General features: G+C 44.9%; 46 protein-coding genes, 1 tRNA gene, 5 pseudogenes and 2 CRISPR repeat arrays (1 of these 54 running past the window's edge). Of the genes and pseudogenes, 16 read left to right on the forward strand and 36 right to left on the reverse strand.

Features of this window, described 5'->3' with window-relative positions:
• Positions 1–23: the beginning of a hypothetical protein gene (locus JEU20_RS15160; protein WP_245395144.1), read on the reverse strand. Its footprint begins 139 nt before the window's first position; 23 of the gene's 162 nt are visible here — the first part of the coding sequence; the start codon lies at positions 21–23; the stop codon falls past the left edge of the window.
• 441 nt (positions 24–464) lie between these two features.
• On the opposite strand from JEU20_RS15160, the gene JEU20_RS07135 reads away from it, so the two are divergent.
• On the forward strand, positions 465–3,521 hold the full coding sequence (locus JEU20_RS07135; RefSeq protein ID WP_198244540.1) for a bifunctional diguanylate cyclase/phosphodiesterase: 3,057 nt from the start codon (positions 465–467) through the stop codon (positions 3,519–3,521).
• Between the two features lie 41 nt (positions 3,522–3,562).
• On the opposite strand, the gene JEU20_RS07140 is transcribed toward JEU20_RS07135, so the two are convergent.
• From JEU20_RS07140 to JEU20_RS07175, 9 genes and pseudogenes are all read right to left on the reverse strand, one after another.
• Positions 3,563–4,453, reverse strand: coding sequence for a GGDEF domain-containing protein (locus JEU20_RS07140; RefSeq protein ID WP_198244541.1), 891 nt, complete (start codon positions 4,451–4,453; stop codon positions 3,563–3,565).
• 488 nt (positions 4,454–4,941) lie between these two features.
• Positions 4,942–6,059, reverse strand: a pseudogene (locus JEU20_RS07145) (ISAs1 family transposase).
• 188 nt (positions 6,060–6,247) lie between these two features.
• Entirely contained in the window at positions 6,248–6,436 is a 189-nt protein-coding gene (locus JEU20_RS07150; protein WP_198244542.1) for a phosphoketolase family protein, read from the reverse strand.
• Positions 6,421–6,504: a hypothetical protein gene (locus JEU20_RS15855; protein WP_425356704.1), complete on the reverse strand. Its 84-nt coding sequence runs from the start codon at positions 6,502–6,504 to the stop codon at positions 6,421–6,423. The genes JEU20_RS07150 and JEU20_RS15855 overlap by 16 nt, the downstream gene beginning before the upstream one ends.
• Positions 6,496–6,800: pseudogene (locus tag JEU20_RS07155) on the reverse strand (transposase); the annotation flags it as partial. The pseudogene JEU20_RS07155 and the gene JEU20_RS15855, both read right to left, overlap by 9 nt.
• Positions 6,801–6,873: 73 nt before the next feature.
• On the reverse strand, positions 6,874–9,144 hold the full coding sequence (locus JEU20_RS07160) for a phosphoketolase family protein (RefSeq protein ID WP_198244543.1): 2,271 nt from the start codon (positions 9,142–9,144) through the stop codon (positions 6,874–6,876).
• Entirely contained in the window at positions 9,141–10,328 is a 1,188-nt protein-coding gene (locus JEU20_RS07165) for an acetate/propionate family kinase (protein WP_198244544.1), read from the reverse strand. The genes JEU20_RS07160 and JEU20_RS07165 overlap by 4 nt, the downstream gene beginning before the upstream one ends.
• A 163-nt stretch (positions 10,329–10,491) precedes the next feature.
• Positions 10,492–11,709, reverse strand: a complete 1,218-nt coding sequence (locus JEU20_RS07170) for an alpha/beta hydrolase (RefSeq protein ID WP_198244545.1) — start codon at positions 11,707–11,709, stop codon at positions 10,492–10,494.
• A gap of 13 nt (positions 11,710–11,722) precedes the next feature.
• The gene (locus JEU20_RS07175; RefSeq protein ID WP_198244546.1) at positions 11,723–13,846 is read right to left on the reverse strand and encodes a phospholipase D-like domain-containing protein; all 2,124 of its coding nucleotides are present in this window, start codon (positions 13,844–13,846) and stop codon (positions 11,723–11,725) included.
• An 88-nt stretch (positions 13,847–13,934) separates the two neighbouring features.
• Here JEU20_RS07175 and JEU20_RS07180 point away from each other — a divergent pair.
• A protein-coding gene (locus JEU20_RS07180) for an IS3 family transposase (protein WP_425356684.1) occupies positions 13,935–15,492 on the forward strand; the annotation gives its coding sequence in 2 pieces (ribosomal slippage) (positions 13,935–14,395 and positions 14,394–15,492; 1,560 coding nt in all).
• On the opposite strand, the gene JEU20_RS07185 is transcribed toward JEU20_RS07180, so the two are convergent.
• From JEU20_RS07185 to JEU20_RS07195, 3 genes are all read right to left on the reverse strand, one after another.
• Positions 15,489–15,629, reverse strand: a complete 141-nt coding sequence (locus JEU20_RS07185) for a hypothetical protein (RefSeq protein WP_198244548.1) — start codon at positions 15,627–15,629, stop codon at positions 15,489–15,491. The genes JEU20_RS07180 and JEU20_RS07185 overlap by 4 nt on opposite strands.
• Before the next feature lie 83 nt (positions 15,630–15,712).
• On the reverse strand, positions 15,713–16,639 hold the full coding sequence (locus JEU20_RS07190; RefSeq protein ID WP_198244549.1) for a hypothetical protein: 927 nt from the start codon (positions 16,637–16,639) through the stop codon (positions 15,713–15,715).
• Positions 16,636–18,537 carry a B12-binding domain-containing radical SAM protein gene (locus JEU20_RS07195; RefSeq protein WP_198244554.1) on the reverse strand — a complete coding sequence of 634 codons (1,902 nt, stop codon included), beginning with the start codon at positions 18,535–18,537 and terminating at the stop codon, positions 16,636–16,638. Before JEU20_RS07195 ends, JEU20_RS07190 begins: the two co-directional genes overlap by 4 nt.
• A gap of 72 nt (positions 18,538–18,609) precedes the next feature.
• Here JEU20_RS07195 and JEU20_RS07200 point away from each other — a divergent pair, with 72 nt between their 5' ends.
• Entirely contained in the window at positions 18,610–19,302 is a 693-nt protein-coding gene (locus tag JEU20_RS07200; protein ID WP_198244556.1) for an ATP synthase subunit B family protein, read from the forward strand.
• Positions 19,303–19,317: 15 nt separating this feature from the next.
• Here JEU20_RS07200 and JEU20_RS07205 read toward each other — a convergent pair whose 3' ends face one another.
• Both JEU20_RS07205 and JEU20_RS07210 read right to left on the reverse strand, forming a co-directional pair.
• Positions 19,318–19,872 carry a DUF4136 domain-containing protein gene (locus JEU20_RS07205; RefSeq protein WP_198244558.1) on the reverse strand — a complete coding sequence of 185 codons (555 nt, stop codon included), beginning with the start codon at positions 19,870–19,872 and terminating at the stop codon, positions 19,318–19,320.
• Positions 19,873–19,989: 117 nt separating this feature from the next.
• Positions 19,990–20,946, reverse strand: a complete 957-nt coding sequence (locus JEU20_RS07210; RefSeq protein ID WP_198244560.1) for a prohibitin family protein — start codon at positions 20,944–20,946, stop codon at positions 19,990–19,992.
• A gap of 162 nt (positions 20,947–21,108) precedes the next feature.
• On the opposite strand from JEU20_RS07210, the gene JEU20_RS07215 reads away from it, so the two are divergent.
• On the forward strand, positions 21,109–21,741 hold the full coding sequence (locus JEU20_RS07215; RefSeq protein WP_198244561.1) for a DUF4126 domain-containing protein: 633 nt from the start codon (positions 21,109–21,111) through the stop codon (positions 21,739–21,741).
• Here JEU20_RS07215 and JEU20_RS07220 read toward each other — a convergent pair.
• The 8 genes from JEU20_RS07220 to JEU20_RS07255 form a co-directional block, all read right to left on the reverse strand.
• Positions 21,738–22,040 carry a DUF3240 family protein gene (locus JEU20_RS07220; RefSeq protein ID WP_198244563.1) on the reverse strand — a complete coding sequence of 101 codons (303 nt, stop codon included), beginning with the start codon at positions 22,038–22,040 and terminating at the stop codon, positions 21,738–21,740. The genes JEU20_RS07215 and JEU20_RS07220 overlap by 4 nt on opposite strands.
• Positions 22,037–25,099, reverse strand: coding sequence for an efflux RND transporter permease subunit (locus tag JEU20_RS07225; RefSeq protein ID WP_198244565.1), 3,063 nt, complete (start codon positions 25,097–25,099; stop codon positions 22,037–22,039). The genes JEU20_RS07220 and JEU20_RS07225 overlap by 4 nt, the downstream gene beginning before the upstream one ends.
• Positions 25,099–26,184, reverse strand: coding sequence for an efflux RND transporter periplasmic adaptor subunit (locus JEU20_RS07230; protein WP_198244567.1), 1,086 nt, complete (start codon positions 26,182–26,184; stop codon positions 25,099–25,101). Before JEU20_RS07230 ends, JEU20_RS07225 begins: the two co-directional genes overlap by 1 nt.
• A gap of 153 nt (positions 26,185–26,337) precedes the next feature.
• Positions 26,338–26,727: a hypothetical protein gene (locus JEU20_RS07235; protein ID WP_198244569.1), complete on the reverse strand. Its 390-nt coding sequence runs from the start codon at positions 26,725–26,727 to the stop codon at positions 26,338–26,340.
• 54 nt (positions 26,728–26,781) lie between these two features.
• Positions 26,782–28,983: a selenide, water dikinase SelD gene (selD, locus tag JEU20_RS07240; protein WP_198244571.1), complete on the reverse strand. Its 2,202-nt coding sequence runs from the start codon at positions 28,981–28,983 to the stop codon at positions 26,782–26,784.
• Positions 28,980–30,089, reverse strand: coding sequence for a tRNA 2-selenouridine(34) synthase MnmH (gene mnmH / locus JEU20_RS07245; protein ID WP_198244572.1), 1,110 nt, complete (start codon positions 30,087–30,089; stop codon positions 28,980–28,982). Before mnmH ends, selD begins: the two co-directional genes overlap by 4 nt.
• 1 nt (position 30,090) lies before the next feature.
• Entirely contained in the window at positions 30,091–30,402 is a 312-nt protein-coding gene (locus JEU20_RS07250) for a DUF2442 domain-containing protein (RefSeq protein WP_198244574.1), read from the reverse strand.
• Positions 30,383–30,610: a DUF4160 domain-containing protein gene (locus JEU20_RS07255; protein ID WP_198245938.1), complete on the reverse strand. Its 228-nt coding sequence runs from the start codon at positions 30,608–30,610 to the stop codon at positions 30,383–30,385. The genes JEU20_RS07250 and JEU20_RS07255 overlap by 20 nt, the downstream gene beginning before the upstream one ends.
• 221 nt (positions 30,611–30,831) lie before the next feature.
• Here JEU20_RS07255 and JEU20_RS07260 point away from each other — a divergent pair.
• Positions 30,832–30,907: transfer RNA gene (locus JEU20_RS07260), tRNA-Phe, on the forward strand.
• 3 nt (positions 30,908–30,910) lie between these two features.
• Here the strand turns inward: JEU20_RS07260 and hemF are convergent.
• Positions 30,911–31,825 (reverse strand): oxygen-dependent coproporphyrinogen oxidase, encoded by a 915-nt coding sequence (gene hemF / locus JEU20_RS07265; RefSeq protein WP_198244576.1) that lies wholly within the window; start codon positions 31,823–31,825, stop codon positions 30,911–30,913.
• Positions 31,826–31,961: 136 nt separating this feature from the next.
• On the opposite strand from hemF, the gene JEU20_RS07270 reads away from it, so the two are divergent.
• Positions 31,962–32,204 (forward strand): hypothetical protein, encoded by a 243-nt coding sequence (locus tag JEU20_RS07270; protein WP_198244578.1) that lies wholly within the window; start codon positions 31,962–31,964, stop codon positions 32,202–32,204.
• Here the strand turns inward: JEU20_RS07270 and JEU20_RS07275 are convergent.
• Positions 32,193–32,942: pseudogene (locus JEU20_RS07275) on the reverse strand (IS5 family transposase). The gene JEU20_RS07270 and the pseudogene JEU20_RS07275 overlap by 12 nt on opposite strands.
• Positions 32,943–33,081: 139 nt before the next feature.
• On the opposite strand from JEU20_RS07275, the pseudogene JEU20_RS07280 reads away from it, so the two are divergent.
• The 3 genes and pseudogenes from JEU20_RS07280 to JEU20_RS07290 all read left to right on the forward strand — a co-directional run bounded on the left by JEU20_RS07280 (position 33,082) and on the right by JEU20_RS07290 (position 34,359).
• Positions 33,082–33,707, forward strand: a pseudogene (locus tag JEU20_RS07280) (YfdX family protein).
• A 59-nt stretch (positions 33,708–33,766) separates the two neighbouring features.
• Entirely contained in the window at positions 33,767–33,955 is a 189-nt protein-coding gene (locus tag JEU20_RS07285) for a hypothetical protein (protein WP_198244580.1), read from the forward strand.
• Complete coding sequence (locus JEU20_RS07290; RefSeq protein ID WP_214657293.1) at positions 33,940–34,359, forward strand: HdeD family acid-resistance protein; 420 nt, start codon at positions 33,940–33,942, stop codon at positions 34,357–34,359. The genes JEU20_RS07285 and JEU20_RS07290 overlap by 16 nt, the downstream gene beginning before the upstream one ends.
• A 128-nt stretch (positions 34,360–34,487) precedes the next feature.
• Positions 34,488–34,994: direct repeats of the CRISPR family, unit length 28 nt; unit sequence TTTCTAAGCTGCCTGTGCGGCAGTGAAC.
• A 63-nt stretch (positions 34,995–35,057) separates the two neighbouring features.
• Here the strand turns inward: JEU20_RS07290 and JEU20_RS07295 are convergent.
• The 7 genes and pseudogenes from JEU20_RS07295 to JEU20_RS07325 all read right to left on the reverse strand — a co-directional run bounded on the left by JEU20_RS07295 (position 35,058) and on the right by JEU20_RS07325 (position 47,962).
• Positions 35,058–35,270 (reverse strand): transposase, encoded by a 213-nt coding sequence (locus JEU20_RS07295; protein ID WP_198244584.1) that lies wholly within the window; start codon positions 35,268–35,270, stop codon positions 35,058–35,060.
• A gap of 73 nt (positions 35,271–35,343) precedes the next feature.
• Positions 35,344–36,901, reverse strand: a pseudogene (locus tag JEU20_RS07300) (IS3 family transposase).
• 14 nt (positions 36,902–36,915) lie between these two features.
• Positions 36,916–37,725 (reverse strand): IS630 family transposase, encoded by an 810-nt coding sequence (locus JEU20_RS07305; RefSeq protein ID WP_198244586.1) that lies wholly within the window; start codon positions 37,723–37,725, stop codon positions 36,916–36,918.
• Between the two features lie 96 nt (positions 37,726–37,821).
• A CRISPR array of direct repeats spans positions 37,822–42,291; the repeat unit is 28 nt; unit sequence TTTCTAAGCTGCCTGTGCGGCAGTGAAC.
• Positions 42,292–42,503: 212 nt separating this feature from the next.
• Positions 42,504–43,058 carry a type I-F CRISPR-associated endoribonuclease Cas6/Csy4 gene (gene cas6f / locus JEU20_RS07310; protein WP_198244587.1) on the reverse strand — a complete coding sequence of 185 codons (555 nt, stop codon included), beginning with the start codon at positions 43,056–43,058 and terminating at the stop codon, positions 42,504–42,506.
• Positions 43,059–43,069: 11 nt separating this feature from the next.
• Complete coding sequence (gene cas5fv, locus JEU20_RS07315; RefSeq protein ID WP_198244589.1) at positions 43,070–44,074, reverse strand: type I-Fv CRISPR-associated protein Cas5fv; 1,005 nt, start codon at positions 44,072–44,074, stop codon at positions 43,070–43,072.
• Positions 44,075–44,088: 14 nt separating this feature from the next.
• Positions 44,089–45,033 carry a type I-Fv CRISPR-associated protein Cas7fv gene (gene cas7fv, locus JEU20_RS07320; protein WP_198244591.1) on the reverse strand — a complete coding sequence of 315 codons (945 nt, stop codon included), beginning with the start codon at positions 45,031–45,033 and terminating at the stop codon, positions 44,089–44,091.
• Between the two features lie 4 nt (positions 45,034–45,037).
• Positions 45,038–47,962, reverse strand: a complete 2,925-nt coding sequence (locus tag JEU20_RS07325; protein ID WP_198244593.1) for a CRISPR-associated endonuclease Cas3'' — start codon at positions 47,960–47,962, stop codon at positions 45,038–45,040.
• 83 nt (positions 47,963–48,045) lie between these two features.
• Between JEU20_RS07325 and JEU20_RS07330 the strand changes: the two genes are divergently transcribed.
• Genes JEU20_RS07330 through JEU20_RS15865 form a run of 3 tightly spaced genes read left to right on the forward strand, consistent with a single transcriptional unit; the run spans position 48,046 to position 48,601 of the window.
• Positions 48,046–48,243, forward strand: a complete 198-nt coding sequence (locus JEU20_RS07330; protein ID WP_198245940.1) for a type II toxin-antitoxin system VapB family antitoxin — start codon at positions 48,046–48,048, stop codon at positions 48,241–48,243.
• Positions 48,240–48,365, forward strand: coding sequence for a PIN domain-containing protein (locus tag JEU20_RS15860; RefSeq protein ID WP_425356685.1), 126 nt, complete (start codon positions 48,240–48,242; stop codon positions 48,363–48,365). The genes JEU20_RS07330 and JEU20_RS15860 overlap by 4 nt, the downstream gene beginning before the upstream one ends.
• A 17-nt stretch (positions 48,366–48,382) precedes the next feature.
• Complete coding sequence (locus tag JEU20_RS15865; protein WP_425356686.1) at positions 48,383–48,601, forward strand: hypothetical protein; 219 nt, start codon at positions 48,383–48,385, stop codon at positions 48,599–48,601.
• On the opposite strand, the gene cas1f is transcribed toward JEU20_RS15865, so the two are convergent.
• Together cas1f and JEU20_RS07345 are read right to left on the reverse strand one after the other, a co-directional pair.
• Positions 48,586–49,548, reverse strand: coding sequence for a type I-F CRISPR-associated endonuclease Cas1f (gene cas1f, locus JEU20_RS07340; protein WP_198244595.1), 963 nt, complete (start codon positions 49,546–49,548; stop codon positions 48,586–48,588). The two genes, JEU20_RS15865 and cas1f, sit on opposite strands and share 16 nt — an antisense overlap.
• 682 nt (positions 49,549–50,230) lie before the next feature.
• Positions 50,231–51,412, reverse strand: a complete 1,182-nt coding sequence (locus tag JEU20_RS07345) for a pyridoxal phosphate-dependent aminotransferase (RefSeq protein ID WP_198244596.1) — start codon at positions 51,410–51,412, stop codon at positions 50,231–50,233.
• Between the two features lie 86 nt (positions 51,413–51,498).
• On the opposite strand from JEU20_RS07345, the gene uvrB reads away from it, so the two are divergent.
• The gene (gene uvrB, locus JEU20_RS07350; RefSeq protein WP_198244598.1) at positions 51,499–53,505 is read left to right on the forward strand and encodes an excinuclease ABC subunit UvrB; all 2,007 of its coding nucleotides are present in this window, start codon (positions 51,499–51,501) and stop codon (positions 53,503–53,505) included.
• A 10-nt stretch (positions 53,506–53,515) separates the two neighbouring features.
• Positions 53,516–54,211: an SDR family oxidoreductase gene (locus tag JEU20_RS07355; protein ID WP_198244600.1), complete on the forward strand. Its 696-nt coding sequence runs from the start codon at positions 53,516–53,518 to the stop codon at positions 54,209–54,211.
• 128 nt (positions 54,212–54,339) lie between these two features.
• On the opposite strand, the gene JEU20_RS07360 is transcribed toward JEU20_RS07355, so the two are convergent.
• A complete protein-coding gene (locus JEU20_RS07360) occupies positions 54,340–56,061 on the reverse strand; it encodes a putative bifunctional diguanylate cyclase/phosphodiesterase (protein WP_198244602.1) in 1,722 nt (573 codons plus the stop codon).
• A 64-nt stretch (positions 56,062–56,125) separates the two neighbouring features.
• Here JEU20_RS07360 and JEU20_RS07365 point away from each other — a divergent pair, with 64 nt between their 5' ends.
• Positions 56,126–56,467, forward strand: coding sequence for an IS630 transposase-related protein (locus tag JEU20_RS07365; protein WP_198243707.1), 342 nt, complete (start codon positions 56,126–56,128; stop codon positions 56,465–56,467).
• Positions 56,418–56,963, forward strand: a complete 546-nt coding sequence (locus JEU20_RS07370) for an IS630 family transposase (RefSeq protein ID WP_198245841.1) — start codon at positions 56,418–56,420, stop codon at positions 56,961–56,963. The genes JEU20_RS07365 and JEU20_RS07370 overlap by 50 nt, the downstream gene beginning before the upstream one ends.
• Here JEU20_RS07370 and JEU20_RS07375 read toward each other — a convergent pair.
• Positions 56,958–57,653 (reverse strand): response regulator, encoded by a 696-nt coding sequence (locus tag JEU20_RS07375; protein ID WP_198244604.1) that lies wholly within the window; start codon positions 57,651–57,653, stop codon positions 56,958–56,960. The two genes, JEU20_RS07370 and JEU20_RS07375, sit on opposite strands and share 6 nt — an antisense overlap.
• Between the last annotated feature and the right edge of the window lie 18 nt (positions 57,654–57,671).

The following is a 57,671-nucleotide window of genomic DNA, read 5'->3' on the forward strand; positions in this document are numbered from 1 at the left end:
TTTTTCTGCAGATATTCATCCAACTCGGTCGCTTCTGAAACCGATAAGAAACTGGCACTTCCAACATGCTGAGTTTGTAGGAGTTTAGCAAGACCACCTTTCTTATATTTTCGATAGTAGGTACGGATTGTACGGTCAATGAGAAGTGCTTCGGCAACGTTTGTTGCTGACCAGCCTGAACCTAAAGAATGATGGCTTTAACTCGGTCTGCATCACGTTTTCTCGAAGCTCACCATGGCTTCGCGCAAATCGGCTAATTCAGTCTCTGGAAGGGTGTAATTCGACATGGCCTTATTTTATATATTTCACTCCATTACGTCATCTTTTTATGCTAAATTCTCATTTGCGAAGAGTATACGTGGTGGGTAGGTGATAGTTTAGGCGTTATTGTCTTTACGCCACTGTTACTTTGCTGGATTGGTCAGCCTGAAACGGTCTGGCGGCAGCGTATTAAAATGGTCGCATTGCCGCTGCTGATAACCAGTATTCTCTTGTTTGCTTTTTTCCAGGTCAGTACGGTCCTCGAACAAAAGCGTCTGTTTGCCGTGTTTCAAAAAAATAGTGCGCGTGTTTCCACTGTTTTGCGAGATAATTTTTCTGACCAGGAAGCATTAACTGAATTTATCAAGAACTTTTTTGATATTGTGCCTGAGGTGTCAGCCCAGAACTTTACGACTCTGGTTAAACCGTTATTGGCTAAAAATTCTTATATTCGTGCGTTTGAATGGATTGAAAAAGTCCCAGCTTTTAAAAGATCGCAATTTGAACGCGACTTAAATCTTAAAATTACAGAATGGCGTCAATCCGGGCCACCTGTACCTGCGGCAGACCGGGAGGCGTATTATGTGATTCGTTATCTTTACCCGGTCGAAAATAATTTGGCTGCCTGGGGGTATGATGTGGCCTCATACCCAGTTGCACAGAAAGCACTGTATGCGGCGCGTGACTCAGGGAGAACCCAGGTCATTGCACCGGTTAGATTGATTCAGACCAAACGGCCTAAAGCCGGCGTAGTATTTTATGCGCCGGTTTATGCTAAAGGCTATACACTAAAAACCGTAGAGCAGCGGCGTAATGCGTTTTTAGGTGTCGTGGCCACAGTTTCAGTGATTGATGATATGCTGAGCGATTTTTTTACCCAGTGGCCAAATCTTAAGCTTTTTGTGCAGATTACTCGAAAAGGCCAGCCTATTTATCAGAACTATACACATGAAGATCTGAAAGTATTAAATGACTTTAAAACAACTGATACCATTCAGATTGCAAATCAAACCTGGAATATTTCCTATTTTCCCGCGCCATCTTTTGTCGAATCGGTACATATTTATTTTTACAACCTGATTATTATCGGTTTTATCTTCGCGACATTAGTGACAGCCGGTGTATTGATGCTGACAGGACGCACTCTTCGCACCGAACAACTGGTTAAATCGCGAACGCGGGAACTGGCTGAAAGCGAACAAAAGTTCCGGGCTTTAATTCAATCACAACAGGCGGTTTTTTGGCAGGCAGATACAGAGAGCTTTCAATTTACCTTTGTGAGTGAGCAGGCCAGGACTATTTTAGGGTATCCGCCAGACAAATGCCTGGAACATGATTTTTGGCTAAAAACCATGCACCCGGATGATCGGAAATGGGCACCAGCATTTTGCCGGGAGCAGACTGAAGCCGGAAAAAGCCATCAATTCGATTACCGTATGCGGCATGAAAATGGTCATTTTATCTGGGTCAGGGATATTGTCACGGTTGAAAAAGACGCAGGCCAGAATCTGACACGTATGATGGGGGTGATGGTTGATGTCACCGAATATTATCACATTGAAGAAGAATTGCGTTTTAAAGAACGCAAATACAGAACCTTATTTGAAAGCAGTTTTGAAGCCTTGATTATTTTCGATGTTGAGCGCTTTAAAATTGTCGAGGCGAATGCCAAAACATTGCGTTTATTTGGGTTACCTAAGCAGGGCCTGGAAAGGGTGGATCCTATGAGTTTTTCGCCCCAGTTTCAGGATAATGGGAAACCTAGTTTACAGATGGCGCAGGAGAAAATGGCCGAAGTCATTAAACAGGGACGGGTTGAGTTTCAATGGACCCATATCAATGCAGCAGGTGAAAATATTTTATGTGCCATCAATATGACATTGCTGCCTTCATTGGGTGATCAGTTGGTGCTTATCAGTATTCGCGATATTACTGAACAAAAAAAATCGGAACAGGAGATTGCTGAACTCGCATTTTATGATGCGTTGACAGGGTTAGCGAATCGGCGCCTTCTGTTAAATCAACTGCAAACTGAAATCATCAGTGCCAAACGGAATAACGTCTATGGTGCTGTGATTTTTATGGACTTAGATCGATTCAAGGTTTTAAATGATTCCTTAGGCCACCATGTTGGCGATGAATTACTCAAACAGGTCGCAGGCAGAATTCAATCAGTATTACGCGATGAAGACCTGGCAGCGCGTTTAGGTGGCGATGAATTTGTTGTATTGATTCGGCCGCATGCGCAATCACAGGATCAAATTCAAGAAGCGTCACATAAAGTGGCCGAAAAAATTCGTAAAGCATTGGAGCAACCGTATTTTATGGGTGAATATGAGCATATTTGTTCATCGAGCTTTGGAATCAGTATTTTTCCAGAAGAGGGTGTGTCGGCAAACGCGATATTACAGCAGGCGGATAAGGCTATGTATGCGGCTAAGGAGCAAGGCCGCAATGCGGTGTGTTTTTACCACATCACCATGCAGCAGCAAGCCGATGAAAGGCTTTTTTTGGAGAAGGAATTACGCAGAGCGCTAAAACAAAATGATTTCACTCTGGTGTATCAGCCACAGTTAGACAGGGATGGCAATGTGCATAGCGCCGAGGCATTGATTCGTTGGCAGCATGCCGAAAAAGGTGTCATTTCACCGGCGCAATTTATTCCATTAGCCGAAGAGACTGGGTTGATCATCGAAATCGGCGAATGGGTGCTCAACCAGGCTTGTCAGCATTTAAGACAGTGGTCAGAGCGCGGGATTTTACTGGATCATGTTGCGGTCAATGTCAGCGCCCGGCAATTTTCTCAAGCTCATTTTGTGGAAAGTGTACGGCAGGCGATAAAGCGCTCTGGCATTCCAGCGTCGGCCCTGTTTATCGAACTCACAGAAGGGATCTTGCTTAAAAATATCCATGAAACAGTCGAAAAAATGCGTGCCTTAAAAGAAATCGGGGTAAAAATATCCATCGATGACTTTGGCACCGGTTATTCTTCTCTGGCCTATTTAAAATCATTGCCACTGGATCAGCTCAAAATCGATCAAAGTTTTGTGCGTGATATTTTAATCGATCCGAATGATGCGGTGATTGTCGAAACGATTATCCATATGGCCAACAACCTGCAGTTAGAAATTGTGGCCGAAGGGGTAGAAGATAAAGGGCAGAAAGAATTTTTAGAGGCGCGTGGCTGCGAGATTTTTCAGGGCTATTATTTCAGTAAACCGTTATCGGTTGAGGCCTTTACTCACTATATCATGGCCTAGCAGAATACTGACAGACACCATTTCTAAACAATAACCGAATTTTATGCCTTGACTACCACGCGGTTACGGCCTTTCTTTTTGGCTTGATACATAGCATCATCCGCACGCTTGATAAAGTCCTCAGCCGTTTCATTCCCGGACAATGAACTGACACCCATGCTGGCAGTTAGTCGCAGGGTTTGCATTTCATAGGCTAAGGTATGCTGTTCAATAGAATGACGGATTCTTTCAGCAATGGTGCGGGCTTTGCCTAAGCCGGTGTTACTCAGCAAGACCACAAATTCCTCACCGCCATAACGAAATACCATATCACAGTCGCGTATTGATTCTGTAATCCAATGAGCAACGCTACGCAACGCAAAGTCGCCGCATTGGTGACCATAAACATCATTGATTTGTTTAAAGTGATCAATATCAATAAAAATTAGCGATAGTGGTTGTTGATTGCGGTGGCTGAGACTATATTCCCGACGAATGGCATCATCGAATGCCGTCCGATTTTGAAGTTGGGTTAATGGATCGGTATGTGCCATATTAATGGCATGCTGATACAGGCTGGCATTTTTTAAAGGATAAATCAGACAGCACAACAGTGTCTCTAGTTGTTCCAGATCATGTTCTGTAAACGGCTGTTGTTGCCGCATCAATTTTAATTCACCTAAACCCTGCTGCTCGATAGACAGGCTGTAATTACAGGCATAACGCGTTTCAATGCCTTTTTTATAGAGTAAATTGAAGTCGGTGTTTTGATAAACGAAGCCACTGTGTGGAATCAGCGTTTGAATTTTTTCGCTGAAGATGGTGATGATTTGCTTAAAATCCAGCGTGGTTTGTAGTGCACTACTGATGTCGAAATGCTTTAAATTAGCGGCTTGTGCAGAATCCAGCGTTTTATTGTTTACAACGGATAATGGTATAACTTTTGAATCCATGACAACATCCTCATGTCTTGATGATTTTGTATGGAATCAAGCTATTTCTATGCCAAGTTAATAAAGTAATTAAAAAACAATGTGTTATTATTATTTTAATAAGGGGTGTCAAAAAACCGGCAAAACCATGCCGCCCCTATTCATTGCCTATATTCGGGATAAACAATCATCGTAGCCACTCTGCAATTATTTTGTTACATTCGGTTTTCCATTGACAGTCTGTATCTAGGCAATTTTCAGATTTATCTGAACGAAAACAGGGGCGGTTTTGCACGGCTTTCTGGATGGCTCTCACCAGTTCTACTTCAGAATCAAGCGTGTCATAATTTTTAATGCCAAGCAAATAGGCCAGATGCTGTAGATTGACTATCGTAATGCCGCCATCTTCATGGCATTGCTGGAGATAGATATGGATGAGTAGTTCTGCGGGATTTTTTTTACGATTGTGCTGTTTTTCTGAATCATCCTGAGTAGCAGGGCAATCGGGTTTAAATTACACCAAGAATCTTGAGTAAATAATCATTATCCCACCCTGCCATCATTCGCTTGGTTTTTACACCGACTTTGGCCGTTTCCTCGGCTTTTATTAAATTTAAGGCCATGTGTCGAATGACAGCTAAGTTTGAAGCACTATATCCTTTGCGGGTTCGGTTGCTATCCTCATCAAAAGCAAGATCAAGAACCCAATGCAAGTTATTTTCAATCGCCCAATGAGCGCGAACAGCATGCTCTAACTTGTTTGGATCGTTTGCGCTTAAACTGCTTATAAAATAGCGTGTTTCCTCGGTTATTTTTTCATCCACTTCTCTTGTGGCTGTGACGGCAATAATACTTTTTAATCCTGACCAGGAATGCTCCTTTTTTAACCATTCAATCTCATCCGTGACACGAACAGAACGCGTTTCAATTCGCCCATGCTCACCATTGACGGTTTTTGTGGCAATTTCTGGCGATAAAGCGGATGTAAAATAGGCCTTTACATCCTCATGTAAGGTGCCATGATTTCCTTTTAAACTCAAAACATAGTCACCGCCTTGGTCGATAATCTGTTTGGCTATTTTCTTTTGGCACCCCATTGCATCAATTGTAATCAAAGCGCCTGCAATATCCAAACGCGACAGAAGTTTGGGTATGGCCGTAATTTCATTGGATTTATCATCCACTTTCGCCTGACCTAAAACCAAACTGTTTTTCCGCGACCAGGCGCTCACCATATAGATGGCTGACTTATTTGAGGCTTTATCAATACTGCGCCTTAAGCATTTGCCATCCATTGCAATAATATCTTCTTCAACCAAGTCCGCTAGATCGGCCACCCAGTTTGAGAAGCATTGACTAAATTGTTCCGTATCTATGGCGGCAAAAACAGCACCCAACGTATCATGTGAAGGGATTCCATTTTCTAAACCAAGCTGTTCAGTGAACCAGCTTTCTTTAGCCTTTCCAAATTTTTCAATGGCCACCCAGTTATCGGCTCCACAAATAGTCGCACACAAGGTGATGAAAAATATATCAGTGAGTTGATGCTTCTTTTTCGCCGATCTACTCTTGGATCAGCAATCGTTGAAAAATGGTGGATAATTGAGGCCGTTGGGGTAACTGTCATTTATAATCAAAATGATAAAACCAATACCTTATCTAAATTATAATTTCAACCCTTTTTTAAACCCGATTGCCCTGTCCTGAGTAGGCAGAGTTATTGATTTATTCTTATTATTGGTCATCACTTATCCTCATTTTTAGCCTGTGTCGAACAGAGTGCAATGCACACCCTGTTCGACAGAGTTCGGTTTATTATTTCTCCGGCCATGTCCAATTGCGTATTTCCGGTTTATCGATACCAAAACGGGTAATGTATTCCTTATGTTCGACTAACTGGTTTTGCATAGCTTGTTTGATATGTGCGCCGGTAGCAGTTAATTTTTCAACCCGGTCAATAACATCAATGACTAGGGGCTGTTGCCATTTCACATAGGTAACCATAAAAAGGCGCAAGCCAGAGCGATAGAGCCTTCAAAATTTCGTTTGAGTTTGTCATATCGCGTGGCGATCGCTCTGAAATGCTTAAGTCTTGCAAACACATTTTCAACGAGATGGCGATATTTGTAGAGACACCAATCCATTTCATCATTTCCCCGAGTTGAATTCTTTTTTTTCTTGGGATAACAGGAACAGCCCCTTTGTCTTTAATTTGAAGACGTAATGCTTCACTGTCATAGCCTCTGTCAGCAACTATATAGTCACCTTTTGGGAGCTCTGCAACTAATTTCGGTGCTTCTTTACAGTCATGAACTTCGCCGCCTGTCACTGAGAAATGAATAGGAAGACCACAGGCATCAACGGCCATATGAATTTTACTGGTGTTCCCGGCGACAGATTTGCTTGTTTTTGAGTCAAAATAAACAATCTATGTGGCGGAGTTATTGAATTTCAAGGGGGATTTTCAAAACGGCAACAGCCCCTAGATGGTAGCGGTCGAGTTCATTTAAAACGACCATGTCAAACGGTGTGGTGGTTGTACCTTCTTCTTTATAGCCTCTCACATGCAGGTTTTTATGATTACTTCTACGATAGCTTAGGCGGTGGATTAACCACGGATAGCCATGAAAAGCGAAAATAATGGGTTTGTCTTTCGTAAACAGCGAATCAAAATCACGATCAGATAAACCATCGGGATGTTCTGATGGTGGTTGCAAGGTCATCAGATTGACGACATTGACGACGCGTACTTTCAGGTCAGGAAAATATTGACGCAATAATGAAACTGCGGCGAGTGTTTCCAGCGTTGGCACATCACCGGCGCAGGCCATCACGACATCAGGTTCTGTGTTTTGGTCATTGCTGGCCCATTCCCAAATGCCGATGCCAGCGGTACAGTGCTTAATGGCTGCATCCATGGTGAGATACTGGAGTTCCGGCTGTTTGCCGGCGACAATGACATTGATTTTGTCCCGGCTGCGCAGGCAGTGGTCAGTCACCCATAACAGCGTATTGGCATCAGGGGGTAAATAAACCTGAATGATGGCGGACTTTTTATTGACAACGTGATCGATAAAACCGGGATCCTGATGACTGAAACCATTATGATCCTGACGCCAGACATGAGATGTCAACAGGTAATTGAGGGACGCAATTGGTCGACGCCAAGGGATTTCTTTGGTGACTTTCAGCCATTTTGCGTGTTGGTTGAACATCGAATCCACGATATGGATAAAGGCTTCATAACAGGAGAAAAAGCCATGGCGACCGGTGAGCAAATAACCTTCTAGCCAGCCTTGGCATTGGTGTTCGCTGAGGATTTCCATCACCCGGCCATTGGCGGAGAGATGATCATCCCCATCCAGTGTTTGGGCCGTAAACACGCGATCTGTGGCATCAAATAACGCAGATAGGCGGTTAGATGCCGTTTCATCGGGCCCCATGAGTCTGAAATTTCGGCTATCCTTATTGGCCTGCATGACATCCTTGAGAAAGCAACCCATGATACGGGTGGCTTCGGCGATAGTCGTTGCCGGTTGGCGGATATCGACAGCATAATCGCGAAAATTTGGCATTCGCAATGCCTTGAGCAAAATCCCGCCATTAGCGTGCGGATTAGCACCCATGCGGCGCTCGCCAGTTGGTGCCAGTTCGGCCAATTCATCGATGAGTTTGCCGTTTTCATCGAACAATTCTTCCGGCCGGTAACTCCGCATCCACTGCTCCAGCATTCGCAAGTGCTCGGGGTTTTCGCTCAAGCCGGATAAAGGCACCTGGTGTGAGCGGAAGGTATTTTCTATCGGTAGGCCATCAACCTCTTTCGGCCCGGTCCAGCCTTTGGGGGTGCGCAGAATAATCATGGGCCAGGTGGGGCGTTTTCGAAAACCATTTTGGCGGGCGTCCTGTTGAATGGTTTTTATGTCATCTAGCACCTTATCCAGGGTTGCCGCCATCTGTTGATGTAATAAATCAGGGTCATCGCCTTCAACAAAATACGGTCTATAGCCATAACCAATAAATAAGGCATTCAGTTCATCATGATCAATACGTGCAAAAACAGTCGGGTTGGCAATTTTATAGCCATTTAAATGTAAGATGGGCAACACAGCACCATCGCGTTCAGGGTTTAAAAACTTATTGCCATGCCAACTGGTTGCTAAGGGGCCGGTTTCTGCTTCACCATCGCCGACCACACAGCAGGTGATCAGGTCGGGGTTGTCGAAAACAGCGCCATAGGCATGTGACAATGAATACCCTAGTTCACCCCCTTCGTGAATTGAGCCGGGGGTTTCCGGTGCCACATGACTGGGGATACCGCCAGGAAATGAAAATTGCTTGAACAGGCGTTTCATGCCACGCTCATCCTGAGAAACATTCGGATAAATTTCGCTGTATGTTCCTTCCAGATAGGTATTAGCGACTAATCCCGGGCCACCATGGCCTGGGCCGGTAATATAAAGAACATTGAGGTCGCGTTGTTTAATTACCCGATTGAAATGAACATAAATAAAATTCAGCCCTGGCGTGGTGCCCCAATGTCCGAGCAATCGTGGCTTGACATGCGAAAGCTCTAGAGGTTGTTTCAACAATGGATTGTCCAACAGATAAATCTGGCCGACAGATAAATAATTTGCGGCCCGCCAATAGGCATCCATTCGCCTTAATTCGTCTTCTGAAAGCGGTTTCTCAAAATTTTCAGTCGGTTGCTTCATTGGTTTTTTCCATGAGTTAATGAATCGGTGTGTATTGCAATCATTTTTTCTTCATTCGTTGGTATTATCCAGACGTTAACAGCACTGTGTTCGCAGCTTATTTTTGTCGCATTTTGGCGGTTGGCGTTGTCATCAAGTTCAATGCCTAACCAGCCAAGTCGCTGACAAATCTTTGCACGAATCTGTGGTGCATGTTCACCAATTCCAGCACTGAAAACCAAGTTATCGAGTCCTTGAATGGTGGTTGTCATTGAGCCGATGGCGCGAATGATACGATAGACATAGGCGTCAATCGCAAAACCGGCATCGGGATGGTCGCTATTGAGTAAAACCTGCATGTCGCCACTAATGCCCGATAAGCCGAGAAGCCCTGATTGATAGTGCAGCATATCGGAAACTTCGCTCACCGAAAGCTGTTTTTGCCGGAGCAGATACAGCACTATGGCAGGGTCTATCGCACCGCAACGGGTTCCCATCGGCAGACCGTCAAGCGGCGTAAATGTCATGGTAGTCGCCATGCTTTGCTTGTTATGTAAAGCGCACAGACTGGCACCTTGTCCAAGATGAGCGATGATCGTTTTGCCGGTGGCTGCTGGGCCGACATAATCAGGCAGGGCGTTGGCGATATATTCGTAAGATAAACCATGAAACCCATAGCTGCGGACGCCTTCTGTAAACAAGTCTTTAGGCAAAGCGAAAGTTTGTGCGACTTTAGGTTGGGTATGATGAAAGGCGGTGTCAAAACAGGCAACTTGAGTTAAGTCGGGGTACAGCTGATGTAAGATGTCGATAGCGGCCAGATTATGCGGTTGATGCAATGGGGCCAATGGAATCAATTTGTGCAGCTGCTGCATAACATCAGAATCAATGACTACTGGTCGGGTAAATTGATGTCCACCATGAACAATACGATGGCCGACGGCCTGTAAATGAAAGCTGGCAAGATGATCAGCTAGCCACTGCATCAGTGTTGCTAGGGCTTGTCGATGGTTGTCGGCGACAGTTTTTTGTTTAGGTTGGCTATTGCCGTCGTCGCTTAAGTCCTGAACTGAGAAATAAGAACCCTTAGGGATGCCAATACCTTGGATTTGTCCCCGGTATAAACAGGTGAGCTGTCGCGCTGAAAAAACAGCAAATTTGATGCTGGATGAGCCGGTGTTGATGATAAGAAGAACGGCTCGCATGTCATTTATACCGTGAGTTTTAGGGTGAACGGCGCTTTTGGAGGTATTCCAATAGGCTGGTAGTGACCTAGCTGTTTTAAAATGCTGGAATACATAACGTGTTATCAACTTGATGGATGCTCTGAAGATTCATTAGACCACCTGTCTTATCTGAGGACAAATATTATTTTCGTTTAACCGGTGACGTTAAAATATCTGCAATAGCCGTGACGATTTCATGACTATCAATATAATCACTATGATTGATTTCCCGGCCGGAGATTTCCACCGCATTGTGTGAATGCAGATTGCCGGGCGCATTGATGGGCTGTTGCGTTGCACCTAAGCGTTGTTCCCATTTTTGATCAGGGTTGCGTTGCAAAAAATCTAATAGGTTGAAGGTTAAATTATCTAACATACTTTTAGCGCCAATAGCTATTTTGCGGGCGTCTTTTTCGATATTGGATAAGGCTAACGCCGTATCAAAACGGGAATAAAAATTGTGCGCTTCGCCGACTAAATGCCATAAACCACTATAGAATGGCCCGACATAGCTGGCTTGTTCCTGGTTGGTGTGTAAGGTCGAGGGATCTTCTATACATTTGCTGACATGGCGGCGTTCGATGTCGGGCGCTAACATGATGTAGCGGTCGACAAAAAATAAATCTTTCCAATGATTACTTTTTGCTTCAGACTGGCTCAAACGGTGAATACGTTTTTCCAGGTCATCAAAATACTGAGTTTGTTCGGGCCGGGTTAAGGAGGGTTGAGGTAGAATCTCTTGGTTGACTAACTGTCGAAGCATATGGCAGACGAGGAAATTCCCCATGCTGTGGCAGAGCAGGTTAATAGAGGGCTGATTGGGTAGCAGGCGCAAGCGTGCAATCAGGTTGGCAAGGCTGGTGGCAGAACGTATGGCTTCAGTTTGATCACTATTGTAACTGAAGACATTGCCATTAGAAGGCCAGGAAAAGCCGATAAAAGCGGTCAGGCTACCCGGTTTTACAGATTTGGCACGTAGTTTTTTCTGATCTTTGCCGCCGTCAAGCGGGTCGGTTATCAGATCATCCTGCAGGCTGGAAGTATGGCGCATGGAATCGGTCAAAATACTGAACCAGGTCTGTGCTTCATGAAACTTGACATTAAAACCATGCACACAGACGACAACATTTCCGATACGTGGATTAGCGAGATAGTTATCCATGACTTCGGTTTGAGAGTCGACGACATTGGCTGAAGCCGGGATTGTTTCATTTTCAACTTCAGCTAGGTAATGTGACATATAGGCGTGCATATCGACAAAATGATAACCGCCACGTTGTAATTTGATGCGTTTATCCCGACTTTCATTTCGACCTAAATTTTCATTATCGCGGTTAGTCGCAAAATAACGGATAGACATGATAAGACTCCAGTTACACCTGATAAGGGAATAAGGTGAGTAGCGCATTGAGCGCCGGATTTAATGCGTTAGAAGCATCAATTTTTTTCGCCATATCCCAAAGTGGCTGTGGTGCTGTGTACATGTCACATCGTTCGATAAGCTGTTTGCCCCATGCTCGTACCGATTCGTTCAGTTCGTCATCTAAATAATAACGTTGGCTTTCGTGTTGTAAGAAGCCATTGGCATGAAGATTGTTGCTGGTATCGCTGACATACCATTTATCATCATAAGCAATTTTTGCATGCAGAGTACCGCCGCCAATGCCATCCCATTTCTTTTTCATGAATATACGTAGGGCACCACTAGCATCCGGCATGCCATTGACCTGTTCAAGCAAATGTGCGGCATATTTGACGATGGCACTGCTAATTTGAGGGACATCGATGGTTTCAGGTGAGTTTGTCACAATATTGATAATGCGGCCATCTCGAACGGCACGTTTTATGACTTCCAGGGTAGGGTTGGTTTTTGCACCGGGAATAGGCGGTAAAACATAAGCCTGTATCAAGGTGAATTCAAAGCCTGAAATTTCAAAGCCACTTAATACGCCGATAAGTCCGTTGAAGGTTGAATCAGGCCCAGGCATTTCATGGGTAGCCAGCCCGATAATATCGCCTTTTTTATCCGGTTTTTGAAAATGAATATTTTGACGAATGAGGTTAGGTTTCTGATGCAGGCGGGCTTGTTGAATCCACATATCATCTTCTGCTCTTTGTACGGATTGTGCCAGTTCACCTTCAATAAAAAATTCCCCATCAAGCCAGTCAAAAAAATAACTACCATGAATATTCCGGCCACCCACGATTGCAGAAGCATCTTTTTGATAGCCATTGGCAATGGCTGATTTTGAATGATTGGAATCGCCTGGTGTACCGCGTTCATCATTGTTAAAAAAGCACAGGCTGATATTCGGATGTTGAGCAAGCGGGGCTAGAAGGCCACCTAAAACGGCTCCGCTATCCGGGTCGATGACAATCACCGTAGGGTCGCGAAATGCGACAGTTCTATCCACGGTTATGTGACACTTAGCACCGGCATCGGCTAATTGTAATAATTTGTCACGTAGTTTAACGCCCAGGTGATAGGGGTCGGCCGGTTTATCTGCGTAGTGTTTCCAAATCGTATAGTCATAAGTCACCTCTTCACCGGCTTCAGCCAGTGCAATCAGGCGGTCGATGTCTGCCAGGCGTTGATTAAAGGCCTTAAAGCCATCAGCCATAAACACCACGCGATTACCCCAGACGAATTCAGGCTTACTCATGCCGGCCTCAGGGGTGACGATTTCTTGAATTTTGTTTAATACCTCATAACGGATAATATCGTTCCGGTGATAGGGTTGGCCGCTGCTAAATAGTGCCATTTGTTTGTCAATGCTGTAATACATGGGCTCCATGCTGGGGATATTCAAATTTTTGCGGAGCTGATTGAGTTGCTTTAACTTGTCATTAACTTCATTGGCAATTGTGTCGGGCGTTTTATAAACGCGCCCATCGTTTAGAGTCGCTTTTTGATGCAATAATAATTCACTGAGGATTGTGGCATGCAGATTGTCGGCCATAACCTCGTTACGAATTTTATTCGCTTCAATCTGTTCAGCTGTTGCATCCGTGCCATCCTGGTTCTTTTCAGCCGGCATGACGGCATTGATTACGTCCTCTGAAAACTGGGGTAATTGGCCGGCCTTGTTAATGCGCGCCATATCCTCGCCAATCAGTGAGCGATCGCCTGTCGCCAGGGCGATTTGCAGATGTTTGGGCGGAATATTATAGGGTGCCAATGCATATGAGAGCTGGCTCAGTGTTTCGGCTGCACGTTCGGTCTGGGCAATTTGCTCATCTGTCACAACGGGGGCGCTGGCAGGGTCTATATTAGGCTTCGCTGTGAATTTATACCATAGGGTAGGGTTGTTGTTGTCATCCGGTTCAAGTTTCAGATAAAAGGCAGTGTTAGAAGATTTTGATTTATGAACGTGATAGGTGTAATTTTTCGGCCCGCCCAATTGCTCGCGGATTGAGCGGTCTGGGTTTAAGCCCAATGCTTTAAAAGCATCTTTTTGCAGGAGCCCTGAAGCATCCGCTGGTTTATGTGAGTCCATGGCCTCAGGTGGCATCTGATAACGGTCTTTCAGATCCCCCTATGTCAACATACCTGTCGCCTAGGAAATTTTAAATCAGGAGACAAAAATGAGCGTATTTAGCCAAGAATTTAAAGTACAATCAGTAGAAAAAGCATTATCCAGAAGACCAGAACAATCGCTAAAGCAAATTGCAGTTACTTTAGGTGTGGGTTACTCCACACTTCAAAAATGGATTCGGTTAGCTAAGAAAAATCAACTCGAAAAAACAGAGTCAAACATGTCAAAAGAAAAAAGCCCTCAAGATTGGAATACAGTAGAACGTTTTGAAGCCATTGTTCATTGTCATCATCTCACCGATGATCAGGCTAGCGCCTATTGTCGTGAACAAGGCATCTACTTACATCATCTAAATACCTGGAAAGCGGAATTTTTGTCAGAATCTAAATCAACAGAATCCGTATATAAACAGGCGCAAACAAAACTCAAACAAGAAAACAAGCGTTTGCATAAGGAGCTAAACCGCAAAGAGAAAGCGTTATCAGAAACAGCGGCTTTACTGGTGTTATCAAAAAAGTGCCAAGCGATCTGGGGGAAAAGGCGGCCGATTAATCGCCTACTCAGATCGCCAACACTACAGCGCACTCATTGATGAAGCCGTTGACAATGGAGCGCGGCAGAAATTAGCCTGTGAACTGGTGGGTATATCAGCTCGAACCTATCAGCGTTGGAACCGGGGAGAAGGACTCTCAGAAGACCTACGACTGCACAATACAGCGCCTGTGCACAATCAATTATCCGAGGCCATCAAGCAAGAAATCATCACCGTGATTAATAAACCGGAATACAGCGCTTTAACGCCGCATCAAATCGTTCCGAGGTTATTGGATTTGGGCTGCTATCTCGCATCAGAATCAACCTTTTATCGTGTCATGAAAGCCCACAACCAGCTTAAGCACAGAGCTAAAGGAGCCGCAGGTCAGCATAATAAACCGCAGTCACTCAAAGCCACACAGGCCAATCAAATCTACTCGTGGGATATTACGTATTTATTAAGCCCCGTCAAAGGGCAGTATTTTTACCTCTACATGGTGATGGACATCTATAGTCGGAAAATCGTAGGCTGGCAAGTTCATGATGCCGAATCAAGCGCACACGCTGCTGATTTGATCGAAGATATCGCTCGCCGGGAAAACATCGACAAAAAGCAATTGGTGATACATTCTGACAACGGCAGTCCGATGAAAGGCGCAACATTAAGGGCCAAATTGGTCGATTTAGACATTGCCACGTCGTTCAGCAGACCTCGTGTCAGTAATGATAATCCTTATTCAGAATCGTTATTTAAAACAGTCAAATATCATCATACCTTTCCAGAAAACCCTTTTAAAACATTAAGCGAAGCCAGGAACTGGGTTGAAGCTTTCGTTTGTTGGTTCAACAATGAACATCAACACAGTGCGCTCAAGTTTGTAACACCCAACCAACGCCATAACGGCTTAGACAGCGCCGTACTCGAAAAAAGAAAACGAGTCATCGAGCAAGCAAAAAGAGACAATCCAGAGCGATGGAATGGACGACAAACACGAAATTTAACGCCCATTGGCCATGTTTATCTTAATCCGGATAAGGAAAATTTCAACACAACAGAATGTCAAGCAGCTTAATAAAATTCATTTCGTAAATTATTGCAAAAAATGCGACAGGTTGGTTGACATTTAGCGAGATTGAAACCGAGTAATAACATGGTAATATCTGTTTTGCTGATCGGATGGCCGGCAAGATCGGTAAAATTTTCACTCATAGCGCTTCTCCGTAAATGACTCTAACCTTCAAGCTGGGTTGTTCTGATACTAAACGCTTAATGGGTGCGAATGCAAGGCATCATTATTGTTTAAGATTTTTTAAGATACCTTCTAAGGGGACAAGGTTCAGGCGAATTCGGAACAGGACGTCGTTGTTTTTCAGCAGGCCGAAACAGTCGTAGCTTCTGAGCTGGATGTCGGTTTGATTTAAGGTATTGTGGGGTGATTCTGGATGTTGGTGAACCAGAATATGCAGTTTTTCATTATCCTTAACCTGCTTGAGAATGTGACGATCCACCGAAATCTCATGCGAGGTGTAAACCATTGGATTTTGTTTGAAATCATGTCCCTCCATCTGTGCTTTTTCAAGCAATGCGCCGGAGCTTAGGCTGCATGGAAATATTTCGGGATAACATGCAATATGGGCGAGTTCGTCAAAATAGTCAGACGGTTCGGCTAAGGAGCCGGCCAGAAAATTTTTGACATTGCCTTTGTTGATGAATTTTCGTTTCAGAAAAAAAGCCGTGTCAGGCACACAGCTTTTATCTGGCAAGGCATTCAAATCGGGTAATTGGTTAAGCTCTGTTTCCGCTAAAAACAACGGCGCGGGCGTTTCTTTTTTGTAGCCAAGTAAAATGGTCTTATTATCAGCTTTAATGGCAATCCGATTGGTCAGGGTCAGCTCGGGAATGGTCTTGATCAGGGTTTTTTTTAGAATGAATTCAAAGTCTTGCTGTGGCCTTAAGGCGTTGACAAAGGTAATTTGATAATTGCTGAAGCGAAGTTGGTTTTCTTCGATAATCTGATTCTCATGATGCGCAATGCGATGCAGATAAAACTGATATTCAATCAGCGTGTTGAGCTGAAAGCCCAGTACAATAGGGCCTTTAAAAGGGTTATGGGTGATTTGCAGCCATTTGTGTTTGTCATGAAACAGATTGAAATCATCCGATGCATTACGGGCAACTTCCAAGTGAATCTGATCGAAAGAGAAGGTGTTTTGGGTCATTGTTCGATAGCCTTATGAATAAAATCAGGGTCGATACTCGGTTCTGGCAATGTCTGATCGAACCAGAAGTTTACAGGGTACTCAAGGCCCATACCCAGCATGTAATTGTACAGGGACTTTTTAAGGCCGCGACCTAACATATCATGATCGGTATTGACCGAGTCATAAAAATCAATACCATTTTCGGCAAAGTATCGGTCTGTTTCAGGCAATAACGTAATGCCGAACTGTTTCGGATTTTTCCCGACAGGGCTATGAACTGTGGCGGCAAAACGGTGCCAGTAGGCCGATTGAAAACATTGATTCAGCATCATTTGGCGTACCATTTCCAAAGCATCGATAGTTTCCTGGGTCGTCTGGCTGGGGAAGCCATACATTAGATAGGCATGAACTAGAATACCTGCATCGACAAAATTTCGCGTCACCCGCGCGACCTGTTCGACACTGACGCCTTTTTGCATCAGTTTGAGCAGACGGTCGGAGGCGACTTCAAGACCACCACTGACGGCGATACAGCCGGCGTCGGCCAGTAATTGACAACGCTCGGCGTTAAATGTTTTTTCAAAGCGGATATTGCCCCACCAGGTGACAACCAGGTTGCGGGCTAGCAATGTTTCAGCCAGTGCAAACAGTAATTTAGGTGGGGCGGCTTCATCAACAAAATGGAAGCCCGTCTGGCCGGTTTCGGCGATGATTTGTTCCATCCGGTCAACAATAATCTCGGCACCGGCCTCGTCGTAGTGGCGGATATAGTCCAGACTGATATCGCAAAAACTGCATTTTTTCCAATAACAGCCATGCGCAATGGTGAGTTTATTCCAGCGTCCATCACTCCATATTCTGTGCATGGGGTTGAGCATTTCGCAAAGCGATAAGTATTGATCCAGCGCTAACCCTTCATAGCTGGGATAGCCCGTTTGTTGGTGCGGAAAATCAGTCTGCGTGGCGGTTTGTGGATGATAGACCAGGCGTTCGTTCTCCAGGGTGTAGGTGCGGCATAAATCGCTGGTCGGACATTTTCCCTGAAGATGATTGAGTAAATTCAACAGTGGGCGTTCACCATCATCCAGGGTAATGAAATCGACAAATTCAAAAATTCTGGGCTCTTTCAGGTCGCGTAATTCGGTATTGACATAGCCGCCGCCCAAGACAATTTTGCAGTGGGGACGGATACGACGGCAGATTTTCGCAATCTGTAATGCACCCAGAAGATTGCCCGGAAACGGCACCGTAATGCCGACCAGATCAGGTTGGACGTGGTGTAAATGATGATAGAGGCGTTGTTCAAGTGTAGTCTGAACCAGGGTTTCAGGCTGCTGAAGCTGTTGATACAGATTATCAAACGACGGTGCGGAAGCGGCCAATTGTTCGCCATAGCGTGAGATCTCAAACAACGGATCGACACCGGTTTTGATGACATCGCATAAATCATTGATAAATAGCGTTGCCAGGTGTTTAGCCTGATCCTGAATCCCCAGTTCACCAAAGGCCTGTAACAGTGCATCACCGGTGTGCTGTTCCATTTGATAAAGGCTTTCAAATGCCGGCCCCTCCGGTAGAAAACGGCGGCTGACGATGCGCAGTGCCAGTGATGGGTCCTTGCCTTGTAAAAAGCGCACACATGGCTCGACAACGCGTTTGATGGCTTCAAAATGGCTGAAAAAATGATAGATACTGTCGGGGAGTTCGTCATCGTCAAATGCAGAAAAATTATCCTCGACCACGGCAAAGATGTTATCCATACCGGTACGACTCAATAACGCCAGAAACAGCTCAATTGCCAGATCGCGCTGTTCAACCGTATAACCTTGTTGCCGAAGAAAACGCGTAAGATAAGCCGTTGCAGGATACGGCGTATTGAGTTGAGTCATCGGTGGCGTCAGCAGCAGGATGTTCATGCAGTTATTGTAGCAAGGGCCGGTAAATACAGTAGTGTATACTCTTCACATAGGGATACAAAGCCGATATTTTTGGCAATCAAGCGGGCACTTTTAGCTTGTCTTGTGTCCAATGGTTTATTTACCGATTATTCTACAAATATGCGTGCATTTTTACCCGGTCTCATTCTGCTGCAACTGATCACGGCGGCATTGGTTTTGGCCGCGATGGGTCTTGAAGACATTCAATTAAGCTGGGTGTTGGTCGGCATTGGCTTGATTTGTGCCGTGTTGACTGCATTCTGGTTTTCAGCGATTGCCAGTAATTTATTCAATGAAGAATTGAAACTGTTGCTGGATAAACATGCTGCTGAAAAAAGCAGACTGCTCAAACAAGCCGAACAGGAAAAAGCCCATATCGCTGAACAAAAGCTAAAGCTGCAAGATCAGCATGCGCGTGAGCGCGAAAACATATTGCTTGAGGCCGAACACGAAAAACGGCGCATGCTGGAGGAAAGTTATCGAAAAATAGAACAGGAAACCCGCAAAGCCAATCGCCGTGCCAATCTCAAGGTTGGCCTTGCCTTTGGCCTGGCGGCGACCGCCGGTGGTGTCATGATCGTTAGCCAGCTGATCACCTTGGGCATGATGGTCATGGTCGCAACCGGCAGTGGCCTGACCGGCTACATTATCCGTGCCCGACATGAGCGGCTGGCGTATAAAAATAAGCGTTTGCTTCAAAACCTGGGTCATGCTGCACCACCCAGGCTCGAGCAGTCAGAATAAGCACTGTGGCGACAGCTAATATTTCTCGGCAACCGGAAACCGTGTAAAAATTTCCGATACGGTAGATTGTATGGTTTGTTGTAAATTATCGAGTTTATCCTGGGTGATACGGCCGATGGCGATACCTTCCCAGATCATTTTATTTTGTTTGCGATCGACGATATCAATATTTAATGTTCCTTCCTGATAATCATCAACATGCAGTTGATAGCCGGGCCATACGCCATAGTAGAAATTGTAACGATAGTCATAATAGCCCATGGACACTGGGGTTTGATGGATTTTTTGTTTATTGACAATGTTGGTGTGAAAATTGATCAATAGGTCAGGGTTTTTATCGGTGTAGGTAAAGCCGCGCCGTGTCATTTCTGCGGTGGTCGCCTGTTTCAGGAATTGGCTGAGCAGTGATTCGTAGCGCTTGTCGGTATCTAAGGGTTTGAAATAACCGAAAGTTTTATATCGGTTGAAATCAACCTCAGGATTGATGTTGCTGTGTATTTTGGGGGTGATGCTGCAGGCGCTGCTGAAAAGAATCAGTGTGGTCAGTATCAGTTGTAACAAAATTTTCATAGGCGGTTCCATAAATATGTTTATTGTGATGATCAATGTTTTTGTTGCCTGCAAGCTCCATGTATAAGTGTTTGTCCTGACGTTTATGACGGACTAAACGCCGAACGGGTTCAACATTTATTTATTGACAGGCAGTTGCAACATTAATGCCTTGCCATCGCCTTGCATCAAAGTAGCAGGGTATTGGCCATTCCATTTTTCGATTGAGCGGTAGCGTATCAAGCGATCAGTGATTGAGTTAGCAATGAGTTGATTAGCTTTTGCTCTAGCTTCGGCTTCTTTAGTGATTTGATAAGCCATGGCATCGGCACCGATGCGTTTTTTCTCCGCTTCAGCTTTAGCCTGGGTGGTGACTTCGATAAGACGGGTATTGGCTTGGATTGTTTTAATGCGTTGATTTTTCTCCGCCTGCTTTTCAACCATCGCTAAACGTTGCTCTTCCTGTTTGGCAAGTTGCACTTCCTCGATTTTTTTGAGGATGATATGCGGCAATTTGATTTCGCGCAAGGCCACATCATTCAGGTGAAACGGCAGTTTTTTGAACTTATCTCCGAGCATGGCGCGAACTTCTTTCGCAATAGACGTTCGGTCAGCGGCGATTTTTTCCGCTTGGTATTTGCCGATAACATCACGAACGACATCGCGGACAATTGGGTTGATCAGTTTTTCAAAATAGTTATTGCCATATTTGGCCAGAATATCGCTGGCTTCGGTTTTGATTGGTGTGTATTGAACCGTCAATTCGATACCGATGGGCAAGTTTTTATTATCGAGTACCTGAATAATCGGCTTGTTAATGACGCCTTCGCGTGCCGGCAAAGGTTTGCCTTGATGGTAAGTAACCGTGTGCATTTTGACATCAAAAATACGGATTTTTTGTACCGCCGGTATTTTAAAATGAATGCCGGGTTCTTTTTCATCCGGGTCATATTTGCCAAAAGTACTGAGCACGCCTACGGTGCCGCTTTCTATGGTGTATATCATTGAAACTACCAGCCAGATCACAATGACACCAGCAAAGACGAGCAAGCCGGTTACAGCGGTGGGTTTTTCCGGTTTTATATTCATTTCCATGAGGTATCCTGAAATTGGGGGTGTTGAAGAGAGTATAAGTTTCAGTATAGAACAATCAGGCATGAAACTCAGCGAGTATTCAGGTTTTTATGGCAAGCTATAAAAATTAACGATACGATGTGATTGTTTTGATGTTATGTGTGGCTGTTTATGGAGTAAAAAATGGAAACATTAGATCAGATTTCAACACAATTGGCCTTAACCATGGGGGTGGCTTGGGCCAGTGGGATCAATTTGTATGCCACGCTGTTGATGCTGGGTTTGATGGCAAATACGGGGAATATTGCTTTGCCGCCGGATTTGCAGATTGTGGCGAATCCATTGGTGATTGGCGCGGCAGGGTTAATGTATTGCGTAGAGTTTTTTGCCGATAAAGTGCCCGGTGTCGATACCGGCTGGGATGCCATTCATACCTTTATTCGCATTCCGGCCGGCGCTATGCTGGCGGCCGGTGCGGTAGGCGACTTGAATCCAGCGGTCGAGCTTGTGGCAGCGATTGCCGGTGGCAGTGTCGCTGCTGCAAGCCATGCAACCAAGGCTGGGAGCCGGGTGTTGATCAATACCTCGCCCGAACCTTTCAGCAACTGGGCGGCATCGATAGGTGAGGATGTAGCCGTTATAGCTGGCGTTTGGGCTAGCATCCAACACCCAACGATTTTTCTAGTGCTGTTCGTATTATTCATACTGCTATTAATCTGGCTATTGCCCAAATTGTGGCGTGGCATTAAAAAAGTATTACGCTTCATTGCCGGCCTGTTCCGCCGTAATCGGCAAACGGCACCACCGGAAGCCTAAATATAGCCCCGTTCTAACACCGGCAACACCCAGTATTGAATGCCGGCACCGGCAAAATTTTGTTTTAGATGCTCCAGTAGGGGCTGTAATTGGGGTTGCTTGACATACATTTGAAAACGCACCTGTTTTTGTCGGCCGCTGACTTGTTCGACCAGAGACAATTGGTCATGCTTGATCGTGTGGGCGTTGACGTTCAGGCTACTGAAGCCATCGGAATCGATGGCTAGCAAGCAATCCACCATAGGCTCCTCAAGTAAGGGCGGAACATTGATGGTAACTTGGAATTCAGTGTAATTCATACCTGCTCCTGTTTGGGTTCGCCGAATTTTTGATACAAGATCGGCAGTAAAATCAAGGTCAGAAAAGTGGAGGACAGTAGTCCGCCAATGACAACGATGGCTAGTGGTTTCTGAATTTCAGAGCCGGGGCCGGATGCAAATAACATTGGCAGCAGGCCAAAGGCAGTCAGACTGGCCGTCATTAACACGGGGCGCAGTCTGCGACTGGAACCGACAATAATGACTTCAGATACGGCCATGCCGGTAGCGCGTAACTGGTTAAAATAACTTAACAAGACAACGCTGTTAGGGACGGCGATGCCCAGCAGGGCGATAAAGCCAATAGAGGCCGGAACCGACAAATATTCACCCGACAGCCATAAGGCCAGAACGCCGCCGATCATGGCCAATGGAATATTGGAGAAGACCAGGGCGGCTTGTCGAAGTGAGCCAAACGTGCTGAACAATAATAAAAAAATGAGCAGCAGCGCGATAGGAACAACGATGGTCAGACGTGCGGCCGCCCGTTGTTGGTTTTCAAACTGGCCGCCCCATTGCAGAAAATAGCCGGTTGGTAGTTTTATCGAATTTTGAATCGATTGTTTGGCTTCATCGACAAAACCGACCAGATCTCGGTCTTTCACATTACAACGTACCACAATAAAACGCTGGCTTTTTTCACGCTTGATGGAGACCAGGCTATCAACCTTTTCCAATTTGGCGACTTCCGATAGCGGAATTTGTTGGCCGGATGGCAAGGCCAGTTGCAGGTTTTTAAAATGCGTGATGGGCGTTTGTCCTCGTATAATCAGAGGCGTTCTGCGGATACCTTCCTGGATGATGCCGAGCTTAAGACCTTCAATTTGCGCACGTAAAATCTGTTCAATCTGGTCCACATCGAGACCAAAGCGGCCCGCCGCCAGACGGTCGATTGTCACTTGCAAATATTGCATCCCTTCATTACGACTGGTGAATACATCACTGGCGCCAGGAATGGTTTTAATCAGGGCAGCAATTTCTTCCGCCTTTTGATTAAGGAGGTCAAGGTCATCACCAAATAACTTAATTGCGACATCGCCGCGAGAACCGGTCAACATTTCGGAGACACGCATCGCGATGGGTTGAGTGAAGCCGAAGGCGATTCCTGGCATGCCCTTCATGACCTGGCGGATGGATTCGATCAACTCTTCTTTGGTTTGCATTCGCCATTCGTCTTTAGGACGCAATTCTAGGAAGGTGTCGGTTTCATTCAAGCCCATCGGGTCGAGGCCGATTTCATCGGAACCGGTACGGGAAATGATATTGGTGACTTCAGGGACATTTTTCAAGATAGTGCGCTGCACCTGCATATCCAGCGCAATAGAATCTTTCAGAGTAATTGACGGTAGTTTTTCCAGCTGTAGCACGATACTGCCTTCATCCATGATCGGCATGAAGGTACTGCCAATCTGGGTGAAAATAAAGGCGGCAAACACGAGCATCGCCGCAGCGCCGATGAATACTTTTTTACTGTTATGAATGCTCCAGTGTAATAAAGGCATATACAGTTGATGTGCTTTTCGGGCCAGCCAGGGTTCCTTGACGACACCGGCCTTGAGCAGGTATGAGGCAAAAACAGGGATGACCGTCAAGGATAAAATCAATGCGCCGGCCAGCGCAAAAACGATGGTCAGTGCCACCGGGGAAAACAGTTTGCCTTCTAAGCCTTGTAAGGAGAGTAACGGTAAAAATACGATGATGATGATAAATGTGCCGGAGATGACCGGGATAGCGACTTCGCGGCTTGCTCGATAGATAACATGCAGGCGCGGCAGGCGCTTGGATTTTTCGGTTTCGGCAAAATGGGTCAGAATATTTTCAACCACGACAACGGCGGCATCGACCAGCATGCCGATGGCAATGGTCAATCCACCCAGGCTCATCAGATTGGCCGACATATTCATGAAATGCATCATGATAAAGGTAAATAAGGCAGCCAGCGGCAAGATCAGGGCGACGACAATAGAGGCCCTTAAATTACCCAGAAATAAAACCAGTAAAATGACCACAAATGCAATGGCTTGTAATAAGGCATTATTGACCGATGACAGGGCAGAGCCTACGAGGTCGCCACGGTCATAAAAAATATCCAGGTGCACACCTTCAGGCAAGGCTTGACGTAATGTCGCTAGTTTTTGGTGTATTTCCTTGACTGTTTTGCCGGCATTCGCACCCCGTAGGCTCAGTACCAGGCCTTCGACAGCTTCGGATTGACCATTTTTGCTCACAGCCCCATAGCGGGTGAGTGCATCGATCTTGACATCAGCTACATCGATGACGCGAATGGGCGCGCCATTGCGTTTATCGATGACGATGTTGGCAAGATCGTGTAGTGTTTTAATTCGGCCTTCGGCTCTGACCACCAATGTTTCTTCACCTTGATCAAGGCGGCCGGCACCGTCATTGCGGTTATTTTGTTGTATGGCCTGGGTGAGTTGCGCCATACTGATATGCCGTGCGGCCATCCGAATATTATCGGGAATGACAACAAAGCTGCGTACCAGACCGCCTAAGCTGTTGACATCGGCAACGCCGGGAACGGTGCGCAAGGCAGGTCGGATGACCCAATCCAGTAAACTACGGCGTTGCATCAAGCTCAGGTCGCCGCCTTCAATAGTGAACATCAGCATTTCACCTAAAGGCGTGGTCATTGGTGCGATGCCACCTTCTACACCGGCAGGTAAATTACCCCAGGCTACGCTCAAGCGTTCGGCGACTTGTTGCCTAGCCCAATAAATGTCGGTGCCTTCTTCAAAATCGAGCGTAATATCGGCCAGCGAGTATTTGGCAATTGAGCGTAGCATGGTTTGATGCGGAATACCGAGTAGCTCCACTTCAATCGGCGCTGTGATACGTGCTTCAATTTCTTCCGGCGGCATGCCCGGCATTTTGACAATAATTTTGACCTGGGTGGGTGATACATCAGGAAATGCATCGATCGGAATGCGTTGAAAGGCGGTATAGCCGCCGCCAATCAATAAACAGGTTACCAGCAACATTAACAGACGCTGTGTCAGCGCCATACGAATCAAGGCAGCCATTATTCCTCCCCTGACTGGTCAGCCAGTTGTGATTTAAGCAGGGTTGTGCCTTTAACAACGATCAGGCTGTTTTCCGGTATATTTTTAACCAGGCTGAAATTATCTTGAGCGCCAAGAATCGTTACCGGTTGTGCAAAAAAACCGGTTTCATCTCGAACAAACACATAAGGCGTATTGTTAAATTGGATCAGTGCCGTATTGGGGATTTTGAAGGCATGGCCTTGAATCTTGCGGTGAAGCTGGGTATTGATTTTCTGTCCTGGCCGGATGCTGTCCAGACCCTGGTCAACGCGGGCGCGTACCAATACAGTTTGATTGCTGGGATTGACGTTGCGCGCAATAAAAAACACGGTGGCGGATACCTTTGTACCCGGTATGCGTGCAATATCGCCCTTCTGGATACGGGAAATATCATGCTGAGGAATATTGATTGTCAGCCACAATTGGCTTAGGTCGGCTATGTTGAATAAGGGCGTCAGAGTATCGACCCGTTTTCCAGGCAAAATAAAGCCTTTTAATACGATACCTTCGATCGGACTGGTAATGGTCAAAATATCATTGAACTTCCCCGACTTGGCCAATTGCTTGATGGCCGTTTCCGACATGCCAGTAATCTTGAGCATTTGTCGGGCTTCTTTGTAGTGCGAGGTCAAAATATTAAATTTTGTTTTGGCTTGCTGCCAGCGTTTGGCGGCAATAATACCTTCTTCATGCAACTCCTTGTTACGGATGAATTCGGCACGGGCCAGTTGTAAATCGTTTAAAGCTTGTAGGAAATTTAATTGTAGTGTTAAAAATTCAGAGCTTTTCAGGCTGGCTAAAGGTGCGCCTTTTTTAACATGATCGCCCAGTGTGACATATATTTTATCAATCAGGCCCGGCTGTGTGGCGCTGACGATATAGCTGTGCGAGGGTGGAATGGTTATTGTGGCCGGTGCATTCAACAAAGGAATACTGGTTGAGAGTTCGGGTTTGGCAAGCTTGATACCCAACTGGTTTATTTGATCCTGGGATAAGGCAATATGATCGGATGCCCATAAAGCCGTGCTGCTCAGCAGCAAAACAATAAAACTGAAAAAAGTCATAGTTGTCACTTCAGATTTTGTAACAGCTCAAGGTTTTAGGGGCTTATTCGCCACTGAAGACGAGCCGTTTGCAGATTTTAGTGTCATACATCAGGTCACATTAGTATTTATCATGGCGTTGACCTGAAAGGTTAGGGGGAGTGCTGGATTAAATTAAAACGGTGGCGCACGGGGCGCGGAAAAGGAGCGGAAGAGGGTAGACCGGGGTAAAGGCGGGGTAAAGGCGACCTGGTATTTAATAAAAACCGCTGTTTTCAACTTTGGGGTCGGGGCGTTTAAAAATTCGCTGCTCTTGGTGTTGCAGGTATCTTTTGGTGTCAGCGAATGTGTTTGCCGAATGGAATGATGGATGCCAATAGTCATCGAGTCAGGTTCGACAGCAGGCATACTCAGTGCTTTGCCGGGAAAGGCGGGTGCAAACAGCCCTTCAAGATGAATGCCCTGGTCTGCACTGGACTGATGCACATGCGCATGTGCTAACGGCGCAATGCCTTGCAACAAGAACAGTATCAACAGGAATAGTGTGTGGCCATATTTAAGCATGCGCTGATATTAAGGCAAAGAAGCGATTAAAGCAAGTGAGTAACCGCAACGCGCCTATCGGGTTACGATTAAAATTGGCGCTGAATGGTCGGCGGCAGGCAGCACTTCACCGATGGTATAAAATTGTTGATGAAAAGGCGTATTTTGAGCCGGATAATCTGTATCTGGAATGGCGGCGAGTAACCCTCCTGATGTTTGTGGGTCAAACAATAAATCGAATAATGGATTCTGGCGCAATGTCTCCGGCCAGGCGGAAACACCGGTTAGAGCAAGGTTTTGAGGGTACAGGCTGCTGCGGATCTGTTGTTTGGCAAGGGTTTCTGCGCCAGCCAGTGTCGGAATCTGATGTAGGTCGATGCGGGCGCGGCAGTTGGATGCCAGACACATTTCCAGCAAGTGACCATACAGACCGAAACCTGTGACATCGGTGCAGGCGACGACATTCAAGTCGGCTAGCATTTGGGCGGCGGCTTGATTGCTTTGTAGCATTTTACTGATGGCATGCTGATAGACGCTGCCATCACAGCGATTTTGCATGGCAGCGGCCAGAATAACGCCGATGCCTAAGGGTTTGGATAACACCAGTTTGTCGCCAGCTTGTAAGCCAGATTTATTGAACAGGCGGGCTTGTGGCAACCCATTCGCAACCAGTCCAATCGACAATTCGTTGGCTTCAGAGCTGTGTCCGCCCAGTAAACGACACTGATGGCTTTGCAGTTGATCGACAATGCCTTGCAGTAAAGCCGTGAGTTCACGACGCTGAATACGTTGTCCAGCATAGGGCAGGGTAAGCAATAATTGTACTGAATCTGGTTTGAGATTCATGGCGTATAGATCGCTTAACGCATGGTTGACCGCAATGCGGCCAAATAGCCAGGGGTCGTCAATAAGCGATTTAAGCGCATCGACACTCTGGTAAATCGTTTGTCCTCCAGGGTTAACCTGTACCGCATCTTGTGGCCTATAACAGCCCGGTCCCAATACCTTTTCCAGGCTGTCTTGTAACAATTTTGCGCCGATTTTGGCGCCGCAGCCATTGCAGCGCCGTTCGGCATTATGCGCTTGATGACGCTCATTATCTTCGATGAGGACAGGTGGCACAGCTAATGCCGCGGGCATGGCCAAGTCAGGAAGAGCATGAAATTGCAGCATAAATTTTCGATCGATATGGTCTTTCCAGCGCCAGACCCAATCGCCAGAAAAGGCTAGAAAATATTTGGAGCCGACGGCGGTTTTTTCGCCTAAGGCGAGCAGGCTCAGAAAATCGCGTTGAGGATGATATTTTTTTAAAGTCTGTTTTAACAACACAGCACGCAGGTTATCAAACAGGACAGGCGCTTGTCTGACTGCATAAACACCGGCTTTAGGGCATGGAGTTTTGACAATATGGGCAATATCGCCGGCGGCAAAAACATGATCGAAATAAAGACTTTGCAGTGTCGGTCTGACTGGGATAAAGCCGGTTTTTTCAGGGTCGAGCGGTGTTTGTTTTAACCATTCCGCACCACTGGCCTGGGTACACCAGATAATTTCATCAGTGGCCAGGGTTTGCCCATTCGTACCTTGCAACTGACCTCGATTGACCTGACAGACTCGGAAATGAGTATGAATCTGAATGCCATATTTTTCGAGTTGTTGTTTGGCACGTTTCCTAACCTGTGGATGATAGCCCGGTAGGATGTTATCGGCTGCACAGAGCAAATGAAATTGCAGCGGCTTATCGCGGAGCTGTAATGCACGATAGGCCATGGCCAGAATGATCTCCACGCTGCCAGCACCGCCGCCGACTACGGCTACACTGTTTATCGTGTGTTGGCGGATTTTTTTTTGAATCTTTTGCCATTGGGCATAAAAGCGGGCGATGGGTTTGACGGGCGTGCTGAATTCGGCGGCACCTGGAATAGATTGGTTTGGGGTGGAGCCAATATCGATTGAAGCAATATCGAACTCAATGGTTGGGTGGTCTTTCAGTGTAATGTGGTTATTGAGAGGATCGATATGGATGGCTTGGTCTTTGATATAACGAACGCCAGCCCACAATGCCAGTTTTTGTAAATCGATATGTGTTTGCCTGAAGCTGTAATGCCCTGCTAGCAACCCCGGTAACATTCCGGAGTAGGGTGTCATCACTTGGGGGCTGATGAGTGTGATTCGCACACCGGGTAATGGCATCATCGCCCATTGGCGCAGCACGAGCGCATGGCTGTGGCCGCCGCCGATGAGGACTAAATCTTTAAAAACAGGCGCGTTTTTCATACGGCATGTACTCGATTTTGAGTCACCCATTTCTGAATCTCGGTGGCATTACCTTTAAACAGAATGGTGACCGGTTTTTTTTGTAATTGATAGTGATACATAGGGTCGTAATATTCGGTCAGCAAGCGCTGAATGGGCATTTCAAATTTGTGACTGTTGCCGGTTACGAAAAAATGCGCCAGCGCCTGCCTGAACGCCTTGTGGATTTCGCTGTAACGGACACCGCCCAGGCGGTTTTTGATGCGTGCCAGATTATTCAGCACAAAATTCTGGAATTGTTCTTCCGCTTGGGTGCCATGATGCTGTTGATAACGGGGCCAGTTATGGTCAATATAATCTTCACGAATAATGCTGACTCTTTCTTCGGTAGAGCGCTCAAGAAATAGACGCGGTGCGGATGTCATTTTATTGAATAAGGCTAAAGGGGTTTGAAGGCGGCCGATTCGTTTACCTTCATCTTCCAGAATCAACAACGTTTCTGGATGGTAATGCCTGTGTTTCAGCAAGGCTATCGACAGGCTGTTTTCAAAATTGATTTGACTGGGTTGAAAGTCCTGGGCATCACGACCAAAGGCGGAACCTTTATGATTGGCCAAATGTTCCAGATCCAAGGTGTGTGGTAAGGTTTGCAATACTCGGGTTTTGCCGGAACCTGTCATGCCACTCAAAATAACAATCGGTTGTTGTGCCACGTTTTGTTGCAATGTCTCCAGCAGGAACCCACGCATGGCCTTGTAACCGCCTTGAACAAACGGGTAATGAATGCCGTGCTGTTTGAGCCAGTTTTGCGTGGTGCGCGAACGCAGGCCGCCGCGGAAACAATATAAATAACCATTTGGATGCCGCCGGATAAATTCAATCCATTGCTGCAAGCGTTGCGCTCGAATGTCGTCCGTTGCCAATTCCAGCCCCAGTGCAATAGCAGCATCCTGGCCCTGTTGTTTGTAACGGGTGCCGATCAATTCACGTTGCAGGTCATCTAAGAGCGGCAGGTTATGGCTGTTTGGAAATGCGCCTTTTGCAAACTCGACCGGCGCACGCACATCCATCAATGGCGTGTCATTTAAAAAGATAGCGTGGAAGTCGGCGTTATCCATTGTTGACATATCAGTCCGTAGAATGGATAGAGCGACAGCGAAACCCATCAAAACTAACATCAGTCGTTTTTTGTGTTGACTGTGTGCCAAGCAATAAGCCATGAACACTGATATCTTCATCAATGTCGGGCCAATGAATACCCTCACCATCACCAAGTAATTCCCAGTTACGCAATTGTTTTTTGCTCGCGTGTGCCAGCCGGGGAAACCAGACCAGTGGGACGCTAATCGTACGTCCATCGACTAATTCAACCACTAATGATTCATCTGTGTATTGAACATTCAAGGCTTGAGGGTGTTGTTTAATCGCTAAAGTATTCATTCCAGGCCTCCAATAGGATTTTTCTATTATCATGCACCAGCCCTTCCAGTTTTTTCAGTTCTCTGGCAGAAAACCGTGTTGAACTCGCTAATGTAACAGGCTGAAGCCAAAATTTTGCCAACATGTTGTCACGTTGTATATGGATGTGTGCAGGTTCTCCGTTTTCATTGCTATAGAAAAAGAAACGGTATGGACCAATTCTCAGTATTGTGGCATATCGTTGTACGTTTTAGACCTGCATTACTTTAACCACGTATTGCAAAAAAACCTCAAAAAAGTCTATCATGGTTTTGCACGGTGTGTGTCGGTTGAACAAGGAAGCTAAGCGTCAACATTAAAAAAATCTGGACGATTAAAAAATTATCCGTATAATAATCGGGATTGGCAGGTTGTTTTGCCAGCTTTTACCTTTTCGGTAAAAGGTTCTTGGCCCAGGTAGCTCAGTCGGTAGAGCAGGGGACTGAAAATCCCCGTGTCGGCAGTTCGATTCTGTCCCTGGGCACCATACTTACTCTTCCGCCAGCCAGTCTCTTGGCTTTAAATAGTTTTCATATAAATCCGCTTCTGGACTGTTCGCTTCGGGCTGCCAGTTATATTTCCATTTTACTAAAGGCGGTAATGACATCAGAATGGATTCGGTTCGTCCACCGGATTGTAGGCCGAATAGCGTGCCGCGATCATAAACCAGATTAAATTCCACATAGCGTCCACGACGATAAAGCTGAAAATCGCGTTGTTGTTCGGTGTAAGGTGTGTTTTTGCGTTTCTCGACAATCGGCAGATAAGCCGGGATGTAATGATCGCCGACACTTTGCATGAACGCAAAACTCCTTTCAAATCCCCATTCATTCAGATCATCAAAAAACAAACCACCAACGCCGCGCGTTTCGTTGCGATGTTTCAGGAAAAAATAGTCATCACACTGCTGTTTGAAGCGAGGATAAACATCCTCGCCAAAAGCACGGCACGCCTCACGTGCAGTTTTATGCCAATGTAGCACGTCTTCTTTGAAAGGGTAGTAAGGGGTTAAGTCAAAACCACCACCAAACCACCAGATAGGCTCATGTCCTGGCTTTTCTGCGACGAAAAAACGCACGTTAGCATGGGATGTCGGTACGAACGGGTTATTAGGATGAATCACCAGCGAAACCCCCATAGCCTGAAAGTTGCGGTTAGCCAGTTCCGGTCGGGCTGCCGTTGCCGACGCCGGCAACGATTGCCCGTAAACATGTGAAAAATTGACGCCGGCCTGTTCAAAAATTTCACCGCCACTCAATACCCGGGTGCGACCGCCGCCCCCTTGTTCTCGTTCCCACTGATCTTCAATGAAGCGTGCTTCAAGCTCCTGAGATTCAAGGCTTTGACAGATGTTATCTTGTAGCTGATGTAAATAATGACGTATTTCAAGAAGTTTTTGATCCATTGTTTTTCCCGGTAAATAGAAACATTCTACAGCGTGATGACAGCCGTTTCACTGAGAAATTTTTATGCTTTCCCTTGTATTTTTTTAGACAGGCACAATTTATTAAGGGCAACATTTTTTTAATCAGGAGATAAGTATGAAAAAATCAGTTTACGCCTCTTTTTTGATGTTAGGCATCATGAATATTGGTCCAGCGTTAGCTGCTGACCCGATAAAGGCGCAAAAACAATCACCGGCTGCACAATCTGTACAATCTAAAGTGGATAAGAATGTAGCAGCCCAAGCATCGGAGGAACGTAAAAAAATTCTGGCCGATGCTGTGAACGCTATCGTCAATACTGAAAAAGCATTAGGGGCTGTTGCCATTTCACATAGGTAACCATAAAAAGGCGCAAGCCAGAGCGATAGAGCCTTCAAAATTTCGTTTGAGTTTGTCATATCGCGTGGCGATCGCTCTGAAATGCTTAAGTCTTGCAAACACATTTTCAACGAGATGGCGATATTTGTAGAGACACCAATCCATTTCATCATTTCCCCGAGTTGAATTTTTTTTCTTGGGATAACAGGAACAGCCCCTTTGTCTTTAATTTGAAGACGTAATGCTTCACTGTCATAGCCTCTGTCAGCAACTATATAGTCACCTTTTGGGAGCTCTGCAACTAATTTCGGTGCTTCTTTACAGTCATGAACTTCGCCGCCTGTCACTGAGAAATGAATAGGAAGACCACAGGCATCAACGGCCATATGAATTTTACTGGTGTTCCCGGCGACAGATTTCCCTATCGCTGTTTCTTGTTCACAGGCCGCACCACTACTATGCTGATGTGCTTTCACAATACTCCCATCAATAAATTCCCATTCCAGGTCTGGGTCAACAACCAGGGCGTTAAAAATACCCATCAGTTTTTCTTTACGAGACCAGTCATTGAATCGTTTATATACCGCATTCCAATTACCAAAAGCCGTGGGTAAATCTCTCCAGGGACAACCTACTCGCAAGCGATAAAAAATACCTTCGACTGTTTTTCGAAGACAAGGTTTGTCATAAATTCCCATTTTCAACATAATTATCTTCAGTTTCTCCCCAAAGTTCATCCGTAAGCATTTGTCGGGGCATAGTTTGCTTGTTTTTGAGTCAAAATAAACAATCTATGTGGCGGAGTTATTGAATTTCAAGGGGGATTTTCAAACGGCAACAGCCCCTAGTGGCTTTGGAGGCGAATAAAAAGGATGAAGCCTTGTCGTTATTAGAGAAAGTGACCGGCAAGCTTAATCTTATCATGGCGCGTGATCCCGACCTGGCATTAGCACCCGTTGATATTAATGAAGTTGTCATCGATGTTTATACCGATGTCGATAGCATTAAAGCAATGGTCAAAGAAGCTAAAAAGCATTGGATAAAGGCCGTTTGCAGGAAGCACGAAATTTAATTAAAGGCTTGGCCAGTGAGATTGTGATTTCAACGACCAGCATTCCATTGGCAACATACCCAGATACCATTAAAACAGTGGCACCTTTAATTGACCAAGGCAAAATTGAAGAAGCTAAGCAAGCTTTACATGATTTGTTAAACACTTTGGTTGTGACAGAGCATGTCATCCCATTGCCACTATTGCGGGCGAATCTGTTGATTACAGAAGCTGAATTATTGGCTGAAAATAAAAAACGTACCGATAAGGAAAATAAAACTCTGACTGAATTGTTAAAAGCGGTCAGACATCAACTGGAATTGGCTGAGGTGTTAGGGTATGGTGATGAGGATGCTTTTGAACCGATGTATGACCAAATAAAAGCAATCGAGAAAAAGATTGCAGGCGGTAAAGGCGGAAAAGGCTGGTTTGATAAATTGAAACAACAGTTTTCGACTGTTTTCAAAAAATAATAAAAGCGCCGGTTATATCGCCCGGATATAACCGGCTTTAAAAACAGAGGAGAGGCAAAATGAATACAGAAAATACCAATATAGATCCACAAGACGATGATAAACAACACCTACCCGAATCCTGGGGTGCTTTACTGGCCTTAGGGATGATTATGATCATATTGGGTGCTGTTGGATTGGGTATGAGCGTGACGTTTACCATCACAACAGTCATGTTTTTTGGGTTTTTATATTGTTGGCGGGGTTAACCCAATTAGTGCATGCGTTCGTATCTGATAAACTGAAATCCTGGAAAAGTCGTGGCCTTTATATCGTCACAGCTATTTTGTACACGTTGGGCGGACTGGTTTCCATTTTCAACCCAGTTTTGGCTTCGATCGGCCTGACAATCATGTTGGCGGGTATGTTTTTGGCTGTCGGTATTTATCGAATCAAGGAAGCAATCAGACAGCAGAACGAAAATGAAAAATGGATGCTGATGATGTTTACCGGCGTGACCAGTTTGATTTTTGCTATTGTCGTCACCGTAGGGATGCCTTGGACGGCTTTATGGGTCATTGGCTTGATGGTTGCTATTGAACTGGCCATGAATGGCGCATTACTGGTGGGTATCGCACTGGAGAAACGGGCGCAGGAAAAGGAAGACATCTAATTTGTCCAGGCTTCTTGAACTGGCAGTTGCTATTTTTGATAAACAACTGCCAGGCCTGGGTCTTGTGAGTATTAGGGCATAATATCAGGAGAGTAGTAAACCAATGACTTCGAATGTAACGCCCACGATTGCTAAGCTGCCTGTGCGGCAGTGAACATCGCCAGGCCGCTGTCATGTGGCTGGGTGTGTTTCTAAGCTGCCTGTGCGGCAGTGAACTGAAGCGGGATTTGGCTTAATTCTCGCAAGTTTTCTAAGCTGCCTGTGCGGCAGTGAACTTCTGTATGAAATCGGCAAAAAGATCTGCAAATTTCTAAGCTGCCTGTGCGGCAGTGAACTCGGAATAATAGCACTGGCATGGTGTACTGATTTTCTAAGCTGCCTGTGCGGCAGTGAACAGGTGGCTGACCAATTTTATCCGGTTCATTAATTTCTAAGCTGCCTGTGCGGCAGTGAACTAATTACCCGCTTAATAGTGCAGTTGATAACTTTTCTAAGCTGCCTGTGCGGCAGTGAACTACTGCTTTTAAAAGGTTTATCAGAACTTAATTTTCTAAGCTGCCTGTGCGGCAGTGAACAGCATGTTGAGCGAGGCTATAACGAATAGCATTTTCTAAGCTGCCTGTGCGGCAGTGAACGAAATATACTCACCGCACATGAAAATTTAGCAAATCATGCACCGATAATTTGAAAATTCTCAGTTAATAGTGAGCGCAAATCATCAACATGCTTTTCTGGTTCAAAAAGAAATTCTCGCAGGCTGTTTTGAATTGTTTGAATGTTTCATAATACTGTTTGTATAAAACTTCCTTCTTGAAATATCGCCAGTATCGTTCAATCAGGTTGAGATTTGGTGCATAAGGCGGCAAGAAAACCAATTCTATTCTCGAAGTCTCCAGGTACTGGCTAACCACCTTTGATCGGTAGTAGCGCTAAATGTCAACCAACCTGTCGCATTTTTTGCAATAATTTACGAAATGAATTTTATTAAGCTGCTTGACATTCTGTTGTGTTGAAATTTTCCTTATCCGGATTAAGATAAACATGGCCAATGGGCGTTAAATTTCGTGTTTGTCGTCCATTCCATCGCTCTGGATTGTCTCTTTTTGCTTGCTCGATGACTCGTTTTTTTTTTCGAGTACGGCGCTGTCTAAGCCGTTATGGCGTTGGTTGGGTGTTACAAACTTGAGCGCACTGTGTTGATGTTCATTGTTGAACCAACAAACGAAAGCTTCAACCCAGTTCCTGGCTTCGCTTAATGTTTTTAAAAGGGTTTTCTGGAAAGGTATGATGATATTTGACTGTTTTAAATAACGATTCTGAATAAGGATTATCATTACTGACACGAGGTCTGCTGAACGACGTGGCAATGTCTAAATCGACCAATTTGGCTCTTAATGTTGCGCCTTTCATCGGACTGCCGTTGTCAGAATGTATCACCAATTGCTTTTTGTCGATGTTTTCCCGGCGAGCGATATCTTCGATCAAATCAGCAGCGTGTGCGCTTGATTCGGCATCATGAACTTGCCAGCCTACGATTTTCCGACTATAGATGTCCATCACCATGTAGAGGTAAAAATACTGCCCTTTGACGGGGCTTAATAAATACGTAATATCCCACGAGTAGATTTGATTGGCCTGTGTGGCTTTGAGTGACTGCGGTTTATTATGCTGACCTGCGGCTCCTTTAGCTCTGTGCTTAAGCTGGTTGTGGGCTTTCATGACACGATAAAAGGTTGATTCTGATGCGAGATAGCAGCCCAAATCCAATAACCTCGGAACGATTTGATGCGGCGTTAAAGCGCTGTATTCCGGTTTATTAATCACGGTGATGATTTCTTGCTTGATGGCCTCGGATAATTGATTGTGCACAGGCGCTGTATTGTGCAGTCGTAGGTCTTCTGAGAGTCCTTCTCCCCGGTTCCAACGCTGATAGGTTCGAGCTGATATACCCACCAGTTCACAGGCTAATTTCTGCCGCGCTCCATTGTCAACGGCTTCATCAATGAGTGCGCTGTAGTGTTGGCGATCTGAGTAGGCGATTAATCGGCCGCCTTTTCCCCCAGATCGCTTGGCACTTTTTTGATAACACCAGTAAAGCCGCTGTTTCTGATAACGCTTTCTCTTTGCGGTTTAGCTCCTTATGCAAACGCTTGTTTTCTTGTTTGAGTTTTGTTTGCGCCTGTTTATATACGGATTCTGTTGATTTAGATTCTGACAAAAATTCCGCTTTCCAGGTATTTAGATGATGTAAGTAGATGCCTTGTTCACGACAATAGGCGCTAGCCTGATCATCGGTGAGATGATGACAATGAACAATGGCTTCAAAACGTTCTACTGTATTCCAATCTTGAGGGCTTTTTTCTTTTGACATGTTTGACTCTGTTTTTTCGAGTTGATTTTTCTTAGCTAACCGAATCCATTTTTGAAGTGTGGAGTAACCCACACCTAAAGTAACTGCAATTTGCTTTAGCGATTGTTCTGGTCTTCTGGATAATGCTTTTTCTACTGATTGTACTTTAAATTCTTGGCTAAATACGCTCATTTTTGTCTCTTGATTTAAAATTTCCTAGGCGACAGGTATGTTGACATAGGGGGGTAGCGAGCGTTATCACAAATGATGTAAATCGTTCCTGCCTTCGGATAGCGTTCTTCTATCGCCTTGCATAGATCAATGGTCGCTTCACTATTGATCGTGTCATAGAAGCGGCAGACTGTATCCATCAATTCGATATTGACAGCACCATTTATATTGAGTCGTTGACGCCCAGTATTACTCTGAATTGCAAAGTCAACACCACGCTTGATCCAGCCGCTAGCCATCACAGGATTGTGCTGTGGATGAACACCATCCATAAACAGAATCTCGTCGTCAGGCTGCTTATCTTCCTTGAGTTGCTCATATTTTTCAATAAAATCCTGCTGCGCTTTGGCATTGGCCTTGCCAGGAATCAATTTAGGTTTCTTATAGACGTAACCCAAATGATGCAGCAAAGCGGTTACACCGCGTGTGCTATAGCTGATATCCCAGCGACGCTTAATATAGGCAGCAACAGATTTAGCGGTTAAGTGAAGGTTTTCCTGAAGATACACATCCAGTTCTTTTGCTTCTGAAACAGAGAGGAATCCGGTACTGCCTGTATGTTGCGTCTCAAGGAGTTTTTCAAGGCCACCTTTCTGATATTTCCGAAAGTAGGTGCGTATCGTATTGCGATCAATGAGAAGTGCTTCAGCAACTTTTATTGCTGTCCAGCCTGAACCCAGCAAAATAACGGCTTTGATTCGGTCGGCTGCCCGCTTTTCTCGCTGCTCTGCATGTGCCTCACGCAGCTTAGATAATTCAGAATCAGGAAGGAGGTAGTTGCTCATGTGGGTATCTTATTTATTTCATGGAGCTATGTCATCTTTTTATGCTAAATTATCATTTGCGAGAAGTATAGCCTTCGCATAAATAGCGCAGTATTTTTTCTAAGCTGCCTGTGCGGCAGTGAACTCCACCAGAATACTTAAATCGTCCAGGGTTTTTTTCTAAGCTGCCTGTGCGGCAGTGAACGTTTCAGGATAACCCAGCCTTTTTTTGTCTTATTTCTAAGCTGCCTGTGCGGCAGTGAACACTAAAGGATGATGCAAAAGCAAAAGAGATCTTTTCTAAGCTGCCTGTGCGGCAGTGAACATTAAATTATTGATCGGACATCCAGGATCAATTTTCTAAGCTGCCTGTGCGGCAGTGAACTTTTAAAAGCAACAGCAGCTAGAAGACCTGATTTTCTAAGCTGCCTGTGCGGCAGTGAACCAACTAATCCTCCCTGAATATATTTGATTTTCTTTCTAAGCTGCCTGTGCGGCAGTGAACGTTCATCTGATTTTTGAGTGTTTGAAATTGCATTTCTAAGCTGCCTGTGCGGCAGTGAACAAAGCCGGTGATTTTTCTGCCCATACATTAACTTTCTAAGCTGCCTGTGCGGCAGTGAACAATGAAGTATTAAAAGAGATAGGGGACAACTGTTTCTAAGCTGCCTGTGCGGCAGTGAACATCATGGGACGTTCAGAATTACGTTCAGTAATTTTCTAAGCTGCCTGTGCGGCAGTGAACATCAAAAAAATATCCTAACGAATATACTCATGTTTCTAAGCTGCCTGTGCGGCAGTGAACCCTTGCTTACCTTGCTTGCCCGCGGCTGACGGTTTCTAAGCTGCCTGTGCGGCAGTGAACCTAATTCATCATAGTGTTTTTTTGCTTTTTTCTTTCTAAGCTGCCTGTGCGGCAGTGAACGATTGTATTGCTTGTAGCCCCCGCGAAATAAGTTTCTAAGCTGCCTGTGCGGCAGTGAACTTGCACAAAATGAGGGAAATGGATTTGTAGTATTTCTAAGCTGCCTGTGCGGCAGTGAACTTAGGGAGTTATCATGCAAAATTTAAGTAATATTTCTAAGCTGCCTGTGCGGCAGTGAACATCTGGTGTGATATTTGCATGTATTCCGTAAGTTTCTAAGCTGCCTGTGCGGCAGTGAACAGCCACGCTGGGCGATGATCAAAACAGTCAACTTTCTAAGCTGCCTGTGCGGCAGTGAACATGTGAAAATCCGCTGGCAAATTCTTACGTGGTTTCTAAGCTGCCTGTGCGGCAGTGAACCTAACGAAATTTCAATAATGCCTGGTGCTGATTTTCTAAGCTGCCTGTGCGGCAGTGAACTTTTTTCAGATTCAATTGTTACAATTGAATCTTTTCTAAGCTGCCTGTGCGGCAGTGAACTATACACACCACCTACAATTGCACAAATCGCTTTTCTAAGCTGCCTGTGCGGCAGTGAACGCAAATTCTCACATGGGGAAAAGCACGCACAGTTTCTAAGCTGCCTGTGCGGCAGTGAACAATCATTAATTCCAAAATTTAAATATATGACGTTTCTAAGCTGCCTGTGCGGCAGTGAACATCCCGGGCAATATACCCAGCGTAAATTTGATTTTCTAAGCTGCCTGTGCGGCAGTGAACATTGATTGTCGCGCCAAGTGACATATCGCCGGTTTCTAAGCTGCCTGTGCGGCAGTGAACTGAAGCAGGGAGTACTAAGTGATATGTCGATCTTTCTAAGCTGCCTGTGCGGCAGTGAACCGTGGATATACGATTGTTGATCGCACAGGATTTTTCTAAGCTGCCTGTGCGGCAGTGAACGATACATTTCTTTTTCCGATGATTGTACCCGATTTCTAAGCTGCCTGTGCGGCAGTGAACTAATGATTGCATCTGCCTGATTTTCCATACCATTTCTAAGCTGCCTGTGCGGCAGTGAACAAATTCAAATTTGAAACATTTGATAAATGGTGTTTCTAAGCTGCCTGTGCGGCAGTGAACGTGACAATCCCCATCACGCAAGATATGTTGATTTTCTAAGCTGCCTGTGCGGCAGTGAACCATATGAAGCGGATTCATTATCATATACTGAATTTCTAAGCTGCCTGTGCGGCAGTGAACGCTTTGCTTGTCTGTAGTCCTTATTCCGCGGGTTTCTAAGCTGCCTGTGCGGCAGTGAACTTATTTTCACTCTGACCGAACAGGGTGGGTATTTTCTAAGCTGCCTGTGCGGCAGTGAACTTATTATTATCAGATAACGCTGCAACGATAATTTTCTAAGCTGCCTGTGCGGCAGTGAACCAGGGAATTGTTGTTGAGGCGGACGCCCTTTTTTTCTAAGCTGCCTGTGCGGCAGTGAACAGCAAAATCATTCAAATTATTATTTGACTTTGTTTCTAAGCTGCCTGTGCGGCAGTGAACTTATTATTATCAGATAACGCTGCAACGATAATTTTCTAAGCTGCCTGTGCGGCAGTGAACTCAAAGGAGGAAATGAGAACAGTATCAGATTGTTTCTAAGCTGCCTGTGCGGCAGTGAACTTGGAGGAAAATCGTATAAGTGGATAAGTGTTTTTCTAAGCTGCCTGTGCGGCAGTGAACCCTTGCTTGCCCTGGAGCCCACGGCTGACGCATTTCTAAGCTGCCTGTGCGGCAGTGAACAGGCTGCAATCACACAATCAGCCCAGGTTTTTTTTCTAAGCTGCCTGTGCGGCAGTGAACCACGCCTGGGGTCTGAAACGCCTATATATCAATTTCTAAGCTGCCTGTGCGGCAGTGAACCGAATCCCAATGTACCTAATGAAATTATTAGTTTTCTAAGCTGCCTGTGCGGCAGTGAACATGTTCCAAACTCTAAAAATTTAGCATATCGATTTCTAAGCTGCCTGTGCGGCAGTGAACGGATATTCTGTTGATGCAGATTATTCAAAAAATTTCTAAGCTGCCTGTGCGGCAGTGAACTCGTTTCTGATTTCCATACACTTCTTGCTCGATTTCTAAGCTGCCTGTGCGGCAGTGAACACCTTGTGAACTGTTTTGTATTCAATATGGATTTTCTAAGCTGCCTGTGCGGCAGTGAACAGGAAAATAAAAAAATGAAAGTACAAGCATACTTTCTAAGCTGCCTGTGCGGCAGTGAACCAGAGTTGATGACGATTAATTTCATTGCATACTTTCTAAGCTGCCTGTGCGGCAGTGAACTTTCAACTAACGGAGCACGTGACAGTTTTGGTTTTCTAAGCTGCCTGTGCGGCAGTGAACAAGAAAAATATGACCGTCAACAATAACAATACTTTCTAAGCTGCCTGTGCGGCAGTGAACTACCCCACCAGTCGTCTCGATTACAAAAATCGTTTCTAAGCTGCCTGTGCGGCAGTGAACTATTTCTGAATATGCATCTTCTGGTTTAATGGTTTCTAAGCTGCCTGTGCGGCAGTGAACAGTTTCGTTTTTTAATTGTTCAAATAACTCTTTTTCTAAGCTGCCTGTGCGGCAGTGAACATTTATTTATGTCGGGTGCGGCATTGTTAGACTTTCTAAGCTGCCTGTGCGGCAGTGAACGCGGGCTGGCGGGTGAATTATTTAATGCAAATTTTCTAAGCTGCCTGTGCGGCAGTGAACATCTTGCAAACAATGTAAAAATTACAATTTCTTTTCTAAGCTGCCTGTGCGGCAGTGAACGTTGCAACAACATTCCCTTTCGATTGTGTTGCGTTTCTAAGCTGCCTGTGCGGCAGTGAACAAATAAAACGTGGAATAATCAATATTCCTCCTGTTTCTAAGCTGCCTGTGCGGCAGTGAACTAACTTCTGTGATTTGTGCTTCAGTATTTGCATTTCTAAGCTGCCTGTGCGGCAGTGAACTGATGTTAGTTGAGCAATTGATTAAAACTCCCTTTCTAAGCTGCCTGTGCGGCAGTGAACAAATACTGGTCTCTTTTTGTTGCCAACCTTTTTTTCTAAGCTGCCTGTGCGGCAGTGAACTTTGTTTATATTCACTTTGATCCATCTGTAACTTTCTAAGCTGCCTGTGCGGCAGTGAACCACAGTTAAATCCTGTCACGCTCAATAATTCTTTTCTAAGCTGCCTGTGCGGCAGTGAACTTAATGTGCCTGACTTTTTAAAACAATGATCTTTTCTAAGCTGCCTGTGCGGCAGTGAACTTGCAACAACGTGTTCGATTCGACCGTAAAAATTTCTAAGCTGCCTGTGCGGCAGTGAACTAATTGTGGCAGCAATTGCCGCGCTCACTGCATTTCTAAGCTGCCTGTGCGGCAGTGAACCTCTCAAGTCGAACGTCGATTTTTTGATTTATTTTCTAAGCTGCCTGTGCGGCAGTGAACCTGCATCCAATAAATGCTTGCAGATCTGCAACTTTCTAAGCTGCCTGTGCGGCAGTGAACCTGATGCTGATATTTATTTAATCAATTACGAATTTCTAAGCTGCCTGTGCGGCAGTGAACTATCAATATCGTACGTCAATCTAAATTGTGAATTTCTAAGCTGCCTGTGCGGCAGTGAACGACCCCGGGCAATATACCCAGCGTAAATTTGATTTCTAAGCTGCCTGTGCGGCAGTGAACTGTAGTATAAACCACAAAAAAGTAGTTACAACAAAAACTTAGGGTTATTTTTTGACTTTTACCCATTTTTTTAGCCTTGTTGTAACTTATTGTTTTTTCTATTTTGTTAAAGAGCCATGAAAACTTTGGTCATGCTATCAATCATTTTTGTGTTTTCAAAAAGTACTTGAGCATATGAAACATTCAGTTTTGCTTGACCACTACAACATGGGTCATAAAAACCATGGAACGGTCGCGGTTTTGCTTAAACCAAATTGATCAAACTTCCCTTCTACAGAATTATCAAGCAAATCAGAAAAGATAAGATAACGTCGATACTTTTTACCCGTTGATGCGCTTTCCAATTCCATATAGGGGTTATCTAGTCCTTTCTGAAACATTTTGGCTTTGTATTGTTTTTGCTCTTTTTCAGTAATTGTTCCACGAGCTAATAAACGACGATACTTAGCGGGCGACATGGTGGTTTGAATACGGGAAATTACGCGAAAAGTGGTATTTTCCGGAACGAGTTTTATTTCTGCAATGTTACAGTACCCAACTAATCCACCTAACCATTGCATTTTCTGTAATTCCGTTAATCTTTCAGCATTGCTATGAATACGCAGCAATCGCCCCAGCTTGATTTTGTATTCAGGGAAACTCACACCTATATCTTCAGCGTCCAATGTACACAAGGCTTTGTGAAATTTTGTATAAACCTTGTTCAGCAACACATTTTCCCGCATTTCAGCATCAGGCAGTATACGAATGTCAATATAATGATCCATTGTTATAGTCCTTATAATCTGATTCTGGAAACATAGGCCAAGCCTTTTTTCCCCAGATAAAAGCTGGATACGCCAGCGTTATCAATCAAAGTTTTCAGCTCTTTGGCTTTTTCCTGTTCTATATCTAGGCTGATTTCCAGTTGGCCGCTGGCTTTGGTCAATAGTGAAACCACTTCACCTTCTCCCTTTATTCGTTCCTTTCGCATATAAGGGTTCCCCCAGACTCTTTTCTTTTTCCCCGTAGTGTACCGATCCATAAAATCCTTTTTAGTAAAACCTCTTTTCGATATGCCACTAATTCCTCCACTTTTCGTTTTGGCTGAACTCATATCAAATTGCTTTTCCAGTCGACTCATTTGAAGATACAATCCGGAGCAATAAAACATGATCGGCTTCACTCTTTCTTTGCTATCTAAATATTGCGCATCGGGATAGTGTGTATTCAATACCTTTCTGGCTTCATTCACCTTTCCTTCATCTACGACCGGTTTTTCTTTATTCAATAATTCAAGCCGAGAAATAATTGCCAACGGGTCTGTCTGAATAGACTTATTTATTGGTACATCGTTAATAATAAATTCACAAAGTTCATCAAAATCCAGAGCTAACACACCCCAAAATGACTGTGAATAATCGGAAGTGAAAACGGGATCGTTCACTTTGATTGCACCAGTAAAAGAATTTTGATCGGTACTCCCAGTCATATTACGAATGTAAACGACTTCATTGTTTTTTATTTTCGGTTTGTCTTGAAAAGAAATTTTCTCTTCCAACGCTTTGAAAAAGTAGTTTTCTGAACGTCTGGATTGATAAAGCTTGCGTTGATCACCAATCAAGCGATTCAGAACACCCATGACGGTATCTATCGTTACATCACGCTTGATAAAATTTTCTGCTTTATCGAGCTTTTGTCCTGATCCTATAAACCCTCGCCCTTTTTTGGGCATATCTTCGTTATTGCTTCCATCCAGAAAGGAATTGCGCCAACTTGCTTCATAATCAATAATGATCTGCATCAAAGACCTCCCATTTATTTTTCATAGAAGTAACAAGCATATTCCGATTCTGGCTTTTCAGAAATACAACTTTCATCCCGCTTGATCCGCATCATTTTGTTGCTATCGTTGTAGTCCACCAGTATTTCATCCACATACATATAGGATTTGGCCTGACGAATAGATAGCTCAGCAATACGCGACAAGGTATGCTCCACTAATGCCTGTATCGCATCATTGTTAAGCAGAATTCCCTGCTCACCTTCTTCAAAAATAGTGCCTTTGCGGACATAGTTTGGATGAAAGGTGGCAACTGGATTTAATTTCGGATTTAACGATTGAATAAAATCCTGCACGGCCCCTGCAACTTGTTCGCCTTCTCCTTCCTTGATGACCATCGCCGCCCGGTCAAACTTTTTGTCTAATGAAATAAACTGTAATTGCTCAATACTAATTGAACCGTAGGATAAGTATTCAGTATCGCCAAATGTGGTTTTGGAAAAGAAAGAAGAACTATCCCGTTCACCGGCCTGGCCAAATTGTTCAAAATTTCCATTACCCAGTTGATCAACAAAATCCTCAAATAAAAGAGGACTCGTGCGCTTACACTGGCTGGATGGTACAACATAACCACGAATTAAACCTGTGACCGATGCAAGAACATTTTTTAGATTTTTTTCTGCTGCATAGTGCAAATCAAAGGCTTGTTCCCGGAAAAGATGATGGCGAATGCAGTTTTGACTGATATACAAAGGCGTTTCCTTAAAATCAATATCGGTTGGCTCCTTTCTGTATTTGTAACCCGTATCCTTTACCTTGCCTGACAGGTTGGTATAGCCTCTTAGCTTGGGTAATGTATGATTATCAGCCGTCGTGCCATTTTCCTGGGCTAGATTGGTTGGCCCATTCCAATTCACCACCCCATGCCCCAGGGCTTTGACTTTAAAATCCACGCTTTTGATTCCGGTGATTTTTTCCATAGTTTTAATCCTCATCATTGAATTGCTTGATTGAAATTGCCCCGATGGGCTGTTTGATTCCTTGTGCGTAGTAAATGGCAAAAGGATGTGGTTGTGCCTCGACTTTTTTCAGGTCAAATGGCGTGTAACTTAAATAAACGGGTTTTTCCGGGTCTCTGGCTTCGTTTATCAACACCTTGTCGTTATAGGATTTTTTAACACCATCCACGATGTTGTGATGTTTTTTAGCCATAAAGGACAATAAATTTTGTTTACTGTCACCATAGCCACAAATTTCATCAACGGGTGCGGTAAGTTCTCCAGGCTCTTGTACCGCATATTGATCAAGAAAGTTTTTGTCTGAAAAGCCCTTAACCTCACACACCGCCATCTGGACAAAGCGATTATCGCCCCGAAGAGAATGTTTTTTGATTTTGACAGGTGACTCTTTCTTCAGCCTGATCCGCACCGGATCCATTAACTTGCTTTCCAGCACTTGAACACTGGTTTTGAGCGATTGAATAAAATCCTGCTCAATGGCTTTAAGGCTGGTCTTATCACCATAAAACTGTCGATAAAGGTCATATAATTTGGTCAATGTAACCTCTTCGTTATTGTCCAGTTTGTCCTGCAAGAATTCATTCCAAGCCTTTGCGCTTTGCAAACTATGCAAACGATTTAGAAACCGCGCACAAGCACTTTGCTGTTTACCGCTTTGCGCCAGACTATTGGGTATGGCAATGGTGTACTGGCAGACTTCTGTATGTTCCGCAAAGCGGTTTAACCGTCCCATGCGTTGCAGCCAGTTTTCCGCATGGGTAAATTCACTGATCATATTGCGGCAACTGATATTCAAGGCCGCCTGAACGATTGGACCGCTGCGTAGCAAGTCATATTGCCATTGGCCTTGCTGACCAAACTGCTCTATCGTTTTTTGAAATAAGGTTTTCTTGTCGCTATTGGTGAATTTTGAATGCAGTAATAGCGCATTTTCCTGTTGCTGATTATGAATAAAGCTCAGCTGTGCTGTTGTTGCGGTATTACTGATGACGAAGGTTTGCGCCGGTTGCTTCCGGTAGAGAGAATTGGATTCATCTTTTGTTTTTTCTTCAAAAGACTCAAATACAATTTTATATCGGCTTTGGTTAAAGCTGGGAACTGAAACTATATCTTCATTCTGAATATCCAAGAACTCACGCACAAAGTAATAATTTGGCGTGGCTGAAACCAGCAGCGCTTTTCCTTGTTCATATTGTAATGCCTTGCATTTGACTAGTTCTGCAAACAACAGATTAAATGCGGGCATGTTGATGTATTCATGAAATTCATCGAATACGATATGCGCCGTCATAAAATCCACCAGATTAGTGACCTGACGGTGGGTAATTATGGCATTGGTTAGCTGGTCTATCGTGGTAATTACAATATCCCCGGTAAAAAAATCCTTTTCGTCCGTTTCCTGCTCTTTTCCGCTGACTTTCTGGAGCTTGAACTCCCCGGTAAAAATTTCAATCGTACTGTCTGGCAAATATTCTGATTGCATTAAGTCATGATACAAGCCCTGACAAACCTGTACCCGTGGACAAATCCATAAAATCCGTTGTACATCCGTATTTAACGCCCATTCCAAAGCAATCTTGGTTTTACCGCATCCTGCCGGGCCTTGTAGCACTTTAACATTACTCTCGTCTGCAATCGTTTCCGCAAGTTTCCGTGCTGCAATGGCTTGTTGCTTGTTTCGTTCACTATCGGCATTGGGCATCTGTTTAAATTGTTGTAAACATTGCTCGATCTGGCGGGACAAATCCGTTTTTTGTTCCAGTTTATCCACCATTAACTGTTCCAGTGTTTTTTCCTCCAAATGCTGGGCTAATTCTTCTGCCGATAAAGCAGAAACCAATCGGTCGGCTGTAATGATAGCAGTTCTCGCCAGATTGTTTTTGGCATTTTTCAGGATATTGGTTTTGTAATCAGCAACCTTCTCACGGGAGGAATAAATTTTGTATTCTGGCAAAAAATAACGTTCCAGATCATCAACGGCATCGGCTGAAATTTCATCCTTGGGTAAGGTAATTTCCAGCCGGTCATCCTGTAGATACTGACTGGCAAGATAATTGACTCGCTTGAGTATTGTTTGCATGGTTTTACAAACATCATTCAATGCCTGTTCACCAATATTGTTTTTGAGCTGATCGTAAAATGTAATCAGTTTTTTATGATCATTTTTTGGGTTTCTAAGCGGCTTGGCATGATGCCAGTAAATCACATGAGCAACCCTTTCCAGACTTTCCTTGTTGCCGCAGTCATCCTGATTCAATAATTGAAACAACAATAATGAAACTTCATTGTGGGTAGGATGTTTTTCAAACGAAAATTTACCCGTTTTCTTATCAATATGTTGTCCTTCTTCAGGGATTTCATCTGGACATGTTTTCTTTTTCAATTCATTTGCTAGCCAATCCTGAAAACCAGGCTCTACTTTTCCGGAGTCGTGCATACACCCTGCGATACAGGCTGCTTTTGCCAGTTTATCATCATTCACTAATTGTTTAACGAGCTGATAAGCCAAAAAACCAACCGCAAATAAATGTTGATATAAAGGTTGGCGTTTTGTATTGGCGAGAATCTTATCCGTTTTAAACTGGGATTCATCCATTATTAACTCCTCTTCAGTGTAATTAACGGGGACATAGCCCCAATCGTTGAATTTTTCTTTATTCCCCACCACCCACAACAATTCACTACGGCTGCGGCTCCTGATCCAATGACAAGAAACGGCGGTATTTTTGGTTGCTGACTTGCGTAACAGTTTTTTTACCGCCTGCAAGCCTTCTTCGGTGATGACAGTTTGCCAGGTGCGGCTGCCGATGCGGTTGGCGAAGGCGTCCAGTACCCTGCGGGTGCGGTTCAGGGCTTTTTTCTCGCATTCGGAGACGAAGGTGACCATCATAAAATTATTCCAGGTGTATTTCGTTGAAAAGGCATCAAATCAGATGCATAATGATGCTTATTTTTTATGTAATGGTAACCAATATGCGCACCACAATAAATATTGATGATGACTTGTATCAACACGCTGTTCAGCTAACCGGAAAAAAGGAAAAAACGGCATTGGTCCGAGAAGCATTGAAAGCACTGATTGAAAGAGAAAGTGCCAAACGATTGGCAAAACTGGCTGGTAGCGAGCCGCAACTGGAGAATATCCCTCGGCGACGAGCTGTAAACGAATGATTCTGGTCGATACTTCGGTCTGGGTTGATTTTTTACGCGCAGGAGATTTGCACGTTTCCCATTTGCTGGAAGCCTCTTCTGTGTGTATGCATCCGATGGTGATCGGTGAACTGGCAACCTGAAAAACCGCGAGCAACTCATGGCGTTATGGCGAAATTTGCCAAAAGCAATAGAAGCCTCCCATGATGAGGTTCTGTATTTTCTTGAATGCAATGCCTTGTCAGGTAAAGGAATTGGTTTTATTGATCTGCATTTATTGGCCTCAACCGCTTTAACAGAATCCGCTTTTTTGTGGACACGAGACAAACGATTGCAGCAGATTGCGAGTGCATTAAACATCGCTTATTCTCCCTCCTGAACTTTGTCCCAGTTTTGTAATGCGGTCTCCTTCACGCATTCAAACATGAAATCCAGCGCCTTGTGTTGGGTGAATTTTTGCAGGATTTGCTGGCGAAATTCCTGTTCGCTCATTTTTTCTTTGGCACAGATAAAGGCCCAGGGCAGGATGATGGCATCTTTGATTAAATCGGCGACATCGAACACTAACGCGCCGCGTCTGGTTTTACCATGCATGACGGCGAATCCATGCGGAATCCCTAATACCCAGAGTGTCGTCGCACCCAGCCCATAGGCCAGATAGTTACCGTGATTCAAAAATGCATTGGCGTCATCTGTGCTGTCAAAATTACGGACAAAATCGCCAGTTTGAGTACGCGAAACGGCGATTTTGTAAAGGCGTTTGGTCAGTTGCGCTTCGGTCAGTAACAATTGGGTGACGTTGGGTATTTGATCAATTTTTTCGGCAAAGCCAGCTAATGCCTTGTCAATGTCGTCGTTATCAACTGCAAACCCTTCTAGTTGCAAGTCCTTGTCTTTTGACCAAGTATGGCGGATAAATTGAATGCGTTGTTGTTGAAACTGTTTGGCAACGGTTAAGCGCTTTTGTTCTTCAAACCAGAAGGCCAGCCAGCCTTGTACATATTCAGTGGGACGGTATTCGCTTTGTGGTGTCAACCATTCAATTTCATTCCCCATCAGTAAAGGCGTACCACCGCCACCACAAAAGCCAATCAAAACACCGGCGGATGCCAGCATTCTGACCGCAGCCTGAGTGATGGATGTGCCGGTTCCCAGTAACAGTACGGTGGTATTGGCGATGGGGATATTCCAGTACTGTTTTTCTTCCTGGGCTTCGGTCAGATAGAGAACGCGGCCGTCTTTTTGCATCACTCGGCATTTTTCCAGGTAGTAGATGTTGGCGCGTTTGGAATGAAGGATGGCTTTTAAATCGGTGAGTTGTTCCATACGGGTAACGATGTTGAGATGATGAAGACAACTGAATCATAGTTCAGTGGCTTGATATTACAATCTGATGTTACGCGGTGGCTCTTTAATTTCATTTCCATGATTCGCCGTTCACCATTACCGAGAAAAAGCCATCTCTGGCCTCTATCTTTTATCGACACAGAGACCACAGAGCGCACAGAGTTATCCCCTGGTTCCCGCTGCTCTTGCGTGGGAATGAGGGAATCACAATTGCACCTAGGCACTGACTGCTATTTATCCAGCACCTCAGAATACCTCGTCATTCATGGCGAGGAGGAAAAGGTGCAGTATTTTTCTTAAAGAAAACCTTGTCCTTCAGGACGAGGTGCTGGATAAATCGTACTCACGCAGGTAGCGAGGGTACGATAAAAGAGATCGCAGAGTTATCGTTTGTATCGTTTAATGCCCTTGAGTGGTCTGGATTCATGCTGTTATCAACGACTCTGTTGAAATATCTGTTGTTTATCCTTGCTGCACGGTTTCATTCTCTGTGCTCTCAGTGGTCTGAAGTGTCTATATGGGGTCCTACGCAGGAGTGTGGGAATGAGGGAAGAGTTACTGCGTAACATCAGTTACAATCATCGTTGATGGTGGGGAGAGGAGGGTGGCCTCACACGTGATGGGCTAATGTCTTTAGCGTGTGAGGCTGGTTTAGGGGGGCTTAAAGTGCTTGTTTGATGCGATCTAGCGCGTTGCTTAAGTTTTCCATGCTGGTTGCGATGGAGATACGAATATGGCCTGGGCAGCCGAAGGCCGTGCCGGGCACCAGGGCGACGCCGGCTTTTTCGATTAAATATTCGGCAAAGTCCAGGTCTGAATCGATACCGCTGAGTTTTTCCAAGGCTTTTTGGATATTCGGAAAAACATAAAAGGTGCCGTCGGTAGCCATGCAGTCGATACCATCAATTTTATTCAGTTCTTCAACGACAAAATCATGGCGTTTTTTAAATTCCAGCATCATATCATCAATACAGCTTTGATCGCCTGTTATGGCAGCTTCTGCAGCAACCTGTGAAATTGATGTGGGGTTGGATGTGCTTTGTGACTGGATTTTACGCATGGCGGCGATAATTTCAACGGGGCCACCGGCATAACCGATACGCCAGCCTGTCATGGAGTAGGCTTTGGAGACGCCATTTAACACCATGGTGCGTGGATAAAGATCGGGACAAGCATTGAGAATATTCACAAAGCTGCCTTTTTGCCACAAGATGTGTTCATACATATCGTCGGTTGCAATCACGATATCGGGGTAGTCCAGTAGCACTTCGGCCAGTGCTTTCAGTTCGTCCAGGCTGTAGGCGACGCCGGTAGGGTTTGACGGGCTGTTAATAACCATCAGCCGGGTTTTATCGGTAATCGCATTGCGTAGCTGCTCTGGACTGATTTTAAAGTGTTGCGCCTGAGTGGTTTCAACGATGACCGGTGTGGCTTCCGCCAGTAAGACCATGTCGGGATAAGAGACCCAGTAAGGTGCTGGAATGATGACTTCATCGCCTGGGTTTAACAAGGCTTGAGCCAGATTGTAAAAACTTTGTTTACCGCCGCAGGATACCAAAATTTGATTAAGCTGATAATCAAAACCATTGTCGCGTTTGAATTTGTCGATAATGGCTTGTTTAAGACTTGGAATACCATCGACAGCGGTATATTTGGTAAAGCCTTTGTTTAATGCGTCGATAGCGGCAGCTTTGATATGATCGGGGGTGTCGAAGTCGGGTTCACCTGCACCGAGTCCGATAATGTCCTTTCCTGCCGCACGCATTTCCGCGGCTCGGGCGGTAATGGCTAACGTTGGGGAAGGTTTAACCGCTTTGACTCTGTTTGAAAGTTGAATGGTCATGATTCCTCAATCCAAAACATGTTAAATAACTCAATATTATAACGCGATGTTATATAATGCCCTAATTTAAAAGGTTGTTTTTGTTCGTGAAAAAAGCATTTGAAATTCAGAGTCGTTATCAGCCTGCAGGTGATCAGCCGGAAGCCATCGCGCGCCTGGTCGAGGGGTTGGAAGATGGTGAATTGCATCAAACCTTGCTTGGTGTGACAGGTTCCGGGAAAACCTTCACCATGGCCAATGTGATTCAAAAGACGCAACGGCCGGCGATGATTCTGGCACCTAACAAGACATTGGCGGCACAGTTGTATGGGGAAATGAAGGAGTTTTTCCCAAAAAACAGTGTTGAATATTTTGTATCTTATTATGATTATTATCAACCCGAAGCCTACGTGCCTGCGTCGGATACTTTTATCGACAAGGATGCCGCATTAAACGAACATATCGAGCAAATGCGATTGTCGGCGACTAAAGCGTTAATTGAGCGGCGCGATACCATCGTGGTGGCGACGGTTTCGTCGATTTATGGGCTTGGTGAGCCGGCCTCTTATTTTAAAATGGTTTTACATCTGGTACGGGGCGATATGATCAGTCAGCGCGATATTTTGCGGCGATTGGCGGAAATGCAATATACCCGCAACGATACCGATCTGCGGCGTGCGACCTACCGGGTGCGCGGCGATGTGATTGATGTATTTCCGGCTGAATCTGAAGAACAGGCGCTCAGGATTGAATTGTTTGATGATGAAATTGAACGCTTGTCGATGTTTGATCCGTTGACTGGCGAAGTATTGTACAAACTGGCGCGTTTTACACTGTATCCCAAAACGCACTATGTCACACCACGTGAAAAGCTGCTCAGTGCGGTCGATGCGATCAAAGATGAGCTCAAGCAACGCCTGGAACAATTACGCGACTTGAACAAGCTGGTTGAAGCGCAGCGCCTGGAGCAACGTACCCTGTTTGATATCGAAATGATTTTGGAGGTAGGGTATTGCTCTGGGATCGAAAACTATTCGCGTTATTTATCGGGGCGAGGGCCGGGCGAGTCACCACCGACCATGTTTGATTATTTACCCGATGATGCGTTGGTATTTATTGATGAAAGCCATGTCACCATTCCGCAAATCGGCGCCATGTATAAAGGGGATCGCTCGCGTAAGGAAACATTAGTGGAATACGGATTTCGGTTGCCATCGGCATTGGATAACCGGCCGCTGAAATTTGATGAATTTGAACAGAAGGCGGGGCAGCGTATTTATGTTTCGGCGACGCCCGGCCCTTATGAAAAAGAGCATTCGGGTGTTTTTGTCGAGCAGGTCGTGCGACCGACCGGGTTGTTAGATCCTGTGATTGAAGTACGCCCGGCATCCACTCAGGTGGATGATTTGCTGTCCGAGATCCGTATCCGGGTTGAGCGTAAAGAACGGGTATTAGTGACCACGTTGACCAAAAGAATGTCGGAGGACCTGACCGATTATTTGATGGAGCACGATGTCAAGGTACGCTATCTGCATTCCGATATTGATACGGTGGAGCGGGTGGAAATTATTCGTGACCTGCGTCTGGGGCAATTTGATGTGTTGGTCGGGATTAACTTATTGCGGGAAGGATTAGATATTCCAGAAGTTTCACTGGTAGCGATTTTGGATGCCGACAAGGAAGGTTTTTTGCGTTCTGTAGTGTCTTTGGTACAGACGATTGGTCGGGCCGCCCGTAATGTCAATGGCAAAGCTATTCTGTATGGCGATCGTATCACCGAATCTATGCGGCAGGCGATCGAGGAGACAGAGCGACGACGGGAAAAACAAATTCAATTCAACAGGCAGCATGGTATCGAGCCTAAAACCGTGTTCAAGTTGGTCACCGATATTCTGGAAGTCGCGATTCCGGGGGCGGGTACGAAAGTGGCCAAAGTTGATAGCAAAGTTGCAGAAACCCTGGCTGATTACCATGCCTTGTCGCCGAAACAAGCGGCGAAGAAGTTAAAAAAATTGGAAGATCAGATGTATCAGGCGGCAAAGAACCTGGAGTTTGAAGAAGCTGCGCGTATTCGCGATGAGATTAAATTATTGAAAAGTGAAATAGTTGTTTAAGGAGAAAAACATGAAAACGATTTTAATTACCGGGGCTAATCGCGGCATTGGTCTGGCTTTCAGTCAGTTTTATGCGCAACAGGGTGACCAGGTTCTGGCCTGCTGCCGTCATCCTGAAGCGGCAACCGATTTGCAACAGTTGGCTGAAAAACATCCAACCATCCAGTGCTATCAACTGGATGTATTGGATCGGCAAGGCATCGATGATCTCGCCGAAGACTTGGCCGATGTCACGGTTGATATTTTAATCGCTAATGCGGGAATTTATGGTGATAAACCGGAACATCCGTTTGGAAAGCTGGATTATGAGGCATGGTTGAGAACATTGGAAACGAATGTATTGGGTGCGGTTAAAACAGCAGAAGCTTTTTTGCCACACTTAAAACACAGCAAAAAACCCATCATTGCCGCGATCAGTAGTCTGATGGGGAGTATCGCGGATAATGGCAGTGGCGGCAGCATTTGCTATCGTTCCAGTAAGGCGGCGTTGAATGCGGCGATGAAGAGTATTGCTATCGATTTAAAACCCGTCGGAATTGGTGTGCTTATTTTTCACCCGGGATGGGTGCAGACCGATATGGGCGGGCCTAATGCATTGATTGATACAGCGACCAGTGTGAAGGGCATGATGGCAGAGATCAATCAATTCGATTTGTCTAAAACCGGGCAGTTTATCAAATATGATGGTACACCAATGCCTTGGTGATTGATGTGAGGTTTATATAACCATTAAAGGCTAGCCCAGATGCTAGGGCAATTCTGGTTAGTGGAAGTTGCCAGGTTATGGGATTCGGCACGAGACGAGTGGAAAATCGCCCATCACCCGACAGCCTCTTACATGTTTGATGCGAAAATATAGCTTTCAAATTGTTCTAGAGACAACGGTTTACTAAAGTAATAGCCTTGAGCATAATCACAGTTTTCGACCAATAGCTTGAGCTGTTGTTCTCTTTCTACGCCGGTAGCAATAACACGAATTTTAAGACTATTAGCCAGGATTGAAATCCCGTTAATCATGGCGGTATCGGCGTTGTCTTGTGTCATTTTATGAATAAATGAGCGGTCGATTTTAATATAATCGGCCGGCCGTTTTTTCAGGCAGGTTAAAGAAGAATAGCCGGTGCCAAATTTGTCCAGTGCGATTTTAATGCCTGCTTCCTGTAAGGCGAGGATGTTGGCATGATAATGTTTGTTTTCTTCCAGAAATAAGGATTCGTTGACCTCGAAAATGATCCGGTCTGTAGAGATTTGTTTATCATTCAAAATCGTAATCCATTCTTGGTGACAGTTGCTGGTATTGTATTGATGAACCGACTGGTTCAGTGAAATGGAGAGCCGTGGTAGGTTAATCTGAGACCAACGCTGAAAGTGTTCTGTAATTGTGGTGATGACCCAGGTGCCAATCTCCTTAATAATGCCGCTTTCTTCTGCAATCGATAAAAATTGCTCCAGTGGGATGTTACCGTGCTGTGGATCTTGCCAACGTAACAATGCTTCGGCAAAAACGACTTTGTGGCTATGGATATCGATTACCGGTTGATATTCTAGTCTGAATTCATTATTGCGTAAGGCTTTATGGATACGGTTGATAATGGTTTGTCGATGTAGGGTTTCTTGTTGCAACTCGGGCGTGAAAAAATAAAAATTATTGGGTGAATGAGTTTGTTTTTTAGCCTGATACATGGCTTTATCGGCATTTTTCAACAATTCGTCCAGGCTATCGCCATTATCGGGATAGACAGCGATGCCGATGCTGCCGGAAATGAAGATTTGTTGGTTTTCAAATAGTACCGGCTTGGAAAATTCAGTAAAAATCTTTTGTGCAATACGCTCGGCATCGCTGGCTTTTTCCAGTTCTGGCGCCAGGATGACAAATTCATCTCCGCCCAAGCGCGCGATTGTATCGGATTCACGAGTCGCCAGTTTTAATTTGCGCGTTGTTTCTTTTAAAACGAAATCTCCGGCAGCATGGCCTAAATGGTCATTGATCCATTTGAATTTATTCAAATCCAGCAGCATAAGAGCTAAGCAGGATTGATTGCGATGTGCTAGTTTCAGTGCACTTTTCAGCCGGTCGGCGAGTAATATACGATTAGGAATTTGTGTTAATGGATCATAATTTGCCTGAAGTTTGATATTAGCCAATAGAGCCTGCTGGCTGCGAATATCGCGAATCACCGAAATCATTTGGCTGATATGGCCTGATTTATCGCGTAACACGGCTGTGGATTGCCAAACCGGGATGCTTGAATTTTGGCCGTGAAGCTCGGTCTGTCCCTGCCAGAAATAACGTTTTTGGAGGGAGTGTTCAGGGTTTTGCCAATCAAAGTCGGACTTTTCTGTCATTAACAGGCTGGCGGGCTGATATAAAACAGCCGCAGGCGAAAAGTCTGTGAGTTGGGTAAAGCCTGGATTAACAGAAATGATACGGTTTTCTGCGTCACAAATAACTACGGCATCGGGGGTGTAGTCAAAATAGGACAGTTTTACCTGGTTGATTTGTTGAACTGTGTTAGGCGATTGCTTTTTTATCTTGCCCAATATTCGACAGATCATGCCGCGCTCGTTGAGCTCCGGTTTGATATAACTAAAGCAAGATTATGTGGCATAATATATTCCCATGACATACCCTCTTAAATTTCGACAAAAAGTCTTTGCGGTCAAAGAAAAATATGGCCTGACCTTTGAACAGACCAGCGAACGTTTTGATGTGCCGATACGCACCTTATTTCGCTGGCAAAAAAAGCTTGAACCCTGTCTGACTCGAAATAAACCGGCCACAAAAATTGATATGGAAGCGTTGAAGAAAGATGTTGAGCGTTACCCTGATGACTATCAATGGGAAAGAGCGAAACGGTTTAACGTGAGTCAACGGGCGATTGGTTATGCCTTAAAGCGTTTGGGTTTCAGCAATAAAAAAAACACTCAAACATCCAAAAGCGGACGAGCAGGCACGGTCTGATTTCCAAGCGAAAATTGTGGACTACGAGTCCAAAGAGCGACCTATTGTCTATGTGGATGAAAGTGGTTTTGAGCAAAGTATGCCGAGAACGCATGCTTATTCACCGGTAGGCGAGCGGTGCTACGATGTCCATGATTGGCATGCGAAAGGGCGAATTAATGCGATTGGCGCTATGATGGGGTCCGCTTTGGTAACAGTCAGCTTGTTTGAAGGCAGCATTAATGCGGACACTTTTTATGCCTGGTTAACCCAGGATTTGTTACCCAAACTGCCGGAACAGGCTTTCATTGTTATGGACAATGCTGCTTTCCATAAACGTGCAGATATTTTAGATGCCATCAAGCAAACAACCTGCACTCTTGAGTTTCTTCCGCCCTATAGTCCAGACCTTAATCCTATTGAACGCAAATGGGCACAAGCTAAAGCGCTTCGACGACAGCATCGCTGTGATGTCGATACGTTATTTTGCAAATATTTAGATTATGCCAGTTTATAATGCTCTAGCTATATGCAGATGATAAAAAACAGGTCGCCCGGTTTTATCCAGATAACGGAAACTATAATCGACAGGTTCATGCGAAAATAAACAAACATTATTCTGTGTTTTAACCAGGGGGCGATCAGCCGAGTGAATATGTTGAATAAAAGACGCATAACGTGCGCGGTGGGTTTCTTTCTCTCCAGGCCAGTTCCAGTAAACACGGTCTTCAGTCGGCAACCATTCCCATCGGCCCTCTGTTTCCGTTGATGACGGTATCGTTTTTTTACGCTTGAATAGATGCGGGGGGTGTTGCCGGCTGTCATGAAGCTGGAAGAGTTTAACGCATAGGTCTTTGAAGAAAATATGCGGAACCGGGTTTTTAATCACGACGTCCTGGCAGCCTAACTGCATTGCCTTGATGGAGAGTTGAAAATCTTGCCAGGCACTGACCAGAATGGTGGGCAGGTGTTTATTTAATGATTGTAAGCGTTCTAAAAAATTGATGGCGCGACGGGTTTGATCACCCACATCCAAGATCAGGAAATGATAGTGATGAAAGCGAATTTTATAAAAGAAATCATTTTCATCATGAATGCTTTCAATTTGATAGCCCTTGCAGGCAAAGCGCATTTTTAATTGCTGGAGCAGCAGATCATTTTCGTCCGAGCTTTGATCCAGATAAAGTATTTTATAGTTATTTTCCATGGCTGTGAGGATTAAAGC

The organism is methane-oxidizing endosymbiont of Gigantopelta aegis, from assembly GCF_016097405.1.
GTDB lineage: Bacteria > Pseudomonadota > Gammaproteobacteria > Methylococcales > Methylomonadaceae > Methylomarinum.

What these genes read in the sequence shown, in the direction of transcription:
- JEU20_RS07140 (WP_198244541.1), bottom strand. Translation starts at nt 4,453, where the DNA reads ATGGATTCAAAAGTTATACCATTATCCGTTGTAAACAATAAAACGCTG.
- JEU20_RS07150 (WP_198244542.1), bottom strand. Translation starts at nt 6,436, where the DNA reads ATGGTTACCTATGTGAAATGGCAACAGCCCCTAGTCATTGATGTTATT.
- JEU20_RS07160 (WP_198244543.1), bottom strand. Translation starts at nt 9,144, where the DNA reads ATGAAGCAACCGACTGAAAATTTTGAGAAACCGCTTTCAGAAGACGAA.
- JEU20_RS07165 (WP_198244544.1), bottom strand. Translation starts at nt 10,328, where the DNA reads ATGCGAGCCGTTCTTCTTATCATCAACACCGGCTCATCCAGCATCAAA.
- JEU20_RS07170 (WP_198244545.1), bottom strand. Translation starts at nt 11,709, where the DNA reads ATGTCTATCCGTTATTTTGCGACTAACCGCGATAATGAAAATTTAGGT.
- JEU20_RS07175 (WP_198244546.1), bottom strand. Translation starts at nt 13,846, where the DNA reads ATGGACTCACATAAACCAGCGGATGCTTCAGGGCTCCTGCAAAAAGAT.
- JEU20_RS07185 (WP_198244548.1), bottom strand. Translation starts at nt 15,629, where the DNA reads ATGAGTGAAAATTTTACCGATCTTGCCGGCCATCCGATCAGCAAAACA.
- JEU20_RS07190 (WP_198244549.1), bottom strand. Translation starts at nt 16,639, where the DNA reads ATGACCCAAAACACCTTCTCTTTCGATCAGATTCACTTGGAAGTTGCC.
- JEU20_RS07195 (WP_198244554.1), bottom strand. Translation starts at nt 18,537, where the DNA reads ATGAACATCCTGCTGCTGACGCCACCGATGACTCAACTCAATACGCCG.
- JEU20_RS07205 (WP_198244558.1), bottom strand. Translation starts at nt 19,872, where the DNA reads ATGAAAATTTTGTTACAACTGATACTGACCACACTGATTCTTTTCAGC.
- JEU20_RS07210 (WP_198244560.1), bottom strand. Translation starts at nt 20,946, where the DNA reads ATGGAAATGAATATAAAACCGGAAAAACCCACCGCTGTAACCGGCTTG.
- JEU20_RS07215 (WP_198244561.1), top strand. Translation starts at nt 21,109, where the DNA reads ATGGAAACATTAGATCAGATTTCAACACAATTGGCCTTAACCATGGGG.
- JEU20_RS07220 (WP_198244563.1), bottom strand. Translation starts at nt 22,040, where the DNA reads ATGAATTACACTGAATTCCAAGTTACCATCAATGTTCCGCCCTTACTT.
- JEU20_RS07225 (WP_198244565.1), bottom strand. Translation starts at nt 25,099, where the DNA reads ATGGCTGCCTTGATTCGTATGGCGCTGACACAGCGTCTGTTAATGTTG.
- JEU20_RS07230 (WP_198244567.1), bottom strand. Translation starts at nt 26,184, where the DNA reads ATGACTTTTTTCAGTTTTATTGTTTTGCTGCTGAGCAGCACGGCTTTA.
- JEU20_RS07235 (WP_198244569.1), bottom strand. Translation starts at nt 26,727, where the DNA reads ATGCTTAAATATGGCCACACACTATTCCTGTTGATACTGTTCTTGTTG.
- selD (WP_198244571.1), bottom strand. Translation starts at nt 28,983, where the DNA reads ATGAAAAACGCGCCTGTTTTTAAAGATTTAGTCCTCATCGGCGGCGGC.
- mnmH (WP_198244572.1), bottom strand. Translation starts at nt 30,089, where the DNA reads ATGTCAACAATGGATAACGCCGACTTCCACGCTATCTTTTTAAATGAC.
- JEU20_RS07250 (WP_198244574.1), bottom strand. Translation starts at nt 30,402, where the DNA reads ATGAATACTTTAGCGATTAAACAACACCCTCAAGCCTTGAATGTTCAA.
- hemF (WP_198244576.1), bottom strand. Translation starts at nt 31,825, where the DNA reads ATGGATCAAAAACTTCTTGAAATACGTCATTATTTACATCAGCTACAA.
- JEU20_RS07270 (WP_198244578.1), top strand. Translation starts at nt 31,962, where the DNA reads ATGAAAAAATCAGTTTACGCCTCTTTTTTGATGTTAGGCATCATGAAT.
- JEU20_RS07285 (WP_198244580.1), top strand. Translation starts at nt 33,767, where the DNA reads ATGAATACAGAAAATACCAATATAGATCCACAAGACGATGATAAACAA.
- JEU20_RS07305 (WP_198244586.1), bottom strand. Translation starts at nt 37,725, where the DNA reads ATGAGCAACTACCTCCTTCCTGATTCTGAATTATCTAAGCTGCGTGAG.
- cas6f (WP_198244587.1), bottom strand. Translation starts at nt 43,058, where the DNA reads ATGGATCATTATATTGACATTCGTATACTGCCTGATGCTGAAATGCGG.
- cas5fv (WP_198244589.1), bottom strand. Translation starts at nt 44,074, where the DNA reads ATGCAGATCATTATTGATTATGAAGCAAGTTGGCGCAATTCCTTTCTG.
- cas7fv (WP_198244591.1), bottom strand. Translation starts at nt 45,033, where the DNA reads ATGGAAAAAATCACCGGAATCAAAAGCGTGGATTTTAAAGTCAAAGCC.
- JEU20_RS07325 (WP_198244593.1), bottom strand. Translation starts at nt 47,962, where the DNA reads ATGATGGTCACCTTCGTCTCCGAATGCGAGAAAAAAGCCCTGAACCGC.
- JEU20_RS07330 (WP_198245940.1), top strand. Translation starts at nt 48,046, where the DNA reads ATGCGCACCACAATAAATATTGATGATGACTTGTATCAACACGCTGTT.
- JEU20_RS15860 (WP_425356685.1), top strand. Translation starts at nt 48,240, where the DNA reads ATGATTCTGGTCGATACTTCGGTCTGGGTTGATTTTTTACGCGCAGGA.
- JEU20_RS15865 (WP_425356686.1), top strand. Translation starts at nt 48,383, where the DNA reads ATGGCGTTATGGCGAAATTTGCCAAAAGCAATAGAAGCCTCCCATGAT.
- cas1f (WP_198244595.1), bottom strand. Translation starts at nt 49,548, where the DNA reads ATGGAACAACTCACCGATTTAAAAGCCATCCTTCATTCCAAACGCGCC.
- JEU20_RS07345 (WP_198244596.1), bottom strand. Translation starts at nt 51,412, where the DNA reads ATGACCATTCAACTTTCAAACAGAGTCAAAGCGGTTAAACCTTCCCCA.
- JEU20_RS07355 (WP_198244600.1), top strand. Translation starts at nt 53,516, where the DNA reads ATGAAAACGATTTTAATTACCGGGGCTAATCGCGGCATTGGTCTGGCT.
- JEU20_RS07360 (WP_198244602.1), bottom strand. Translation starts at nt 56,061, where the DNA reads ATGATCTGTCGAATATTGGGCAAGATAAAAAAGCAATCGCCTAACACA.
- JEU20_RS07365 (WP_198243707.1), top strand. Translation starts at nt 56,126, where the DNA reads ATGACATACCCTCTTAAATTTCGACAAAAAGTCTTTGCGGTCAAAGAA.
- JEU20_RS07375 (WP_198244604.1), bottom strand. Translation starts at nt 57,653, where the DNA reads ATGGAAAATAACTATAAAATACTTTATCTGGATCAAAGCTCGGACGAA.